The organism is Acinetobacter sp. ACNIH3, from assembly GCF_002918965.1.
Classification (GTDB): Bacteria; Pseudomonadota; Gammaproteobacteria; order Pseudomonadales; family Moraxellaceae; genus Acinetobacter; species Acinetobacter schindleri.
Genome location: NZ_PQLP01000004.1, coordinates 57,672 through 115,342, shown reverse-complemented (window position 1 = coordinate 115,342; position 57,671 = coordinate 57,672). Strand labels below are relative to the sequence as shown.

Sequence of the window (57,671 nt, the reverse complement as noted above, 5' to 3'; positions counted from 1 at the left end):
TACTTTGGTCCAGCATCGCCAGCTGCTGATCTTGGCATTTCTGGATATTCTGTTTTTGTAGCTGCTTTTTTTCTTCAGACTGGGTCTTGGTTAGAACGCTGCTTTTGCATTCTGAACCTTTACCCAATTGCAGCGATTTGGCCAGATACAACTCACTGGCAGTAGACAGAAGCTGTTCATCCAGAATCTGTGGGATCTCCTTGAGCGCCTCTACGCATTCCTGCGGTTGTTCGGTACAGATGCGTGCTTCACGCCCAGTCATGGACAGAACATTCAGGCTGGCTTCACTCAGTTTATCTCTGGTTAAAATGCTGTCACGTTCATTACTGATGGTGACATTGAAGGCTTGTTCTTTCACACTGACCACCTGACAGCCAGTCAGGACTGTGGTGAATAAGAGTGAACAGAGGACGAATGCTTTATTCATTTTATAGTGCATATGAAATCTGAATGCTCAGTTAAATATTGAAATAATGTTTTGTATTTTACTTATTTTTATCAGAAAAAAGACTGCCGAAGCAGTCTATTTTGTAACTCAGATCACGAGCATTTTCACTTTAATTTTTGGGTGTCAGCACTTGCCATACATTCCAGCGACCTTGCTTCTCAATTTCCTGAATCAGCTGGTCTGCTACTTGTGCTTCTTGTGGGTATTTCACCTTATAATTTTTCAGCACCTGAACTGCATTCTTTTTATTTTCCATGGCAATGTAGTTGTTGGCCGCAGATAAGTAGGCTTCCTGAACACCAGCTTTCATGGCTTTTTCCAGATAAGGAATCGCTTCACGCTGACCGCCACCCTCAGACAGACCAAAACCGAACCAGAAGTTGGCTTCAGCATCATCCTGGTTCAATTTCAGAATACGCTGTGCATAAGCCAATGATTTAGTAGTATAGACTGAACCTAGGTCGAGATTACGCGCCATAACGCTGGCTTTAAATGCACGCATTAAAATATCGAAAGAGGCATTATTGTTGGCAGCTAAAGTATCGAGTTCCTGAGTGACACGTTTCAATTTCAGTTCAAAACCTCTACGTTCCTGACGGTCACTGAAACGTGGTGGATAGTGTCGTGCTTTACCTTCAACTAATTGCAAGAAATCATCAATTTCAGTGATATCAATTTCATTCGGCCCAGCTAAAGTCGCATAACGCATAGAACGCGTATTGCTGTTTACGGTTGGAATGATCAGACGATTCACATCAAGGGTAATTTTTTCTGATGGGTTATCAGCACGGTTCACCACCATTTTGGTGACAGGCGCAGCAGCAGCTTTCTGCAAGTGCACTTCAAATGGAGGTGGTTCGTTATAATTGAATGGATTTAATGCATAAAAGGGTGGGGTCAGTTCCGGCTCAGCGAACACCATTGCATTTTTAGGTGTGTCTTGCTTTGAGGATGGAGTTGAACATGCGGTCAATGCCAGCGCTGCGAAGCAGGCAAGTGCCAAAGGCTTAAATGTCATGGTATACATCCATTTATGTTATTTTGAAAAATTGTGAGATTGCATGTTCGTCAGTCTAAGAAAACTGTAGCGAACATGCAAGTTACGGCGTGTTACCGTTTTTGATCAGGCCTTAGACTGAGAAGTCTGTGCTTCGCACTCACGGCGAGCTTCTTCCAGAATCTTTAGATCTTCCTTGCTGAGCGGATGTTCATTCAGCTGGTTTTTCTTGAAAGTAGGGTCAAGCATAGATAAACGGTTACAAAGCATATTCATGCGTTTTTCATTTTGCTGAATACGGTCAAGTAGGACACGCATACCTTCAATAATCGGATCAGACTGATCTTGTGTCGTCGCATATGGCTGGAAACCAATACTTTCTGCATAATCACGACGACGAGCTTCAGCTTCATCTTTCGGCTGGTCTTTAGTAATAAACCGGGCAGGGTTACCGACCGCTGTGGTATTGGCCGGTACGGCTTTGGTTACAACAGCATTAGAACCGACCTTGGCATTTTTACCAACTGTAAACGGACCGAGAATTTTTGCGCCAGCGCCCACAACCACACCATCTTCCAGGGTTGGATGACGTTTGCCTTTATTCCAGGTCGTACCCCCCAAGGTTACACCGTGATAAAGAGTAACATCATCACCAATTTCAGCTGTCTCACCAATCACCACACCCATACCATGGTCAATAAAGAAACGGCGGCCAATCTTGGCACCCGGATGGATTTCAATTCCTGTAGCAAAACGGCTGAATGAGGATAAAGCACGTGCTGTGCCTTTACAGTCTTTGTTCCACAGTTCATGCGCCACACGATGCATCATCAGCGCGTGAATGCCAGGATATGTGGTCAAGACTTCCAGGGTGTTGCGTGCAGCAGGATCGCGCGCGAAGACAGCCTGTATATCCTCTTTGAGCTGTTTAAACATTAGATTTGATCCTTGTCCTGTTGGGTAGTGTGTGAAGATTTCTTCCAGGTGCCATTATTTAAGGCCTGAACCCGGCTGAAAATACCACGGAGTAAATGATATTCCATACGATCTAATTGTATACGTCCAAATAGGCGACGCAAGCGTAAAGGTAGCAATCGTGGATTTTTAGGATCCATAAACTCAATTTCTGCCAGCATTTTTTCTAAATGTGGATAGAACTGTTCCATCTGTTCATGATTCACCAGCGGTTCATCCCATTCCATTTCAATGCCATCAATGACCTGCATGGTGGCTTTAGCATCACGTGGATGTTCTACCTGATCCAATGCAGCCATACGCAGTTCATAGCAGATGACCTGAATTGCTTGTGCGACATTGAGTACACCGTAGTCAGTATTCACTGGAATAGTGAGGTGATAATTCGCCATTGCCAGTTCTTCATTGGTCAGGCCACGGTCTTCACGACCAAACAGAATCGCAATTTCCTGTTGCTCTTGCACGACCGCAGACAGCGCTTTTTCAGCCGCAGGACGCACATCCAGAAGAGGCCAGGGAATCGTGCGGCTACGTGCACTGGTTCCAAAAACGATCTGGCAATCTTTGATCGCGTCTTCCAGTGTCTCGACGATTTCAATCTGCTCGATCAGATCGGTCGCACCTGCAGCCAAGGCATCAATATCCGGATGTGGATAGGTTTTTGGTGCAACCAAAACCAGCTTGGACAGGCCCATAGTTTTCATGGCACGTAAAGCACTACCGATATTGGCAGGCAGGGTGGTATTAACCATGACAATACGCACATGGGAGAGATGTGCTGAAACAGCAGCATTGTCAATTTGACTCATGATGATTCCAATATAAATATTTTAAAGGTCAGAATTTATGAATATTGCGGCTGAGACTCGGCTTCATATTGCGCCAGGGCATCATCCATACTCATATCTGCAGGAGGAGGCTGCACTTCAACCGGCTTGGCTTCTTCATAAGACACCGCACGGGCAGCTTTAGATTTAACCTGATATTCAATATGCAAGGCAGCTTTACCAAAGTAGTCCCGTAATTTGACCAGCAGCTCATCCAACGGAGCAACTTTCCAGTTCAGGCCCAGATGCAGCTCAGTCGTTGCATAGTCATAATCCAGATAAAGAATGACTGGAATATGCGTACTCATATCCACATTGGTATATGGCATGAGAATCTGTTGCAGATCACGGCTGAGGGTTTTACTGTAATGTTCCGCTTGCAGGGTAATCTTGATGCTATTGGCTCGTTTCTGGCGGATTTCGTTCAGGCTAAAGGCTTTAGTCAGACGACCCATTGGACGGTCAAAACCTTCGCGCTCATAAATTTCGCCTTCAATTACCACCACTTGATCCACCTGAACGATGTCTTTAAAGCGGTTAAAACGTTCATGATTGGTCGAGACTTCAATCCGTGCCGTACCATCATCCAGCGTCACCATCATCCGGTTCGGAAAGTTGGCTACATCTACCACCAGGCCTGCAAATACCGTCGTCACACCACGGCGGGTTGGGGTCAGTTCATTGATCTGACACGGTACAAAAGCTTTCAGTTCATTACGGTAAACATCAATCGGGTGACCAGTCAGATATAGACCAAGCGTATCTTTTTCGCCTTTAAGGCGGACTTCATCGGACCACGGTTTGACTGGCTTAGAAGGTTTGCGTTGAACTTCTTCAACTTCACCAAACAGATCCATAATACCAGTTTCACGGTTTTGGCGAGCCTGATCCGCAGCCTGTACCGCTTCAGGGAGTTGTGCCATCAGGTCAGCACGCTCGATGCCCAAGCAATCCAAAGCACCGGCACGAATCAAGGCTTCCAAAGTCCGTTTATTGATTTTTTTCAGGTCAATACGATGGCAGAAGTCAAACAGGTCTTTATAGGGACCTTCTTTCTGACGGGATTCAATCACCGACTGCATAGCCGCTTCACCAACGCCTTTAATCGCTCCTAAGCCATAGACAATGGTTTTTTCATCAGTAGCATGGAACTGATAGATGGACATATTAACTGACGGTGGTAACACTTCCAGATTATTCTTGCGGCAGTCATCAATCAGGAATACCACGTTATCGGTATTCTGCATTTCCGAAGACATCACCGCTGCCAGGAACTCAGCCGGATAATGGGCTTTCAGCCATGCCGTCTGGTAAGCAACAAGAGCATAAGCTGCCGCATGCGATTTGTTAAAACCATAGCCGGCAAATTTTTCCATATAGTCGAAGATATGGTTAGCTGTGGCTTCATCAATATCTTTTTTCGCAGCACCTTCAATGAAGATTTTACGCTGCTTGACCATTTCCTCAGGCTTTTTCTTACCCATGGCACGACGCAGCAAGTCCGCGCCACCGAGGGTATAGCCGGCACAGAACTGTGCAGCCTGCATTACCTGTTCCTGATAGACCATAATCCCGTAAGTTGGCTCTAATACGCCTTCAAGCAGGGGATGCAGATATTCAAACTCACCGCCGTGCATACGATGGATAAAGTCAGGAATCAGGTCCATTGGACCCGGACGGTACAATGATACGAACGCGATAATCTCTTCAAATTTGCTTGGGCGAGCTTCTTTCAGCATCTTTTTCATGCCCACGGATTCAAACTGGAACACTGCCGTGGTATTGGCTTCGGCAAAGACCAGATAAGCATCTTTATCATCTAGCGGAATATAAGCAATATCCAGCGGTTTATCGCTTTGGATACGCTTATTGATATTCTTAACCGCATCTTCAATAACCGTCAGGTTACGCAGCCCCAGGAAGTCGAACTTCACCAGGCCGGCTGCTTCGACATCGTCCTTATCGAACTGGGCAACACGCGCAGTACCATCAGCATCACACATCACAGCTGAGTAGTCAGTCAGCTTGGTTGGTGCAATTACTACACCACCGGCATGTTTACCGGTATTCCGGGTAATACCTTCAAGCTTCAGCGCCATTTCCCAGATTTCAGAAGCATCGTCATAATCCGGATTGGAGGGATTGGTAACGACGTCTTTCAGTTGTGGCTCGGCTTCCAGAGACTCTTCCAGGCTTAAACCCAAAGGTTTGGTGGGAATCAGTTTGGAAATGCGATCAGCCAGACCATAGGATTTACCGAGGACACGTGCCACGTCACGAATTGCCCCTTTGGCCGCCATGGTACCGAAGGTCGCAATCTGGGAAACTGCTTCTCGGCCATAAGTACGCGCTACATAATCAATTACGCGGTCACGACCAGCGATACAGAAATCGACGTCAAAGTCAGGCATCGAAACACGTTCCGGGTTTAAGAAACGTTCGAATAGCAGGTCATAACGCAGTGGATCAAGGTCAGTAATTTTTAAACTGTAGGCTACAAGAGAACCGGCACCTGAACCACGGCCCGGACCTACCGGCACACCATTCCCTTTGGACCACTGAATGAAGTCCATTACGATCAGGAAGTAACCCGGGAAGCCCATGTCCAGAATAATCTTGATTTCAAAGGCCAGACGTTCATCATAAGGCTGACGGATTTCCGGCCAGTCCTCACCACGTTGTTCAGGGGGATACAGAAAGTCTAGGCGTTCTTCCAGACCGACTTCACATAAATGGGTAAAATAACTGCCTATGGTATGACCTTCCGGAATCGGATAGTCTGGCAGGTCATTAAAGCCTAAACGCAAGGTGACATTGCAGCGTCTTGCGATATGAAAGGTATTTTCAATCGCGGTTGGAATATCCGAGAAAAGCTCTGCCATTTCTGCTGAACTTTTAAAATACTGTTCAGGACTATAGGTTTTAGGACGGCGATTATCACCAAGTACATAACCATCGGCGATACAGACACGTGCTTCGTGCGCTTCAAAATCTTCGCGTGCAATAAAATGCACATCATTATGTGCGACTACACCGATATTATATTTTTTGGCGAGTTTGACCGCTTCTTCAATGAAAAGGTCTTCATTAGGACGACTGGTACGAGTAAGCGCTAAATATACGCGATTACCAAATTTCTCTACCCATTCTTGTAGTAAAGGTTCAGCCTTATCGGGATTTGAGGTAATCAGCATTTTGCCGACATCAGATTGCATACCCAGCAATACGATCATGTCATCGTGCTGCTTTAAGATCCAATCTTTTTGTACACAAGGAATATCCAGTTGCTGGCCGCTAATATAACCTTCAGAGACCAGTTCGGTCAGGTTGCGCCAGCCTTTATTGGTCATGGAAAGCAGGGTGACACGATGCTCGGCATCATTCAGGCGAATTTCAGAACCGAGAATTGGTTTGATGCCTTTATCCAGACATTTTTTATAGAATTTGACTGCGGCATGCAGATTAGACAAATCGGTTAGCGCGAGTGCTGGCATCTCGTCATTAGCAGCAGCTTTGACCAGGTCCGGTATCCGTACGATGGATTCAGTAATCGAAAATTCTGTATGAATACCAAGATGAACAAAGTGCATAAATGAGTCCCTGCTAAAACCACTCGATAGTTTAGCACGGGATTTATTGTTTCAGTTTGAAATTGAGGGGAAATGCTGAACTTTTAGATTGTGAATTAGAATTGACTTAAAGTCATGTTTATCATTTTATCGGAATAGAACTACGCACCCAAATTAAATTTGTATGAGGCGACATGGATGTCGCCGTTGGCTTGTGATACAGGTACGTATCATCAAGCCAACAGAAGATTTTTGTTACTTTTGATCTTTCAAAAGTAACAAAAGAATTTTAAGTATCAGTAAGTTTATTCATGAAGTTATTTGAAAATTAGAATTTCATTATTTTTACTTTAATTTAAATTTTGAGTAGTTATGCCTTACTTTTGACGGGCCAAAAGTAACAAAACTCCTTTGTTGATCTGATGGCACTTCCATGTGCCACAGATCAACGGCAGCATCCATGCTGCTAAGTCATGTATCAAATGTTCGCTTCGATGTTTAAGATGCAGATATTTTATGGGTAGAAAATAAAACCCTCAAAAAGAGGGCTTTATTTACTTAGGAATTTAGCTTAACGCAGTCGAGATAACCAGTCACCCACACTCTGTACAATCTGTACCAGAATCAATAATACAATGACAGTCATGATCACCACTGAGGTATCAAAACGCTGATAACCATAAGAAATCGCCAGATCACCAATACCGCCAGCACCGACAGCACCTGCCATTGCGGTAGCTCCAATCAGACTGATGGTGGCAGTCGTAAGATTCAGAATCAGCGAACTACGCGCTTCCGGCAGAATAAACTTGAAAATAATTTGCATTGGTGTTGCACCCATGGCTTGGGCAGATTCAATAATGCCTTCATTTACTTCCAGAAGAGAAGTTTCCACCAGACGGCCGATATAAGGACCGACATAAATAGTTAGAGGTACAATCGCTGCCCAAGTCCCGATTGAAGTGCCGACCAAAAACTTGGTTAGTGGAATCACTGCGATCAGCAAAATAATAAATGGCAGAGAACGCAGTGCATTTACAATCGGATTTAGACCATGATAAATCACACGGTTTGGTAAAATTCCATTTGGACGAGTAACTAATAGAGTAATCGCCTGAATAAAACCCCAGATACAACCAAACAGCATCGCGAAGAACACCATATGGAAAGTTTCTTGCAGTGCGGTCATGAACTGGTCCATCGACAGCGAGCTTTTCCAGAAAGGCGCAGTGATCGTAGTAAGCCACTGTACAATTAAGTCTCTCATTCCTGTACTCCTGCCTGATCTACCTGTACGCCGTTATCTCGGAGATATTGTATTGCAGCTGTAATTTGCGCGGGATCACCGAGAAGCTGGATAAACATCTGTCCAATCACCGAACCATTAATTTCAGTCATATTGGCAAACAGGATATTCAAACTGATATCAAACTGTTTGATAACGCCCTGAATCACAGTTTCCTGCGCTGAGCTACCCAGGAACTTTAAACAATAAATACTTTGATGATTCTGATTTTCCAGATTCGTCAGAATATTTACGGGCAAGTTTTGCTGTAGGACGGTTTGAATAAAGTTTTTCGTGGTCGGATGCTGAGGCTGACTGAAAATCTGTAGGGTAGAGCCAGTTTCAATCACATCACCTTTTTCCATGACTGCCACATAATCACATACAGTTTCAATCACATCCATTTCATGAGTGACCATCACAATCGTAATGCCTTGTTCCTGATTAATGCGTTTCAGCAGTTGCAGTACAGACTTGGTGGTTTGCGGATCGAGAGCTGAGGTTGCTTCATCACATAACAAGATCTTTGGATGATTCGCTAAGGCACGGGCAATACCGACACGCTGCTTCTGACCGCCAGAAAGTTCATCTGGAAAAGCATTGCGTTTATGTTTTAAATCAATAAAGTCCAGCAATTCTTCAAGACGCTTTTCCCGTTCAGCTTTACTCCAGCCAAGCAGTTTCATTGGCATTTCAATATTGGCAGCCAGAGTTTTGGTCTGCATCAGGTTAAAGTGCTGGAAAATCATGCCAATCTGGGTACGTTCCTGACGCAATGATTTGGCATCCAAAGCAGTAAAATCTGTACCATTAATTATTACCCGGCCCGAAGTTGGTCGTTCCAGCAGGTTAATCAGGCGAATCAGGGTACTTTTACCAGCACCACTATAGCCAATAATACCAAAGATACTGCCAGTCGGAATCTGCAGGTTGATCCGGTTCAGAGCATGTAAGGTCTGACCCTTCAGCTCGTACTGTTTGGAGATGTCTTTAAATTTAATCATAGTGTCAAATACTGCATCACGAATAAAAAAACAGGCAAGTTATCCTTGCCTGTTTTGAGTATTGATTATTGTATTACTTTGCTTCGGTCAAATAAGTTACCGGTTTGTTTACCGCAACCTTTGTACCGCCAAAGTGTTCATCAACATAGGCTTTCACAGCAGGAGTATGATACAACTGGCCAACTTTTTGAAGTACAGGATCATTTTGACGATCGGCTGCAACTGCTAAAACGTTCACGTTCATTTTAGTGCTTTGATCAATGGCTTCATAGTAGATTGCATCTTTCAATACGTTCAGACCACCTTCCATTGCCAGGGTATTACCTAAAACAATCGCATCGACTTCGTCTTTTACACGTACTGCTGTTGCCATTTGAATCGGCTTGATCACGATCTGTTTCGCATTTTCAGTGATGTCAGCAGGCGTACCTTTAACCAGATCAAAGTTCGGTTTAAGTTTTACCAAACCCGCAGATTGCAATAATAACAGTGCACGTGATTCATTTGCGCCGTCATTTGGAATGGCAATCGTAGCGCCAGTTTTAAAGTCTTCTACTTTTTTTACTTTGCTTGAGTAAATCCCCATTGGCTCAAGATAAGTCGTAGAAAGTGGAGCAATCTTTTGTGTATTAGCGTCGTTATAAGCCACCATATAGGCATAAGACTGGAATGCGTTAACATCAATTTCTTTATTGGCAACAGCAGTGTTCATCGACACATAGTCAGTGAAGTTTTTTACATCCAGCTTGATGCCAGCTTGCTTGGTTTCAGGCAAAGTTGAAATGTAACGCCATACGTCAGCATCTGAACCAGTCGATGCCATAGTAACCGTTTGCAATTCACCTGAATCTTTGTTTTGTGCTGCGTCCGTTGCAGGCGCTTCTTGTTTTCCGCATGCAGTTAAAGTCAGTACAGATGCGCTGAGTAAAACGCCAAGTAGCTTTTTCATAAAGATGTCCTAATTCTCGTGTTGCCTAAAGTATATGCATTTTAAGATCATGTTAAAGTGGAGTTTTATTACACTTTCAGCTGACCTTAGATCGAGTCGCATGTGGCTCCGGCAGGGAAAATGCAAATGTACTGCAATAGTTCACGTTAGTTTGATCGGTTTAGAGTTCACCAAACGCTATATACTTTTTCTATTTGGAGAGAGTAAATAGAGGTTATTTAAAGATATAGTCGTAAATGATGCTCTGGATGGGCGCAATCATAGCAATTATTGTTTATTCAATATAGTGAATAAAAAGTATTTATTTATCTTTTTAATAGAATATAAATTAGATGAAAATGATCAAAATATTAATGAATACAATATATTATTTTTATTGAAGATAAGCCAAAATTCCAAACCGTTTAAATATTGATCTTTATAAGATTTTATCCAATAGAAATCATAAAAATGAATAAATATGATAAATCCATCAGCTCATTAAGCTACTGAAAGATCTTTTTTAATGAATGATTAAGGAGGACTTAAATCAACTCTTATTTACTTGAATAATTGCTTTGATCGATCTCATACAACACATGCCAACATAAAGGGTGATCTTCCGGCAACTTTGGATGCTGAAATTCTTGAATCTTTACCATGCCTATCTTTTTCATCACAGCCTCAGATGGGGTATTTGATTTGGCAGTAAATGACACAACTTTATCTAGGTTTAAATTATTAAAGGCATAATCTAGGATTGCATGTGCACCTTCAGTGGCATAACCCTGATGCCAATACTCTTTTGCAAGTCGCCAGCCAATTTCAATACAGGGCGAAAACTCAAACAAATCAGGCTGTGGTTGCAGGCCAATAAAACCAATAAATTCTTTAGTCTCTTTTAGCTCAACTGCCCATAAACCCCAACCATGCAGATCAATCTGCCGAGTCACTTTTTCGATAAATCGTAAACTTTGTTCAGGTGTCAATGGGGAGGGAAAATAACGCATCACATCCTCATCTGCACACATTTGGATAAATGGGGCAGTATCGGAATCTTGCCATTGGCGCAGGATAAGGCGAGGGGTCTCAATTTTAATATCCATATGGAATCTAAATCTGCAAAAGCAAAAGGTTTATATGTATTATAAATTTATCTACATAAAAAATAATTTTTCATTGGGTTTTACATGTCTAAACAGCAGATTGGTGTTGCAGAAATTTTAAAAAAATTAAATGAATATGAATTGATTTCGAATGATCATGCAATCTTTTTTAGGGGACATTCAAATAAAGACTATAAGCTTGAGCCTTATATTTATCGTGATGGAATCATAAAAAATGAGCATATTATTTTTAAAGAGTTACTGCTTAGGTGTCCACAGGATTTTGAACATTGTAAAACTACATTCGAATTTTTGGTAAAAATGCAGCATTACTCACTGCCAACACGTTTACTGGATATAACAACAAACCCATTAATTGCTTTATATTTTGCATGTCAATCTAAGTCAAAGAATGATGCAGAATTGATTGTTTTTAAAGTACCTAAATCGTCTATCAAATATTATGACAGTGATACTGTTAGTATCTTATCTAATTTAAGCCGTATTTCTTACGATTTTTGGATAACTCCGAATATAGATACAGACCTAATGTTTCTCGATGATGGGTATGATGAAATGTGGGTGGAGTTTAACTCCCAATACCATGTTAAGAAGTTGGTTTACGAAATCCAGAGTGAAAAACCTCATTTCGAACCACGTATAGAGCCAAATGTTCTCTCCAAGGTTTTATGTGTAAAACCTAAAATGGATAATCAACGTGTGATTCGACAAGATAGCGCATTTTTCTTATTTGGGATTGATAATTTTAAGAAAGACAAACCTGCAAAATTAAATGATAGTTTAATTTTGACTAAGAATAAAAAAATTATTATTCCGCATAGTGATAAAGCAAGAATAATTGGGCAACTTGAAATTTTGGGGATTACCGAAGCAACTATTTTTCCAGAAATTGAAAAAGTAGCTAGTTACATTAAGCAGATATATAGTAAATAAAGAAAACCCCGCACTCAGCGGGGTTTTTACTAATTTAAATATAGATTAAGCATTTTCACGTGCAATTGCGCGGTAACCAATATCTTTACGGTATTGAACGCCGTCAAACGTTACTTTTTGGCACAGCTCTAATGCTTTGGCTTGAGCTTCACCAATGGTATTACCTAATGCAGTCACACAAAGAACACGACCACCAGCAGTGACGATGTCACCATTCTCAAGCGCTTTTGTACCTGCATGGAAGACTTTCGCATCTGCCATTTCAGTGTCTAAACCTGAAATCACATCGCCATTACTAGACGTTTCAGGGTAGCCACGAGATGCAAGCACGATACCGACAGTTTTACGTTCATCCCATTCAGCTTCCGTAGGAAGATTACCTTCGATACCTGCTTGAACCAAATCAACTAATGATGATTTTAAACGCATCATGATTGGCTGAGTTTCAGGGTCACCAAAACGACAGTTAAACTCGATCACTTTAGGTTGACCTTGTTCATCAATCATCAAACCAGCGTATAAGAAACCTGTATATACATGACCGTCTTTCTTCATGCCTTCAACAGTTGGACGCATCACTTCATTCATTGCTTTTTCAAAAACGTCTGAAGTTACAACAGGAGCAGGAGAGTAAGCACCCATACCGCCAGTGTTTGGACCTTGGTCGCCTTCAAAAATACGCTTGTGGTCTTGTGAAGTGGCCATCGGCAAGATGTTGTCACCATCAATCATACAAATGAAAGATGCTTCTTCACCTGCAAGGAATTCCTCAATCACAACACGAGAACCTGCATCACCAAATTTGTTGCCAGCCAACATGTCATCAATGGCATCGAATGCTTCTTGATTGGTCATTGCAACGATCACGCCTTTACCCGCAGCAAGCCCATCCGCCTTGATCACGATTGGCGCACCATTTTTCTCAACAAATGCTTTCGCTGCATCAACTTCCGTGAACACGTCATAGAAAGCCGTTGGAATGTTATGGCGTTTTAAGAAGTGCTTCGCAAATGCTTTAGAGCCTTCCAGTTGTGCAGCAAATTGCGTTGGACCCCAAATTTTTACACCCGCTTCACGACAAGCATCCACAACACCATTTACAAGCGGTGCTTCTGGGCCGACAATAATCAGTTCAACTGCATTGTTTTTGGCAAAATCAATAATCGCAGGGTTGTCGAGAATGTCTAAAGCGACATTTTCACATTTATTTTCAGTTGCAGTACCTGCATTACCTGGCGCTACAAAAACTTTTGTAACTTGATCGTCTTGTGCGATTTTCCACGCCAATGCATGCTCACGACCGCCACTACCCAAAACTAAAATGTTCATCTTTAGAATAATCCTCGAAAATGAAATTCCCAAAGCCTAATTCGGCTTAAAAATCATTAACATCTTAACGCAAGATGCAAATCAATACAGACATAATAAACCCCCCTTATAGAAAGGAGGGCTTATTTTTAAATTTTACAACTTAGTGGCGGAAATGGCGCATGCCAGTGAACACCATGGCAATACCAGCTTCGTCAGCTGCTGCAATCGTTTCTTCGTCACGCATAGAACCACCCGGTTGAATGATGCATTTGATACCTGCTTTAGCAGCGTTATCAATACCATCACGGAATGGGAAGAATGCATCAGATGCCATTACTGCACCTTCAACCACTAAGCCTGCATGCTCAGCTTTGATCGCAGCAATACGAGCAGAGTTAACACGGCTCATTTGGCCAGCGCCCACACCGATCGTTTGGCGGTTTTTCGCATAAACAATTGCATTAGACTTCACGTATTTCGCTACTTTCCAGGCAAAGATCATGTCGTCAATTTCTTGTTCAGTTGGTGCGCGTTTAGTCACAACTTTAAGATCATCTTTCGTAATCATGCCTAAGTCTTGATCTTGAACTAACAAACCGCCGTTTACGCGTTTGTAGTCAAGTTGTGCAGCACGTTCGTCAATCTTCGGAAGTTCGCCACATACTAGTACGCGTACATTCTTCTTCGCACCAGTGACTTCAAGCACGCCTTCAGCAACGCTAGGAGCGATGATTACTTCAACAAATTGACGGTCAACAATTGCTTGAGCAGTTTCAACATCTAATTCACGGTTGAATGCAATAATGCCACCGAATGCAGATTCAGGGTCAGTTGCATAAGCCAAGTCATAAGCAGTTTTGATACCGTCTAAAGATACTGCAACGCCACATGGGTTGGCATGTTTAACGATGACACAAGCAGGCTTCGCAAATGATTTAACACATTCAAGTGCAGCGTCTGTGTCCGCAATGTTGTTATAAGAGAGTTCTTTACCTTGTAACTGTTTTGCAGTTGAAACAGAAGCTTCAGTTGCAGCTGGATCTACATAGAATGCAGCAGACTGATGCGGATTTTCACCGTAACGTAAGTCTTGAGCTTTGTTCAATTGTGTATTGAAAGTACGCGCGAATTTGTCAGCCTGACCTTCCTCGACACCTACGCGAGCGCCTAAGTAAGATGCGATCATACCATCGTATTGCGCAGTATGTTCAAATGCTTTCACTGCCAGGTCAAAACGGGTTGCATAAGATAAAGCACCCTCAGCTTTAAGCTCAGCAATTACCGTTGCGTAGTCAGATGCATTCACTACGATACCGACAGAAGCATGGTTTTTTGCAGCAGCACGAACCATAGTTGGACCACCGATGTCGATATTTTCGATCGCATCAGCAAGTGAACAGTTTGGTTTTGCTACAGTCGCAGCAAATGGATACAGGTTAACAACAACAAGATCGATCGCATCGATGTTGTGTTCAGCCATCACTGCTTCGTCTAGACCACGACGGGCCAGAATGCCGCCATGAATTTTTGGATGTAGTGTTTTAACACGGCCGTCCATCATCTCTGGGAAACCAGTGTGCTCTGAAACTTCAACTACAGCGATATTATTGTCTTTCAACAATTTATATGTACCGCCAGTAGATAAAATTTCTACCCCTAGAGCAGCAAGGTTTTGTGCAAATTCGACAATACCGGTTTTGTCGGAAACAGAGATTAAAGCGCGTTTAATAGTCATGATCTTCGTCACAGTTACCAAGGAACAGATTAAATCTAAATAGCTAATTTACAGTCAAAAAAAATGCCTGCGATTAACGCAAGCATTTTATCATTTATTCACTCATTAAACCGTGTGCTTTTAACTTTTTACGCAAAGTACCGCGGTTTAAGCCGAGAATTTCAGCAGCGCGGGTCTGGTTACCACGCGTATATTCTAGAACTACAGATAGAAGAGGCTTCTCCATTTCTGCCAGCACCATGTCATACACCTGAGAAGGTTGTTCGCCTTGCAGTTGTGCAAAATAGTGGCGAACTGCGCGATCTACGTGAATACGAAGAGCGACATCAGATTGTGCAGTAAAAATAGGAGATTTGCTATTCATGCGAATTAATCCGAAAAATCAAATACCACTTGGGTAAAGTGATATATAAAAGTGGTCTATAAATTAAATGAGCTTCTGTTTTAGATCCTAAAACAGAAGCTCTAAAACATGGTCATTACATTGAGCATGTAGCTTGACACATCTCAGCCAGTTGGTCGAAATATAAGCGTAACAATTGTTAAATTTTTGTTACCGACCAAAAATCAAACAAAAAAATCTGCATGATACGCAATAAGTGTTAGAGCGCATTAGCAAGACTGAATTTGTTGTGAAAAATTAGCGAAGAGTTGGCAGCACATAGCTTTCGTGGCGCGTATAATACCATTGTCTACAAAAAAGTGAGCAAGAAAACTGCATTTTTTTTTAGTTTTTTTATCTTTTTTGATAGTTTTTTTCAATATCAAGGACGAATTATTTCTAAACTATAGCTATCGAAACTTTTTCGCTTGACTGGAACCTGAAAGTCGAATTTAAAAGGACTATTTTTTGGAATACGCTGGATGCTCACTAAACTTTCAATCAGGTATTCTGACGGTGAAAGCGTATAGGAAGCAGTAATCACCCCATTGTCTTTTAAGTCGAGACGCAAAACTGGCATGGCCAGGCTGCGGTCATGATAATTGATCAGTTCACCTGTAAACCGGGTTTGCTTCGAATCTGATGCCGTGACTTTAACATTCCTGGTATTAATCAGGTCGTAATGCTCTTCCATATTAGAACAGTTGAATACATCACAAACAGCATTAAACGCTGTACCCATCATATGACTATTCTTTAAGTACTGTGGATTAAACCAGAAGAACTGAAAAACCAATATGCCGAGTAACAATACATTTATTGCTGTCCAGCCAATATATTGCAAGATAGAGCGCTGACTTCTGTCATCTGTATCTTCTTCCCAGTTCATGGCTGGAAGGGCACTGATGGGCTCGGTACTAAAATAGTTCAGATTATTCAAATAGGTTTTGAGATCAATATTCGAGTTTTCAACTTTTTCATCAAAAATATGTAGAAGATTGTTGAGGCGAGAAGAAATCTTGCTGTTATATAAGTCTGCATCAAATTGTGATGTAGGTTGAGCTGGACTAAGAGACTCAACATTAGCTTCAGGGGGGATACCAGTGGCTGAAGGCTGAGGTTCGGTCACCAGATGAGAAAGTGCATTAAATGAGGTGGTGCATTTGGGACAGCAAACCATACCCTGAGCAATGGTTAACTGAGCAACCGTTACTTTGTAGATTGTGGAACAAGTCGGGCAGAGGGTTCGTTTATCACTCATACATTCACGCTTATTTAATTCTTATGGCGTTTACCAGAAATTCGACACCAGTATTCATCACGCTTCGCTACTTCTAATATATCAAAATGATTAGAGTAAATGCTAGTAACATCAGTAACTTGTTCTTCAATAACACCCGCAAGTGCAAATTCACCCTCAGCTTTTACCAATTCTGCAAAGTTGAGCAACCGTTACTTTGTAGATTGTGGAACAAGTCGGGCAGAGGGTTCGTTTATCACTCATACATTCACGCTTATTTAATTCTTATGGCGTTTACCAGAAATTCGACACCAGTATTCATCACGCTTCGCTACTTCTAATATATCAAAATGATTAGAGTAAATGCTAGTAACATCAGTAACTTGTTCTTCAATAACACCCGCAAGTGCAAATTCACCCTCAGCTTTTACCAATTCTGCAAAGTGCGGTTCAAGCATCATCAGTGGACCTGCCAGGATATTGGCAACGAAAACATCTGCCTTTATTGCACCAAGCTCTTCGTTAAACTCTTCCGGTAAGCCTACATAAAGCCGATCAAGTACACCATTGAGTTCAGCATTTTGTTGGGTGGCCAAGACTGCTTGTGGATCAATATCGGTTGCATATGCTTTTTTCGCGCCAAGTAGCAGGGCAGCAACAGCCAAAATGCCTGAACCACAGCCATAGTCAATGACGATTTTGTCTTTGAGATCTGTTTTTCCCAGCCATTGCAGGCAAAGGAAAGTAGAGGCATGGTTGCCTGTACCAAAAGCCAGACCTGGATCGAGCTTGATATTTACTGCATTTGCTTCCGGTGGTTCCATCCATTCTGGCACAATCCAGAACTTATCAGAAATCTGAATTGGCTCATAAGCATCCATCCAGGTGCGTTCCCAAGCTTGATCTTCCAGAAATTCATGACGGATAGGCGCTTCAGGCATTTGTGCACGAATAAAGGTTTCGAGTGCGTCGACATCGATTTCTTCGCCTTCTTCTTGTGCATAAATACCGGTAACAATCACTTTATTCCACAACGGTGTTTCACCTGGAAGTGGTTCAAGTAAATCCTGATTTTCAGCATCATCCAGCGTCACGCTCACCGCACCCAGCGAGCTGAGTAATGTTTCAGTGAAATCAACCTGAGCCTGATCAACCGTAATATGAATTTGTAACCACTTCACAGAAATAACCTTATGTATATCTTTTCAAAAAGCTATTGTAACGGAAGTTCCGGTTTTTGTGCGGCTAGATTGCTGTGCAGGTGTAAATAAAAAAGGATGGCTGAGACATCCTTCTGAAGGTTTTAGACTTTATCTAATCTAGATTTGTCAGGGGTTTTTGTACCTGAAGCGGTGCAAGTCGATTCAGTAAAGTGCCAAAAACTGCAGCAAATATATACATAAAAATAGAATAAACTGCCGCTGGCATTGCTACTGCTGAGCTGCCAATCACGGTCAGGGCAATGGTCATCGCAAGGGTACTGTTATGAATGCCGATTTCAAAAGCACTGGCGCGGGCTTGAGCGCTATTAATGTTAAGGAGTCGTGGAACCAGATAGCCGATGCCAAGGCTGAGGATACAGAATAAGGCAGTTGCCAGTCCGACTTGAGTCAGATATTCACTGATATTGGCACGTTCCTTCACAATGGTTGCGACAATAATAAGAACCAGAAAAGTAATAGCAAAAATCCGCAGTGGTCGATTCAATTTTGCTGTCACACCTGGTGCATAATGACGAATCAGCATGCCAATCCCAACTGGAATCAGAATAATCGCAAAGACCTGCAGAATTTTGCCAAATTGCAGGCCAACTTGCTGACCATCCTGCATGAAGTGCAAGATCGAGAAGTTAATAATTAAAGGCAGGGTAATTGCAGCAATGACTGAGTTGATTGCTGTCAAAGTAATATTCAGTGCTAGATCACCTTTGAATAGGTAGCTAAACAGGTTGGCTGTGGCACCGCCTGGAGAAGCAGCCAAGAGCATCAAACCGACTGATAACAGTGGTGGTAAAGCTAGTAGTTTACATAGTGCAAAGGCGATTCCCACTAGGATAATCAGCTGACAGAAAAGTGCGATGAGTACAGCTTTAGGATGGCGGGTCACTCGGCTAAAGTCACGTGGGGTAAGTTCAAGACCAAGCCCCATCATAATGATCGCTAAAGCCAGTGGTAACAATATGGTAATAAAGCCAGAATCCATCTGTATACTCCTTATTTAAATGTCTTTTTTATCTATTTTTAAGTCCAGCATACAGAGGAAATTATGGTTTACATAGCGTGTTTACAAATCTGATAAACGATGCTTAGATTTCTGATAAATGATGCGTTGACGGCTCAGGATAATGCCAAAAAAGGTGGCAAGAGTGTACATGACAATAGTATAGATACCCGCAGGGATGGCAATAGTATTATTGCCTAATACGGTAATAGCGATAGTTATGGCAACAGCGGTATTATGAATGCCCACCTCAAAGGTACAAGCACGTGCCTGACGGTCTGGAATACCAAGCAGTAAAGGTAGGCAATAACCAATAAACAGGCTGGAAAAGCCAAAAATTACGGTCGCGATTCCGATGCTATTGAAATATTCCATCAGATTATGGCGTTCGCGTACGACTGCAAATACAAATAATGCAATGAGGAAGCCAATTGCGAAAATACGCATTGAGCGATTGACAGTGATTGTGAGCCTTGGGAATTTAGCCCGTAATGCCATACCGAAGATAACAGGAAGTAATATGATAAAAAATACCTGAACCATCTTCATGGCTGGCATAGTAATGGTATCGTCACTGCCCAGGAAAAAATGTAAGGATAAATTAATAATAAAAGGCAGGGTGAAGATCGATATAAAAGTATTAATTGTAGTCAGGGTGAAGTTAAGTGCCAAATCACCTTTATATAGGTAGCTGAACAGATTGGCAGTTGGTCCACCCGGAGAGGCTGCCAGCAGCATTAAACCCACAGCCAGTAGCGGCGGCAAATCCAATATGATACAGATCAGAAAAGCCAGACTGGTCAACAGGATCAGCTGGATAAATAAGGCAATAAAAATGACCTTAGGATAGTTGAGTACACGAATAAAATCCTTGACGCGTAATTCAAGTCCTAACCCCATCATTAAAATTGCCAGCAGTACCGGCAATAAAAAAACAAAAAATACCGAATCCATAGAATGTCCTTTTTATTATTGGATCTTCATTTTTAAATTAAGTTTAACGTAAATTATTAAATAATCAATAGAAAATGGGCAAAACCTCAATTTTGCCCATTTATTCTTTTATCACTTCAAAGAGGTTTATTTAGGTCGAGGAGGAGTGAAGCCCAAGGCACATTTACCACTAATTTCCTGACCATTAACGGTGGTTGTGGTGTTTCCAGAAGCGTCCTGGCAAGCACTGTAAATTTCAGCTTCATCACCCATTAAGGCTGTTTTGGAGTTGGAAAAAAACTGTGGTTCACAGGTTCCGTTCCAGATAATGCCACGATGAGCAAAAGTTACGGCATCACCAGCTGATTTGCCTTTACAGACTTTCTGATACAAATCTGGATTGTAAACCTTAGCAACCTTATCATTTGCAGTTGCCATGCCTGTTACTGATAGTGCACCGAGCATTATTGAAAATAATATTTTCTTATCCATTTATTTCACCTTTTTTCTTCGTGTGGCGTCAAATTTACATCTTAGAAAATACTCAGCTGCATACAATTGCGATCAGGTAACCAATACAAGCTCTATGTATTGATTTATCGGTGTTTTGCTAAAAAATGAAAGATTAAGTGACAATTAAGAAGGTTTATAAAAATACGATAGGGTGACCTTGAATTAATTCCACTGAATTTGTCAACTATTCTGCAATTTTTGCTATAATCTTCGGCTATCCTTTTTTAATCTCTCAAATACCACTATGCACTATCCTAAAGTATACGATGTCATTGTGATCGGTGGCGGTCACGCAGGTACGGAAGCAGCATTGGCTGCGGCGCGTATGGGTCGACAGACTTTACTCTTAACTCACAATATTGAGACTTTAGGGCAGATGAGTTGTAACCCAGCCATCGGTGGTATTGGTAAATCGCATTTGGTGCGTGAAATTGATGCCTTGGGCGGTGCAATGGCACTTGCTGCTGACAAAGGCGGTATTCAATTCCGTATTCTGAATTCACGTAAAGGTGCAGCAGTTCGTGCAACTCGTGCGCAGGCTGACCGTGTACGTTATAAAGCGGCCATTCGTGAAACTCTGGAAAACCAGGCGAATCTGGACATCTTCCAGCAAGCAGCAGACGACCTGATTGTTGAAGGTGATACCGTTAAGGGTGTCGTGACCCAAATGGGTATTCGCTTTGATGCTAAAACTGTGGTGTTAACTGCGGGTACATTCTTAGGTGGTGTGATTCACGTCGGTCTTGAAAAATCAAGCGGTGGTCGTGCAGGTGATCCACCATCAATTTCTTTAGCACATCGTTTACGTGAATTAAACTTACCTGTGGGTCGTTTAAAAACAGGTACACCACCACGTATTGATGCACGTTCAGTTGATTTCTCTGTAATGACACCACAGCCGGGTGATTTCCCATCTCCGACCATGTCATTCATGGGTGATGCTTCAATGCACCCTGAACAAGTGAACTGCTGGATTACACATACCAATGAAAAAACTCATGACATTATCCGTGGCGGTTTAGATCGTTCACCAATGTACACAGGTGTGATTGAGGGTGTAGGCCCACGTTATTGCCCATCAATTGAAGATAAAATTCACCGTTTTGCGGATAAAGACTCTCACCAAGTGTTCTTGGAGCCTGAAGGTTTGGATACGCATGAGTTGTATCCAAACGGTATTTCAACTTCACTTCCGTTTGATGTGCAGTTTGAATTGGTTCGCTCAATCCGTGGTATGGAAAATGCGCACATTCTTCGTCCAGGTTATGCAATCGAATACGATTATTTCAACCCGCAAGCGTTGAAATTCACGTTAGAAACCAAAGCGATTAACAACTTGTACTTTGCCGGTCAAATCAATGGTACAACAGGTTATGAAGAAGCAGGCGCACAAGGTTTACTTGCAGGCTTGAACGCTGCACGCCGTGCGTGGGATCAAGAGCAATGGACACCAAAACGTGATGAAGCGTACATGGGTGTACTTGTAGATGACTTGATTACACTAGGCACCAAAGAACCGTACCGTATGTTTACTTCACGTGCCGAATATCGTTTGATGCTTCGTGAAGACAATGCAGACCAACGTTTAACACCAGTCGGTCGTGAAATGGGTCTAGTGGATGATGAGCGTTGGGCGGCTTACTGCGAGAAAATGGAAGCGGTTGAACGTGAAACAGGTCGTTTACAACATCTTTGGGCAGCACCAAACAATCCAATGGGTAAAAAATTCGTTGAGATGACAGGTGCAGACCTTTCTAAAGAATGTTCAGCGATTGATTTGTTAAAACGTCCAAATATTACCTTTGCTCAAATTGCAGAATTAACAGGTTCTGACGTGTCAGCTCAGGTGGGCGACCAGATTGAGATTGCGGTGAAATATGAAGGTTATATTAACCGTCAGCACCAAGATGTTGCGCAAATGAAGCGTTTGGAAGAAACTAAGATTCCTGCTGATTTTAATTATGACATCGTTTCAGGTCTTTCTCGTGAAATTACCTTGAAGTTAAAAGATGTTCGTCCTGAAACGCTTGCACAAGCAAGCCGTATTCCGGGTGTAACCCCTGCGGCAGTTCAATTGGTGATGATTACGATTCGTAAGAATGCTCAAGCAAAGAAATCTGCTTAAGATTTTGTAGTAAAGAACCCGCTTAATGCGGGTTTTTTTATAAATAAAAGTTAATAATCACCGAGATGAATGATTCCATAGTTAAAAGCTACCAATAAAATAAATCATTGAAAAATAATAATATTGATAATTTTTCATCTAAAAATAGAATCACTGTCATTGTTTTTAAGTCTTATTTGGAGGTGAAAAAGCAAATCCTTACATTTCAAATCCTACCATTGTAGTGCTATTTATTCGAAAGGATTAGATTAACAATTAGGCAGTGGGCTAAGCCAAAAAAAGCCTGGAATTGAGGAAGATGAATCATGATGTTGACACAAAAGGAAAAAATACAAAAATTTCTGGTGATATTTTTGTGTTTCTGGGTCGCATTTTTTGAATGCTTTGATTTACAAGCCCCTGGAATTGCAGCCAAAGGTATTGCAGAAACGTTTGCACTTGATCAGGTGCAAATGGGCTATTTAGTCTCGGCGTTTTTGGTATGTTATTCGGCGCTTTCTTTGGTGGGCGTATCGCGGACTATTTAGGTCAGAAACGAGTCTTAATGCTGTCAGTAGCTATTTTCGGGGTTTTCTTTGCACTTACAGCGATCGCACCAAGTATTGAAATTTTATATGCGGCACGTTTCCTGACGGGGTTGGGCTTAGGGGCTGCGATGCTAACAATGATTTCAGTAGTGGGGGATGAGGCGACTGAACGTAATCGAGGTAAGCTGAACAGCTTAATGTATTGTGGCTTGCCTGTAGGTGCGATTTTTGTTGCCGGGCTGGCAATTTATTTTAAGGATATTAGCTGGCAAACATTATTCCTGATCGGTGGTTTGACCCCCTTGGTTCTGCTGCCTTTCATGGCTATGATTTTAAAAGACAAACCGCGTGCTGTTAAAGTTCAAACGACTGAGCAACAGATCGCAGTACCCAATATGGCTGAAGTACTGTTTAAACAGGAACAATATAAACGTACTGTGCCATTGTGGTTCGGCTTTTTCTTTACCTTAATGATTAACTATATCCTGATCAGCTGGTTACCAAATTTACTGATGGAACAGGGGCTTTCCAAGCAGGAAGCTTTTAGTATCATGCTGATCTTCCAGGTTGGTGCTGTAATTGGTACTTTAGGGCTAGGTTATTTATTAGATCGCCTGAAACTCTGGCAAGAGTGGGTGCTATAATTTATGTAGGCCTGGCAATTGTATTGATTCTACTCTTTACCAGTAAAGTAATTCCATTGCTGATCCTGGCCGGTTTAATGGGTGGAATTTTCTCTACCGGTGGTCAATCTATCCTATATGGTATTTCTCCAATCTTCTACTCAGGGGCAGGTAAAGTTACGGGAGTGGGAAGTGCGATTTCACTCGGGCGTTTGGGTGCCATGACTGGTCCACTTTTATCTGGCAAGATTCTGGCATTGGGCTTGGGAACAACAGGTATTCTGTGGGCCAGCTTGCCGGCTGTGGTGATTTCTGCTGTGGCAGTCACTGCTCTGTCCCGTTATAAGACACAAAACAAGCATTAATTTAAGTGATCTATCTATGAAAAAAGTTGGTCTGATGGCTGGCTTTTTTTATTTGAAGATATTTAGACAGATTATTTAACAGGTAGTTTTTGTTAATATAAGTTGAACTAAAAAACGAAATTGAGATATGAGCTATCAGTTAATTGAGCTGGATATAGACGCGACCGACAATATTACCTGCCTACATTGCCAGCAACAGATTATTAACTGGCAAGAAGAGCAATATGTCCAGCCTTGTGAACATACCCTGTTTATTGCTATGGATATTGGTTTTGAATACATTACCGATGAGTTTGAACAGACCATGCAACATACTGTGGATGATTTACATGCCAATGATGATCAGGTCAACATGCTCGCAGAGTTGACTGCAAGTACTTATCCGGAATTTATAATTTTAAAATCGGATCTGGGTGTGGAAGGTTATTCACGTTATATTGGCCTTACCGCTTAAATCTCAGAATGAAAAAAGCGCCAAATCAATTGGCGCTTTTTTGTGGCTGACTTTAAAAATTAACCTTCAACTTCTTCTTCAACATCATCATCTGCACTGTCCATACCCAGCTCTTTAAGTTTGCGCGTCAATGTATTTCGACCCCAACCTAAGAGCTCAGCAGCATGGCGTTTACGGCCGCGCGTTTGCTGAAGGGCCGCATTAATCAGAGTGCGTTCAAACATTGGTGTTGCGATGTCGAGAATCTTCATCTCACCATTTTTTAACTTTTGAATTGCCCATTGGTTCAGTAATTCATCCCAATGGTGCGGAGCAACCTGATTCAGATTTGGAATTGGTGCACCGTTGTCCTGCTGGATAGGAATCTGTTTCAGTTCAGGTGGCAAGTCTTCTGGATAAACTTCACGACCTGTGATCATAACCGTTAACCAGCGACAGGTATTTTCCAGCTGACGCACGTTCCCTTGCCAAGGCAGCTTTTGCATATATTCCTGAGTTTCGGGACGCAGAATCTTCGGATTGACACCAAGCTCTTTGCCTGCACGTGCCAGGAAATGCTGTGCCAGCATTGGAATATCTTCAGAACGGTGTGCCAGTTTAGGAATATGAATACGAATTACATTCAAACGGTGATACAAGTCTTCACGGAAGCGGCCATCGTGTACCAGTTTTTCCAGATCCTGGTGAGTTGCTGCCACGATACGCACATCAACCTTGACTGGAATATGACCACCTACACGGTAAAATTCACCATCAGCTAGGACACGTAACAAACGAGTTTGTGTTTCAAATGGCATGTCACCAATTTCATCCAGGAACAGCGTACCGCCGTTGGCCTGTTCAAAACGGCCTTGACGTTGAGTATTGGCACCCGTAAACGCACCTTTTTCATGACCGAATAATTCAGTCTCAATCAGGTCTTTTGGAATCGCCGCCATGTTCAAGGCGATAAATGGCTTATTGCTACGTGGTGAATGGCGGTGCAAAGCATGTGCCACCAATTCTTTACCTGTGCCGGATTCACCATTAATCAAAACAGTAATATGCGACTGAGATAGACGGCCGATAGCGCGGAATACTTCCTGCATTGCAGGAGATTCACCGATAATTTCAGTCGATTGAATTGTTGGAGCCGCTTTTGCAGATTCCTGTTGCTGTAACTTGGTGATGTGCAGGATGGCACGATTCACCAATGCTAGCGCTTCATCAATATCAAATGGCTTTGGCAGATACTCGAAGGCACCGGTCTGATAACTTGATACTGCAGATTCCAGATCCGAGTGCGCCGTCATAATTATGACAGGCAGATCAGGATTAGTATTCTTGACCTTACCTAAAAAGGTTAAGCCATCAATACCCGGCATTCGGATATCGGTCAGGATCACATCTGGTGCATCCACACTCAACTGATCAAGTGCTGACTGGGCTTCTTCAAAACTGGTAACGTCGAAACCTTCTTCTTTGAATGTTTTTTCGAGTACCCAACGCATGGCACGATCGTCATCAATCACCCATATTTTATTTCGCGACATGATCTGACTCCCAAGGTAAAAATAAGCTAAATACGGTTTTTCCTGGAACTGACTGGCATTCAATCATTCCGTTATGTTGGTGCATTATATTTTGAGCAATACTGAGGCCCAGGCCGGTTCCTTTGGCACGGCTGGTCACAAGCGGGTAGAAAACGGCTTCAATAATATCGTCTGGTACACCCGGACCATTATCTTCAATGTCGATGCGTACCACTGAACGATGAATCACACCATTAATAGTATATAGACGCTGAATACGGGTTCTTAAAATCAGTTCAGGCTGATGCTCGACAAAGAAGTCTTTGTTTTCAGTCATCGCCTGAACCGCATTCACACAGATATTCAGCATGACCTGAATCAGCTGATCGCGGTCTGCTAAAACTTCTGGCAGGGACAGGTCGTAGTCCCTAGTGATTTTAATTTTCTTTTTGGTCTGATTTACAATTAGTGAGCGGACACGTTCTAAAGGCTCATGCACGTTGACCATTTCATAGCTTGGCAATTGACGTGAACCCAGCATACTATCCGCCAGATTTCTCAGGCGATCCACTTCACTGATAATAATATCTGTAAATTCTTTGTATTTCGGATCATCCAGGCTACGTGCGAGAAGCTGTGTTGCACCACGAATACCACCAAGCGGGTTCTTGATTTCATGTGCTACACCACGGATCAACTGGCGCGCCACCTGATGTTGCTGAATATAGTTTTCTTCACGTGAGATTTTCAACATACGGTCACGCTGATTCAGCTCAATCAGCAATAAGGGGTGATGTGGTTTGCCTGCATTCAGTAGCGAAACCGTGTAATCCACATGAATGTCTTTAAAATTGACAATAATAGTCGCTTCACGGCGGGTATAAGGTTGTCCAGTATGCAGGGTGTTATACAGCGACTCTTCAGTATTGAACTCATCTGTAGGGGCTTGCAGGATATTTAATACCGGTGTGCCAAATGCGCGTAACAAGCTGATATCGAACATGGCCTCGCAGGCAGTGTTCAGGTAATAGATATTCAGGTTGCTATCAATCAGCATGACAGCAGTGGTCAGGTTGTCCACCAAAAGGCGATAGTCGATGGAAAGGGGCTGATCCATTAGCGATGGTTTTCCTGTATTAAAATAGCGCAATGGCATCTTCATAAAGCAAAATTTAAAGTCTTAAGTTCTCATTTGATGCACATTAAGCAAAATGCACGCCAACTTTTTAAATAATCCCTAAATTATTGCAATGAAATGGAAGTGGGGTCATGAAGATGCATGATTTGTTAATGGTATAGCTGATAAAAATCAGCATGTAAATCATAAATGTTCAATTTTGGTGCATGTATAATTATAATGAATATTTTATGGCTTTATTTTGGTGCTTGATGTAATCAGTCTCCATTTCAACTGTTTTTATGTTTCGAAAAGACATACAATACGCGCATTCTAGTGGAGCGCAGATTCATGAAGTCCCCCAAAGTCGGTTTTGTTTCTTTAGGTTGTCCTAAGGCATTGGTAGATTCTGAACGAATTTTAACTCAGTTGAAGACTGAAGGTTATGATGTCGCATCGGATTATGACGGTGCTGATTTAGTAGTGGTAAACACCTGTGGTTTTATTGAATCTGCAGTACAAGAGTCTCTAGACGCCATCGGTGAAGCGATGAGCGCGAATGGTCGCGTGATTGTGACGGGCTGTCTAGGTAAAGACGAAGACAAGATTCGCCAAATGCATCCGAATGTCCTGAAAGTGACTGGTGCTGCGGCTTATGAAGAAGTAATGGATGCGGTTCATCAATATGTCCCTGAACCGCCAAAACATAATCCATTTATTGATCTGGTTCCTGAGCAAGGCATTCGCCTTACTCCAAAACACTATGCGTACTTGAAAATTTCAGAAGGCTGTAACCACCGTTGTACTTTCTGCATTATCCCAAGCATGCGTGGTGATCTGGTATCGCGTCCAGTCGGTTCTGTGCTTGAAGAAGCTGCAGCGCTAAAACGTGCTGGCGTAAAAGAAGTACTCGTCATCTCCCAGGATACTTCTGCTTACGGCGTGGATACCAAGTACAAACTTGACTTCTGGAATGGTCAGCCAGTTAAGACCAAATTCTATGATATGTGTGAAGCGCTGGGGCAGTTAGGCATCTGGGTGCGTCTGCACTATGTCTACCCATATCCACATGTGGATGCGGTGATTGATCTGATGGCACAAGGCAAAATCCTGCCATACCTGGATATTCCATTCCAGCATGCCAGTCCTAAAGTATTAAAGCTGATGAAGCGTCCTGCGCACAGTGAAAATACATTAGAACGTTTGAAAGTATGGCGTGAAAAATGTCCTGAATTGGTGCTGCGTTCGACATTTGTAGTGGGCTTCCCGGGTGAAACCGAAGAAGACTTCCAGATGTTGTTGGACTGGTTGCAGGAAGCTCAGCTGGATCGTGTGGGTTGTTTCACTTATTCAGCAGTTGAAGGTGCAGCAGCGAATGATCTGCCAGATCACGTGCCGGAAGAAATTAAGCAAGAACGTTATGAACGTTTCATGCAGGTCCAGCAAGCGATCTCAGCAGCCAAGCTGCAAAAGCGTATCGGTCAGAAAATGACAGTGCTAGTTGATGATCTGGAAGAGGAATTCCCGGTTGCTGTAGCACGTTCTTATGCCGATGCACCAGAGATTGATGGGAATGTATTTGTTGAAGATATCGACAAGAGCCTGATTAAGACAGGTGCTTTGCTTGAAGTCGAAATTACCGATGCGGACGAATATGACCTGTTTGCAAAACTGATTTCGATTAAATCAGCCTAATACTTAGATAAAATTAAATGAAATAATTTGGAGTTTGATGATGTTGGATTCTAAAAAGCCGCGTTTTGGCCGTATTTTGCTGAAACTTTCAGGTGAAGCACTTGCCGGTAACAAGGATATGGGTATTGATGCACCAATCCTTGACCAGATGTCTTTAGCGATTGCACACCTAGTTGGATTGGGTGTACAGGTCGGTATTGTTGTCGGTGGTGGTAACTTGTACCGTGGTAGCCAGTTGCAGAAAGATGGTCTGGTTGGTCGTGTAACCGGTGACCAGATGGGTATGCTGGCAACCGTGATGAACGGTCTGGCATTACGTGATGCGCTGGTACGCCGTAACATCAAGACACGTTTACTTTCAGCATTGCCAATCGGCACCGTTGTAGAATCTTACTCAAGCCGTGATGCGATTCGTCACCTGACGCGTGGTGAAGTCTGCGTATTTGTTGCGGGGACAGGTAACCCGTTCTTTACCACTGATACAGCAGCTTGCTTGCGTGGCATTGAAATTGAAGCGGACCTGATTCTGAAAGCAACCAAGGTTGATGGTGTCTATAATAAAGATCCAAGCAAATTTGAAGATGCTGTTAAATACGAAACCTTAACCTTTGACCAAGTGCTTGATGAAAAACTGGGTGTGATGGATTTAACGGCGATTTGCCTATGCCGTGATCATAACGTACCGCTACAAGTTTTCGACATGAACAAGTCTGGTGCTTTATTGTCCGTTGTGATGGGTGAAAAAGAGGGTACTCACGTTACCAATTGATGACGTGAACCTTGAAGCACTTTATACTAGTCAAAATTTAGCTTTTACATTTTTTAGAATTAAGTAAGGAAGATCATATGATTAACGATCTTAAAAAAGACGCAGAAGACCGTATGAACAAGTCACTTGACTCGTTGGAGCATGGTTTTGCCAAAGTTCGTACTGGACGTGCACATCCATCGATTCTGAACGGTGTTATGGTTCCTTACTATGGCTCTGACGTGCCATTGAACCAGGTTGCAAACGTAGGTGTTGAAGATTCACGTACCTTGCTGGTTCAACCATTTGAACGTTCAATGGTTGCTGCAATTGATAAAGCCATTCGTGAATCAGATTTAGGGCTTAACCCGATTACTGCTGACGCAATTCGTGTACCAATGGCTGCGTTAACTGAAGAAACTCGCCGTGACATGCAGAAAGTTGCGCGTAACGAAGCTGAAAACGCTAAAGTTGCGATTCGTAACATTCGTCGTGATGTTTTGGGCGATATCAAAGCTTTATTGAAAGAAAAAGAAATTTCTGAAGATGAAGAGCGTCGTGCTTCTGACGAAATCCAGAAAATTACTGATAAATATGTTGCTGAAGTTGACAAACGTTTGGCTGCAAAAGAAGCTGAATTGATGAAGGTCTAATTCATCAATGACCGTTTCTGAAGAGAGTTCCCGTCTTCCAAAACATGTTGCCATCATCATGGATGGCAACAATCGTTTTGCCAAAAAAAATCAGATGCAAAAAGGTGAAGGACACCGTGAAGGTAAAAGCGTTCTTGACCCGATTGTAGAACACTGTAGAAAAAGAAAAATCCAGGCTTTAACTGTATTTGCGTTTTCGAGTGAAAACTGGAATCGTCCGCAGTATGAAGTGGATCTGCTCATGCGATTGCTCGAAGACACCATCCATGAACAGTTACCGCGCATGGAAAAATTCAATATTGCCTTACGCTTTATCGGTGATTGCAACCGTTTATCTTCAGAGCTGCAAGCTTTAATGTTGCATGCTGAGGAAAGGACTGCTAAGTTCGATAGCATGACGCTCACTATTGCCATTAGTTATGGTGGTATGTGGGATATGGCGCAGGCTGCGAAGCGAATTGCTGCGGATGTTTTAACAAATAAATTAGAACTTGATGCAATTAATGCTGATGTTTTTGGTCAATATGTAAGTCTTAGTGATTTACCACCTGTGGATCTGTTAATCCGTACCGGTGGGGATTTTCGCTTGTCAAACTTCCTGCTCTGGCAGGCAGCTTATGCGGAATTGTATTTTACTGAAACCTTATGGCCAGAATTTACCACGGAAGAATTAGATGACGCGTTTGCCGTATTTGGTGGACGTGAACGTCGGTTTGGTAAGACATCAGAACAGATTCAGCAAGAGAAACTTGAGAATTAATACATGTTAGAGCGGATTATAACCGCATTGGTTTTGGTGGCTGTTGTACTCAGTTGTATGTTTGCCACTACTGCATATTACCCAATGTTTGTGTTGATGGTCGTTGCTGCAGGCGTGGCAGGTTATGAGTGGTTTAAACTCATGCCACGTCAGGGGAAAAAAGTAATTAAGCCGTTTGCTTGGGGTTATGGCTTACTCACAGCAGTTCTTTCAGCACTTGCACTCTATTTTTCAGACATCTCCATGCTGCTTTGGGCGGCATCGATTTTGACCTGGATCCTCAGCATCTATTGGGTTAAATCCTATCCTGAATATGATGGCTGGTACAATGTTACTTTAAATGGCATTGGCGTGATCCTGATCTCGGCGGCGGTCACTGCAATCTATTCAGTCTGGCAGCATTCACCTTGGTGGTTAATGTATCTGTTTTTGCTGGTTTGGGGGGCAGACAGTGGTGCCTATTTTATTGGACGCAAGTTCGGCAATAAAAAGCTCGCACCGAAAGTTAGTCCAAACAAATCGGTTGAAGGGTTGTATGGTGGAATCGTCACATCCATGTTGATTGTCATTACAGTCACATTACTTTATCTCGATATCAGTATTCCCGAACTGCTTTTATTCCTGATTTTATCAGTATTAACAGTCTTTAGTTCTGTGCTTGGCGACCTGTTTGAATCGATGATCAAACGTCGTGCTGGTATTAAAGATTCGGGACGTATTCTGCCAGGACATGGTGGTGTATTGGACCGTATTGATTCTCTCCTTGCTGCAGCACCGATTTTTGCTGCAGGCATGTATGTCTTAAAACTAATTGGCGTAGATTTATAAATGTCACAAGCTGTTTGTATACTGGGTGCTACAGGTTCTATTGGGCAAAGTACTTTAAAAATCCTGCAGCGACATCCTGAAGCTTACAGCGTATATGCTGTGACTGCACAAAGCCGTATTGCTGAACTGGTCGAGATCTGTAAGCAGTTTCGACCAAAAATCGCTGTGGTGCCAGCCTTTAAAGTAGATGAACTGGCACAATTGCTGAAACAGCAACAGTTATTCGAAATAGAAATTTTACCAGATGAAGCAGGCTTGATTGCAGTTGCTGAACATCCAGAAGTAGATGTAGTCATGGCGGCGATTGTTGGTGCAGCTGGCCTTTTGCCGACATTGGCTGCGGTCAAAGCGGGGAAACGGGTCCTGCTGGCTAATAAAGAAGCTTTGGTGATGTCTGGTGATATTATGATGCAGGCTGCTCGTGATCATGGGGCTTTATTGCTACCTGTGGACTCAGAGCACAATGCAATTTTCCAGTGTTTGCCGGCGAATTACTTCGATGCTGAGCGTAACGGTCAGCCAAAACTGGGTGTACAGCAGATTCTGTTAACTGCCTCTGGTGGTCCATTCTTAAATCATACTTTCGATCAGCTGCAGACGGTCACACCAGCACAAGCCTGCAAGCATCCGAACTGGTCGATGGGTCAAAAAATTTCAGTAGATTCAGCAACCTTGATGAATAAAGGTTTGGAACTGATTGAAGCCTGTCATTTATTTGCAGTAAAAGAACAATTTGTTACAGTTGTCGTGCATCCACAGAGTATTATTCACTCCATGGTTCAATATGTAGATGGTTCAACTTTGGCGCAAATGGGTAATCCGGATATGTGTACCCCGATTGCACATGCCTTGGCATGGCCAGAGCGGATCAGTACGCATGTCGCCCCATTAGATTTATTTGTACATTCACAACTGAATTTCCAGCAACCGGATACCCAGCGTTTTCCTGCATTAAAACTGGCACGCCAGGCAATGCAGCAAGGCGGGATTGCGCCTGCTATTCTGAATGCAGCCAATGAAATTGCCGTGGCAGCATTTTTGCATGAAAAAATTAATTTCATTCAAATACCTCAGATAGTTGAATATACGCTGAATTCGATGGACAATCGGACAGCAGATCAGCTGGAAGTGATTCTTCAGGCTGATCGGCAGGCGCGTGATATCGCCCGTCAATTCGTTGTGAATAAAGGAAGTTAAGCCATGAACGCCTTGTTTATTATCGCAGCTGCAATTCTGTTATTAGGTCCTCTGATTGCGATCCATGAATTTGGACATTACTTTGTAGCTCGAAAACTTGGCGTAAAGGTTTTAGTTTATTCGATTGGATTTGGTCCAACGCTAATTAAATGGACTTCAAAAAAGTCTGGTATCCAGTATCAGCTTTCTGCTTTGCCATTTGGCGGCTATGTCAAAATGCTCGATGAACGTGAAGGTAATGTACCTGAAGAGGACCTCCCTAAAGCATTTAATCGTCAACATCCATGGAAACGTATCGCGATTGTTGCGGCTGGTCCTTTAATTAATCTTTTCTTTGCAGTGATTCTATTCTGGATTTTATTTTTACCTGCACAAGAGCAGTTAAATACCCGTGTGGGTCAGGTTTTGCCTAATACACCTGCAGCTGCTGTACAGATGCAGCAAGGTGACAAAATTACCGCAGTGGATGGCACTGAAGTCGCAACCTGGGAAAAGCTGAATTATGCCTTGGTTGATCGTGTTGGTGAAACCGGGCTGATTACGATTCAGGCCGAACGTGATGGACAGATAAAAAGTTTCCAATTGCCGATTCAGAGTTTTCTGAAAGATCAGTCACAGTCTCCACTGGATACTTTAGGTTTTATACCGTATCGTCCAGAAATTCCTGCCGTGGTATCTAAGCTCAGTGACGATGGCGCTGCAATCCGCCAAGGCATGAAGGAAGGTGACAAGATCATTGCTATTGATGGGGTGGCGATGAAAAACTGGTTTGATGTGGTACAGGTTGTCCAGGCATCACCAGAAAAATTATTAAAAATAGTTGTGTTACGTAATAACCAGGTGGTGCATTTACAGGTGATGCCACAGGCGAAACGTGACAATATGGGTAAAGTGACGGGTATGCTGGGTGTACAAAGTGACCCAGGCAAAATCACCATCCCGGCAGAATATAAACAGACAATTCAATATAGTCCGACTGAAGCACTGGTCATGGCTTTTGACAAAACGACACAACTGTCTTCAATGATTCTTAACTCGATTGTGAAGATGGTTCGTGGTCTGATTGGTCTGGATAATTTATCTGGTCCGATCACGATTGCCAAAGTGGCAGGTCAAAGTGCGGAAATGGGATGGCAAACTTTTATTTCCTTTATGGCGCTAATGAGTGTAAGTTTAGGGATATTAAATTTACTGCCAATTCCAATGCTTGATGGCGGACATCTGGTTTACTATTTTATTGAATTATTACGTGGTAAACCTGTTTCTGAACAAATACAATTGGTTGGCTTAAAAATTGGTATGGTATTGCTGGGTAGTATGATGCTACTTGCACTATTTAATGATTTTATGCGTTTATAACAACGTAGATGGAATAAATTAACAAGCGGAAAAGACTGGCATGCAGCACACACATTTATTTATGCCTTTGGCACTCGTTAGTGCTATGGCAGTTGCACAACAAGTATATGCAGCAGATGAATTCGTAGTACAAGATATAAAATTTGACGGACTGGTTCGTCTCACTCCCGAAAATGTGTATGGCCTGGTGCCAATCAATAGTGGTGATCGTGTCAATGATCCAATTATTGCCAATGCGATCCGGAGTCTGTATGCCTCAGGCTTGTTTGATGATATCAAGGCAACTCAAGCTGGAAATACGCTAGTATTCCAGGTGGTTGAACGCCCGGTTATTTCCAAGATCGAACTAAAAGGTAACAAGCTGATTCCGAAGGAAGCTTTGGAAGAAGGTTTGAAAAAAATGGGTCTTGCTGAAGGTGAGGTTCTAAAAAAATCTGCTTTGCAAACTGTAGAAACCGAGCTTGAACAGCAGTATATGCAGCAAGGTCGTTATGATGCAGACATTACAGTAAAGACCACGCCGAAGCCAAATAACCGTGTCGATCTGCTGATTGAATTTGTGGAAGGTAAGGCTGCAAAAGTTTTTGACATTAATATTATTGGGAATACGGTCTTTAAAGAAGATGAGATCAAGCAGGCTTTTGCAATCAAGGAAAGCTCTTGGAATTCGATTATTTCCCGTAATGACCGTTATGCACGTGAGAAAATGGCAGCAAGCCTTGAAGCTTTGCGTGCTATGTACTTAAACCGTGGTTATATCAACTTCAATATCAATAACTCAAGTCTGAACCTGAGTGAAGATAAGAAAAATGTCTTTATTGAAGTATCGGTAGATGAAGGTGAGCAATTCAAATTTGGTGAGACCAAATTCCTGGGTGATGCGCTTTATTCAGCAGATGAACTCAAAGTTTTACAACTATACAAAGACGGTGAAATTTATTCACAGGAAAAAGTGAATGCGGTTAAACAGTTATTACTGCGTAAATATGGTAATGCTGGCTATTATTTCGCTGAAGTAAATGTTGTTCCAGAAATTAATAAAGATACTAAACTGGTTGACTTAAATTATTACATCAACCCAGGTCAGCAGGTGACTGTACGTCGCATTAATTTTACTGGTAATAACAAAACTGCGGATGAAGTATTACGTCGTGAAATGCGTCAGATGGAAAGCGCACTGGCTAGTAACGAAAAAATTGATCTGTCTAAGGTCCGTCTGGAACGTACTGGTTTCTTTAAATCGGTTGATATTAAACCGGCGCGTATTCCTGGTTCGCCGGATCAGATCGATTTAAATGTTGCAGTTGAAGAGCAGCATTCCGGGACAAGTACCCTGGCAGTTGGTTTCTCGCAAAGTGGTGGTGTGACCTTCCAGGCTGGTTTAAGTCAAACCAACTTCCTGGGTACAGGGAATAGTGTATCGGTAGATCTATCACGCTCTGAAACTCAAGATTACTATAACCTGAGTGTAACCGATCCATACTTTACTATTGATGGTGTACGTCGTGGTTATAATCTGTACTACCGTAAAACCAAGCTGGATGATGACTATAACGTCAACAACTATGTAACGGATAGTTTTGGTGGTGGGATTAACTTTGGTTATCCAATCGATGAGAACCAGAGTATTAGTTTTGGTCTGAATATTGATCAGACCGATGTTACGACTGGTCCATACGTTTCTACCTATGTTCGTGACTATTTGCTAGCAAATGATGGTAAGGAAACCGGTAACCCAGGAAGATATTGTCCAGAGGGACTATGGAATGCAACTGATAGAACTTGTGGTACGAATGATCAAGGTTGGGAGTCTTTCCCTGATGAGTTTAAAGGGGATTTCCTGACCTATAATCTTAATTTAGGCTGGTCATATAATACCTTAAACCGCCCAATCTTCCCTACAACTGGTTTCTCACATCGTGTTAATGGTGAAATTGCCTTGCCAGGTAGTGATGTGGAATATCAAAAGCTGACCTATGATGCGCAAGCTTACTTCCCGTTAGGCAAGAATTTTGTAGTTCGTGGCTATGGTAAGCTCGGTTATGGTAATGATCTTCCATTCTATAAAAACTTCTATGCGGGTGGTTTTGGTTCAGTCCGTGGTTATGAAAACAGTACTTTGGGTCCTAAATACCCAGGTGTTACATATAACGAATCACGTACTCGCGATTATGATCCTGAAGAAGTAGGCGGTAATGCTTTAGTTCAGTTTGGTACAGAATTGGTGCTTCCAGTTCCATTTAAAGGAGATTGGGCACGTCAGGTGCGTCCAGTGCTATTTGCTGAAGGTGCACAGGTCTTTGATACTCAATGTGATGTGCCAAGAGGTAATTTGTACTTAACTGGTGGTTCAAGTGATCCAGGTGTAGATGCTAAACAGTACTGTAAAGACAACTTCGGTTTTGAACTAGATAACATGCGTTATAGCGTAGGTGCCGGCTTTACCTGGATTACTATGATCGGACCATTATCATTAAGTTATGCATATCCGTTGAATGATAAAAAAGGTGATGATACAAAGAGTATTCAATTCGAAATTGGTCGTACCTTCTAATTTAATTAACCAAAGTTAATATTATTTGGCCTTGTGAATAGTAAGAAATTACTATTTGTAAGGCCATTTTTATAGATAGAGAAATACAGATGAAAAAAATGATGATGGCGATAGGTATCGCTACGGCAACTTCAACGGTACAGGCAGCTGGTGTTGGAGTAATTGATCTGGAACGTTTGGTGGAAAATAGCACATATCTAAAACAGCAAAATACGTCATTCCAGCAGACTATCAAACCACAAACCGCCAAAATTGAGCAGCTAAATAAGGAATTGGAAGCCATTCAGCAACGTGCCCAGGCAAACCCTAAAATCAGTGCGGCAGATAAGAAAAAGCTCGAAGAACAATATCAGGCAAAATTTAAAGAGTTAGGTCAGTTACAGCAAGCTATACAGACTAGCGCGCAAAGCTCTATTCAGCAGGTTCGTACTGTATTTGATGCACGTGTGAAGCAAGTCGCTGAACAATTACGCCAAGAAAACAAGCTGGATGTGGTTTTGAATAAAAATAGCGCGCTTGCCTATGACCCTAAGTATGATTTAACTGATAAAATGATTCAAAAGGTTAATGCAATTAAATAATCAATGAATCATCAACAGCTTCAATTAGCTGACCTCGCTCGTCTGGTGCAAGGTGAGTGTATAGGTCAGTCCAATTTGCAGTTAAGAGGCTTGGCAAGTCTTGAGCATGCAACAGTACAGGATCTGGCGTTTGTTACTGCTGATAAATATCTGGAACAGGCAGCTCAAAGCCAGGCAGGTGCTCTGATTGTGACAGCTGAGCTTAAAACACAGCTAAGTTCACATCAGAACTTTATTGTCGTGGCAAATCCTTATCTTGCTTTTGCAATGCTGACTCATGTATTTGAGCAAAAGCAGACTCAACGTGGTATAGAAAGTACGGCACAGGTTCATCCTTCGGCTGTAATTGCAGATGACGCCTATATTGGTCACTATGTGGTGATCGGTGAAAATTGTGTAGTTGGATCAAATACGGTCATTCAGTCCCATGTGCAGATTGATAACCAGGTGGAAATTGGTAAAGATTGTTTTATTGATGCTCACGTCACCTTGACCGGTACGACAAAAATTGGTGACCGGGTACGTATCCATGCCAATAGCGTCATTGGCAGTGAAGGTTTTGGCTTTGCGCCTTATCAAGGTAAATGGCACCGCATTGCACAATTAGGGTCGGTACGTATTGGTCATGATGTCCGTATTGGTTCTAATTGCAGTATTGATCGTGGTGCTCTGGATCACACAATTCTGGAAAATGGCGTCATTATTGATAACCTTGTGCAAGTCGCTCATAACGTTAAAATTGGTGCCAACACTGCCATTGCAGCAAAAACAGCGATTGCAGGCAGTACCAGTATTGGCAAAAACTGTATCATTGGTGGGGCTACAGCGATTTCAGGACACCTGAATATTGCGGATAATGTGACTTTGACCGGAATGTCAATGGTGACAAATAATATTTCTGAAGCTGGAAAATATTCTTCAGGTATCGGATTGTTTGAAAATCAGAAGTGGAAGCGCACAGTGGTTCGCATTAGACAATTAGCAGATGTGCCATTGACCCAGGTAATGAAACGCATTGATCATATGCAGTCTCAAATTGAGTCCATTGAATCAACATTTAAGTTGCGTAAATAATTATGATGACAGAATCGAATTTGCCTACATTCACGAAGCCTGAATTGCCAATGACCATTCAAAAGATTCGTGAGTATTTGCCTCATCGCTATCCATTCCTGCTTGTGGATCGCGTGGTAGATATTACTGATAATGGCATCGTGGGTTATAAAAACGTTTCAATTAATGAAGAGTTTTTACAGGGCCATTTTCCTAATTACCCAATCATGCCAGGTGTGCTAATTGTAGAAGCATTGGCACAGGTAGCAGGTATTCTTGGTTTCGTCATGAACAATGAGACTCCAACAGAGGGCTCTTTGTTCCTTTTTGCTGGTGCTGAGAAGGTTAGATTTAAAAAACAAGTGGTTGCAGGCGACCAATTGGTATTAAAAGCTGAATTAGTGATGCAAAAACGTGGCATTTACAAATATAATTGTATAGCCACAGTAGATGGCGTAGTCGCAACAACCGCGGAAATTATGGTTTCGCATCAGAAAGTCGAGCAGGCATGAGCAATAACTCCCTTATTCATCCAACTGCCATTATTGACTCATCTGCAGTAATTGCTTCAGATGTTCAAATTGGTCCTTACTGTATTATTGGGCCAAATGTCACTATTGGTGCAGGTACCAAACTTCATTCACACGTCGTTGTGGGTGGATACACACGCATTGGCGAACACAATGAGATTTTCCAGTTTGCGAGTGTGGGAGAAGTTTGTCAGGACCTGAAATATGCAGGTGAAGAAACCTGGCTTGAGATTGGTGATCATAACAAGATTCGCGAACATTGCAGTCTGCACCGTGGTACTGTTCAGGACAATAGCATTACCAAAATCGGCAGTCATAACCTGCTGATGGTAAATACGCATATTGCACATGACTGTATGGTGGGCGATCACAATATCTTTGCAAATAATGTGGGTGTAGCTGGTCACGTCCATGTGGGTGATTATGTGGTGATTGGGGGGAACTCAGGTATCCATCAGTTCTGTAAGATTGATTCTTATAGCATGATCGGTGGTGCATCACTGATTCTTAAAGATGTGCCTGCTTATGTAATGGTTTCCGGCAATCCTGCGCATGCATTTGCAATGAATGTGGAAGGGATGCGTCGTAAGGGTTGGTCGAAAAATGTAATCAATGGCCTACGTGAGGCATTTAAACTGATCTATAAATCAGGTTTAACCACACAAGAAGCAATTGAAAAAATTCGTGCAGAGATTCTGCCAGAAGTGGCTGAAGCACAGCGCTTGCTTGATTCTTTGGAGCAGTCTAAACGTGGTATTGTGCGTTAATAGGCTATTCATAAAAAAGACACCTTTTCAGGTGTCTTTTTTATTCCTGAATCTTTTTATTTAAAGAATTTAGCTTCTTCAGACTGCGGATAATTTTTCAACAAGCGAGATTTATATTGTGTAGCCAAGGTCTTGTTTTTCTCTACTTCACTGCTGACATTATATAATTGATACAAAGCACGGGCAGCTTTTGCCGAATTTGGATAGCGGTCTGCCACAATGGCATAATTTCGCTTCGCTTCAGTAAAATTCGGCGGATCAATCGACAGATTAAACTCTGCTAACCAGAAGTAGGCATTGCTGATATACACGCTGTTTGGATTATTCTTAATGAAATTCTGCATCGGTGCAATCGCTTTTGCGGCACCGCCATTCTTGTAGGCATCCAAGGCTACTGTATATGCAGCTTTTTCTAACTCGGAGGGTTGGGCAGAAGAGCTCGAAGCTGTTGATGTTTGAGCTTGGCTTAACTTGTTGTTGCCTGCTCCTGAACTGGGTGCAGTATCCTGTTGATTATCCTCCTCAGTGCCTTGTTCAGGATCAATCTTTTGCTGTAATAACTCAAGACGTTGATCGAGATCGGCATAGCGGTTAGCCAGTTCACTTTTTAGCGACTGAATCTCATTGTCCTGTTCTTCAATCTTGCCGCGCAAGCCACGAATATCACTTTCCAGTTGCTGATTTTTTTGCAGCAATTGCCAGCTCATATTGGTCTGTACCGGGGTATCTACTCCTGAGGAAATCGCAGGCAGGGTGCTGGTAGGTGCTGTACTGTTACCACCCTGGCTTAAGCCTCGAGATTCAATTGGAACTGCAGCAAAAAGTGAAGTGGTACAGAGCATGCTGAACGCGCATAAGACATGTTTTTTAAACATCATCTATTTTATCCATGTTGTTTTGAATGAACCAGAATTCAAGGCGGTCAATCAAATAAATTATTCAATATATAGGCACACATTTAAAACGGCATTGCCGGGAATTGCAACATGCTTTTACAAAGTTGAAGGGGTTTTTCGGGCAGGAATTTGTATCTCGGATTTACAGAAAATTCTGAATTAATCCTACATTGTTTTTAAAATAATCAAACGGATAGCTTGTGCTAGATTTTTTAGTATTCTCACTTGCAAGTTCATTAAAAATCTCTATACTCTGTTCTTGCAATGGTAGCCCTGCCGGTTACTTCGCAATTGCACTCTGCGAACCCCGCCAGGACCGGAAGGTAGCAACGGTAGTAGAAATGCGATGTGCCGAAGCTTTGCTGGTAGGGTTGCCACCATATTTTTATATAATCAAAACAATACCAATTTGAATTTTCTATTCTCAAAGCTAATCTTTTATTCATAAGCTAAAGCTGTATATCTTATTATTTGAATACTCAGTTCATGGTTGTTTTATTTTCGATTTAAGCTTGTTTCCTAAACTATATGAAATTCAATATTCAAGACTTTTAGTTATTCAGGCCTTGAGAATAAGTAATCAATCTTCTGCTTTACGGTTAATCGCTTTCATAATGGCATCCATTTCAAAACCCCGGTACATGAGAAAACGAATCTGCTTGGCTTTGACTTTGGGATCTTTTGTAACTTCAGGGCCGTATTTCTTGAGCTTCAGTTCATAAGCTTGCTGAACCCAGTCGGTTTCTTTAAGTTCATCTATAATTAAAGCTGTATCAATCTTTTTGCTTTTCAGCTTCATTTTAATCTGATTCGGGCCTTTACCTTTGCGCTTTTGGCTGGAAAGTAAAGTTTCTGCAACACGCTGATCACTTTGGTAATTCTCACGGGAAAGCTCATCAACAAGCTCTAGTACTTCATCACGATTTTCTGCATATAAGCACAGTTTTTCGATCAGTTCCGCTTTGGCGTATTCCTTACGAGTCAGTACTGCAAAGGCATAGGAGCGCAAACGGGAGCCGGTTAAGCCCGGTTTCTTTTTATCTTCCTGCTTGTTATCAAATAAGCTTTCTTCAGGATCAAACTCGGGCAGGGTATCAGCTTGGGATAGAGTTGCTGGCTTGGACGAATCATGAGCATCGCCAAACTGTTGCTTGATGGTTTCATAATCCAGGAGCTTAGTGAACTTTGCATCAGACATAGTGAATCCCATTCATTTTATTACCTTTCCATAATAACAAAAACGCCCCGTAGGGCGCTTTGTAAGACGTTTAAGGATTATGCATCCAGAAAGTCTGCTGGTTCTTCTTCGTCTTTATCTTCAACCACATTGCCTGTCGTCAAAAGCTGCTCACGAATCAGTTTTTCAATGGTATCTGCAAGTGCTTTGTTCTCTTCCAGATAACGAATAGTGTTGTTCTTGCCTTGGCCAATCTTGTCACCTTGATAAGAGTACCAGGCACCGGCTTTCTGTACGATTTCCTGCTGTACTGCAAGGTCAATCAATTCACCGAGATGGTTTACACCTTTACCATACAGAATTTGGAATAGAGCTTCCTTAAATGGAGGCGCCATTTTGTTCTTCACAACTTTAACTTTAGTTTCAGAACCAACGATTTCGTCGCCTTCTTTTACCTGACCAATACGTCGGATATCCAGACGTACAGAAGCATAGAATTTCAGTGCATTACCACCAGTAGTAGTTTCCGGACTACCAAACATCACACCAATTTTCATACGGATCTGGTTAATGAAGATCACCATACAGTTTGAACGCTTGGCATTACCAGTGATTTTACGCAGTGCCTGGCTCATCAAACGTGCTTGCAGACCCATGTGTGAGTCACCCATTTCGCCTTCAATTTCAGCACGAGGGGTTAAGGCAGCTACGGAGTCGACAACGATCAGGTCAATCGCGCCTGAACGTACAAGCATGTCGGCAATTTCAAGTGCCTGTTCACCGTGGTCGGGTTGAGATACCAGCAGGTTGTCGATATCTACACCCAATTTACGTGCATATTGAGGATCAAGCGCATGTTCAGCATCGATGAATGCACAAGTACCACCAGCTTTTTGACATTCAGCAATTGCTTGTAATGTCATTGTGGTTTTACCTGAAGATTCAGGACCATAAATCTCGATAATACGGCCTTTCGGTAAACCACCAATACCGAGTGCGATATCAAGCGTTAAAGAACCTGTAGATACAGCTTCAACTGCTTGAACGGTATTGTCACCAAGACGCATTACTGTGTTTTTGCCAAACTGTTTTTCAATCTGGCTTAAGGCAGCATTCAGCGCCTTGTTTTTATTCTCATCCATCTTACAACCTCAATACGATGTCACTAAATTAGTACTCAAGTGGATGTCTTAAATTAGAGCTTTGTTCCACAGGTATAATAGTGACAGAAAGTTCCCTGATATTCTATAAAATTCAGCGTATGTACGACATACGCTGACGCTCGAATTTACTCATCATTATATGACCAATGCTGGTCAAATAGCTGACTATTTTCGTCTCTAAATTTACTGATGTCACGGCGATCTTTTTTACTTGGTCGGTGATCCGGACGAGCAAGATTATGCAACTTTCTTTGTGATGCAATCAATTCCCGTCGGGCAATACTGACTTCAGTTTCTTCATAAAGTGTTTGCGCAACTGGAGCAGGGCCACGGACATCAGATAGTTCTTTGACAACAACAGTTTTCTTGTCAATCCCTTGTTGGACCGTGATTTCCATGCCGATCCGGACTTCACGGGAGACTTTGACACGTTCGCCGCCAATATGCACCTTGCCGCCTTCAATGGCATTCTTGGCAATGGAGCGCGTTTTGAAAAAACGTGCCGCCCACAGCCATTTATCTATACGCATGCCTACCGCATCTTCGGGTAAAGACGATTTACGCATATTGCTTGTTAACCTCAGCCTGATTTAAATATGTGATTAAATCTGTTAATTGGTGCAGCATCGGGTAATTGCAAGTCTCGCGAGAAACTTTGCTGGAGGAGGGCTGTTTAATACTGAACAGATTCTGAATGCCATAGGCTTTGGCACCATTCAATACTTTTTCTGTGTCATCAATAAAATAGACCTGCTCAGGATCAAAAGGATGCAGGGCGTTTAGACCTTGCCAGAATTCAACAAACTCCTTGGCATGCCCGATGGTTTCAGAGCTGACAATCACGTCAAAATAATCTTTGAGTTGCAGATGTTCCAATTTGAAGCTGAGTCCGGCACAGTCGGCATTGGTGGCCAGCCAGATCGGGTAGCCGTTTGCCTTTAGATAATCCAGTAACTCCAGTGCCTGTGGTCTTAATGCGACTTTGGATTTATGCTCGATTTGCATCGCCAGAACATCCACTTCGACTTTAGCTGTCCAGAAGCGCGATGAGTACCAGTTTAGGGTATGATTATGTTCTTGATAGAATGCATAAAGCGTTGTTCGACTTTGCTCCAGGCTGCAATGGTGCGTTTCAGCATAGCGGACAGGAAGCAGGTCATTCCAGATGAAATCGTCATAGGCAAGATCAAGTAGGGTTCCGTCCATATCAAAAATAATGGGCGGTTTTTCTGAGCAATTCGGCATATAAGGTTTTCTATGTTTAAAGCAACAACAGCACCACAAGATCCGATGATTTTGCAGTTTGTGCCCATTTTGACACAGGCTTGTGAAATTTTGCGAGAAGAATATCAGCAATATTGTTCCGGTGCTGCTTTTGACATTGAAAGGAAAAAGGATGATTCGCCTGTGACGCAAGCCGATTACCGCGTCAATACTTTTCTGACTCAGGTCCTCGCTGAAATTTCTGATTTACCGTTACTTTCTGAAGAAGGTAAACAGGAGGACCGTCAGGCATGGTCTGCATTCTGGCTGCTCGATCCTCTGGATGGCACCAAGGAATTTCTGCATCAACGACCCGAATTCACTATTAATCTGAGCCTGGTCAAAGACAATCTGACGACTTTTGCCATTCTTGCAATTCCGGCACAACAGCTTATCTATTTCTGTCCAGAACAAGGTATGCCGCTAAAATATGACATTCAGCAAGATTGCTGGCATGAATATTTTCCAGCATCTCAACAAGACACGGTGCATATTGGTCTAAGTCAGAGTAGCCAAAAAAAGCCTAAATATGCGGCTTATCTGGAAAGTCTGGCTAAATTTACTGAGTTTGAGGAGTTTAAAGCTGGCAGTGCTTATAAATTTTGTATGATTCTGGAAGATCAGGTGGATATTTATCCGCGCTTCCATCCGACCTGTGAATGGGATACCAGTGCCGGTCAATGTCTGCTGGAACGTATTGGCGGCGGTTTGGTAGATTTTAAGGGGCGGCCATTTAGCTATAACCAGCGCGAGACCTTATTAAATAGTGGTTTTATTGCTTATAAGACCAAAGAGATGAAGATATTGGCCTTTAAAGCGCTGGCTGATATGCAAGGTAGTGATTGAGCTGTGTAACGTTCATGTTATAGTGAAGCTGATTCCGTTGATAGACCAGTTGGCAAGATTGTGGCATTAAAACTGCTTCCACCGAGCATGCTCAGTGCAATAGATTTATTGCCTGATACGAAGACACCTGTGACTCTGTTTACGCGTCATTCCTTGCGTGAAGAGGTGGCCGGTCAGGGCCTGGCAGGCTATGACTTGCAATTAACATCACAGGGGCGTGATCTGGCGCAGGAGTGGGGGGCTTATCTGGTCAATCAAACTGATCGTCATATTCAGCATTGTATTTCTAGTCCTATTCAGCGTTGTGTCGATACTGCAGCTCTTATGATTGAAGGTGCAGATGCAACCAATAAGGCATCGCATACCCATAACATTGAAATTATCGAACAAGGTTTACTGGTTGAGCCTGGCAGTTTTGTACTGGATATTCAGAAGGCTGGGCCATATTTCAAGAAACAGGGTGCATTAGGTTTTATTAATAGTTTTGTGAATAACGCCTTGCCGGGCATGAAGCATCCGATTCATGGTGTGGTCGATGTCCTGGAGTTAATCTATAACACGCATCCAAAAACGCCGTATGGACTCAGTCTGGCAGTAAGTCATGACACGATTTTGGCAGCCATGATTGCAGTCATGTCAGGTCATCAGGAAGTTAGCCGGGAAGACTGGCCGAAAATGATGGAAGGTTTGTTTGTCTGGTTTGAAGGCGATGTGTTTGAGGAGTCTAAACTGAAATGGATCTGGCGCGGTAAGGTACATGAACTGGATATTTCCCAGTTTCAGAATGCGGAATTACACACTAGGAAATAAGTTAAAAGCTCAATCATGATGGTTGAACTTTTTACATTTGTCTTATGAAAGTGAAATAGAATAATCATCAAAAATCACTATGCTGATATCTAAGCAGATATTCAAGTATGGGAAAAACAATGAAAACCATCACAATTTTAAGTTTGGTTATTATAGTGGGTCTAACCGCCTGTCAGAAACGTGATACGGATTCGCCAGAGCAGGACAAGACCACAACGCCACATTCTATGGATAAGGATCAATAATTCAAATATTAAACTGGCTGATATTTCCGTTCTTATTTTTATCAATCCTATTTTGGGCAGGAAATAGGATTCCATAAGTTTTAAAGAATATTTTAAAAATATTGGGAAATAAGGAAGAAGAATTGAGTGGAAATAATCTTGTAAAGTTTATTTATTCAAAAAATGTCTTTTTATTGAATAGATCATTTTGTTGATTTACTAAATTTTGGGCACAAAAAAAGCCCTAAAAGGGCTTTTTTCATTTGCGATTAGTTAGAAGCTAATGCTTTAACTTGCGCGTTCAAACGGCTCTTATGACGAGCTGCTTTGTTTTTATGGATGATACCTTTGTCAGCCATACGGTCGATTACTGGAACAGCTTTTTTGTAAGCTTCAGTAGCAACAGCATAGTCGCCAGCAGCAATAGCAGCTACTGTACGTTTAAGATAGGTACGAACCATAGAACGCAAGCTTGCGTTGTGTTTGCGTGCTTTAACGTTTTGACGAGCACGTTTTTTAGCTTGAGCAGAGTTTGCCACTCGTGCACTCCTTGAAATAGATTGGTCTGGGCGGGCTGAAACTCAACTGAAAACCAACATCAGAAGAACTATCACCAGCCCGTAAACAAGTGCCATATTTTGAGGAAACTGAGGGCTTAAGTCAAGTCTTGACATGCTTTGACAACATTTTAGTTGCAGAAAAATTCTAAAGAAAACGTTAGATTAGTATTCAGGCAGGGAGATCGTACAAAAAATGACTAAAACCATAACATATCCAATCATCATTGGTGCCACAGGTCTTGTGGGTAAGAGCTTGGTACAACAGCTGGTTAATGAGCCAAGCTGCAAGCGTATCAGTGTCGTGGTACGCAAGCACCAGCCAGAGTTTGAGCAATGGCCCAAAGTCAAACAACTGGTCTTTGAGGATTTTCTGATGTTGAATGATCAGGATGTCAGCGGACATACCCATGCTTTCAGCTGTCTAGGTACAACTTTAAAGCAGGCGGGTTCCAAAGATGCTTTTTATAATGTGGACTATACCATCAATGCCCATTTTGCTGAGCTGGTTCAACAGACGGATGCGCATTATCTGCTGATTAGTGCCATGGGGGCGAATGCTGAATCCTGGTTTTTCTATAATCGGGTCAAAGGCGAGCTGGAAGATTATATCCAGACCTTAACGCTGGAACGAATCAGTCTGATCCGGCCATCTTTATTAATGGGTGAACGTGGTCATCAACGTTTACTGGAAGATGCTGCACAGAAACTCTATGGCAAGTTTTCGCATTTGGTACCGGATTCTTTTAAATACAAGCCAGTGACAGCCGAGCAGGTGGCTCATACTATGGTATATGCAGCCCTGAATCAGACTGTGAAATTTGAAATTTATGATAATTTAGCCATACAAAAAATGAAATGAGGGTAAAAATCGTGTCCAGCGTACCATTTGTAACTTGTGACCTGCTTGATGATAATCCAGATAAAGACCTGCAGGTTGTAACACCATGCCTGGATGGCAAGTTTTTTAAAAGCTATGGTGCACGTAAAAGCTTTGGTGGCCAGATTGTCACAGTAAAGTGCTTTGAAGATAATTCTCGTGTCAAAGAATTACTGGCAACTGATGGTGCAGGCAAAGTCCTGGTGGTGGATGGTGGTGCTTCGATGCGCTGTGCACTGATGGGTGACCTGATTGCTGAATCAGCAGTAAAGAATCACTGGAATGGTGTAATTATTTACGGTTGTGTACGTGATGTGGATGCGATTGCCGAACTGGATCTTGGTGTGCATGCCTTAGCTTCGATTCCTCAAAAGAGCAACCGCAAAGGTATTGGGGAAGTCGATGTTCCACTGTACTTTGGCGGCGTGACTTTTCAATCAGGTGAATACGTTTATGCGGACAATAACGGGATCGTGCTGTCTAAAGAAAAACTGGTGGACTAATCCTGTTTATTGAAAACATACAAAAATCAGCTATACCGTGAAAGTCAGGCAGTTTAGATTGCTGCTTTCACGGCTTTAAAACAATAAAGAGGACAGACGATATGTTAGGCCATCAGATTAAAGTAGCACAGGCATTGGCATCCGCATTTCTGGAAGGTGGACGAGGAGTTTCCGGAACGCCATTTCCAAACCAGCCTGAAAAACCCTTAAAGCTTTATGAGTACGAAGGCTCGCCATTCTGTCGCCGTGTCCGTGAAGTGATGACTTTACTCAACCTTGATTATGAAGTGTATCCATGCCCACGAGGCGGTAAACGCTTCCGTCCTGAAGTAAAACAGCAGGGAGGCAAACTCCAGTTCCCATTTTTAGTAGATGAAAATACGGGAGATAAGCTTTACGAATCTCAGGATATTATTCACCACCTGTTTAAGCATTATGGCAAAACTGGTAAGACTCCGGCGAAATATTCAAATTATCCAAAGGTGCCGGTGGCTGCAATTGCCGGTACGATGCTCAACGGTTTACGCGGTGGTATGGCAAAACCATTAAAGAAAAATAAACCTGCACCTGAACAGCTTCTGGAGCTGTGGGGGTTTGAAGCCAGCCCGTATACCCGTATAGTCCGTGGTGTATTGTCTGAGCTGGAAATTCCTTATATCTACCACAATGTGGCGAAAGAACGCTGGCAAGATTATGGCCCAGCCAAGCTACGCCTAAAGCCAGGAAAATATGAGCCCTTGCCAGGCGGTAAACGCGAACATCTGTTCACCATGATGGGGAACAATATCCAGGTGCCTTATCTGGTCGATCCGAATACCAATGTAAAAATGTTCGAATCTAAAGATATTGTGAAATATCTAAAAGGTCAGTATGGCGCTTAATTTTCGTAAATTTTTTAATTAAAGAATTTCCTGGGTCACTAACAAAAAAAGAGGATCAAATGACCCTCTTTTTTTGTTTCTTATTCTTCTTCAGCAGGCGGAACCAGCATCAGGATGGATTCATTGAGTAGATCTGCCAGGTCTTCCAGCATATCTTCATCAGCAAAGTCCAGATTGAGCATCACAGACTCACCATTGGCGATCAGCTTGAGTTTTTCTGCAAAAGCCTCCGAGATACATAAACCTTCACCATTGCCCCAGAATAGTATTTCACCATCTTCTTCAGTATAAAGCAGGCGTGATGCTGGCTCGAGCATAATGCTATAGCCTTGGTCCAATGCTTCTTCCAGGTCGCCAGTACCAATTTCTTCTGCTTCTGGAATATTTTCTGGGTATTTAGGTTCAGACATCAGGCTCATGATGGCATCTTCAAGTACATTGGAGTTATGTAACTGCTCCATGATTTTACTTTTCAGATATTCAAGCTCATTAGCTGTGACTTCACCGGCAGCACTGATTTGATCACGAATGATATCAGTCAGGGAATTACGTAAAACTTCATTTTCAGCAAACTTGTCTCCAACACGGTCCATCATGTCACTGACATTTGGCATACGGAAACCAAAAGAGAAAGTTAAACAGTCATCTTCAGCTACGCCGTAGTGTGAAAGCCCAGGTGGCACATATAGTAAGTCACCTGGAGCAAGAACTTCATCAAAGTTTACATCCATTTCTGGAAGTAATTTTAATGGCTGACCCGGAACAAACTCAGTTTCTGCATTACACATCTGACCTAATTGCCAGCGACGCTGACCATAACCTTGTACAAGGAAAACATCATAGAAGTCGAAATGCTTGCCTACAGAACCACCCTGAGGCGCATACGACACCATGATGTCATCACGGCGCCATTGTGGAATGAATGGAAATTTTTTCCAGAGTTCTGATAGATCAAAGGAATAGTGATCTACTGCCTGAACAAGGAGTGTCCATAATTTAGGCATCTTCTGGAAATCAGCTTTTAGTAAAGGTGAAGATTTCACTGACCATTGGTTCGGGTCGCGGTCTTTTTGCTTGATCAGGCGTGCAGTGACGTTTTCATCCAGAGCCAGCTCCATGACATCATCAGGTTCAAGCAGGCCAGCAATTTCAGGCATGGCATTACGTACAAGGAGAGGTTTTTTCTGCCAGTATTCAGCAAGGAATTGTTCAGCGGTAATTCCGCCTAATACATCTAAAGGTTGGGACATGGGATTAACTACAAGATAAATTTTGCTTATTGTCCCTTGAGTTATTGAATGGTGCAAGCGAGATGGTGAGAAATAGGTTTGATAAATACCAAGAGAGCAAGTTAGTTAATACCTATTTTCATAAAATAAATGATGAGAATTTTATTTAAAAATTAATCTATTAAAAAATTTTAGCGCTCTTAAAAATTGAATAAGAAGAATAGCATCTTGAATGAAGGATAAGAATTACAAAGATATGAACCAAATTAGAGTAGCTCAATTAAAAGTGATAATTACGTAAATAAAATAGTGAAAAACATACTTTGATTGACATAAGTGATGAAATGACACAATTTTTTGTCAGGATAATAAAAATAATTTGGAAAATAAAATGAAATAAATTCAATTAATTAATAAAAAACAAAAGAAAAAATACAGCTGAATGCTGATACGGTTCGAATTGATCAAAGCTCCATTGTAAAAATCAAAATTTCTAAATCAGATATTGTCCAGATGTCTCAAGACGGTACAAATCTGATTTTAGTATTGAGAAGTGGCGAAAGATTGGTGGTTGAAAATTTTTATGCAAACAATCATGAAGATTTAACGTCTAGTCTTGTGATTGAAGAGCAAAGCGGTACTTTATATTGGTTTGATGAGGTGACCAAGCAATATAAGCAAATTTCAAGGACAGATACCTTATTACCATCTTCCTCGTTTCTTGCAGAAAATTGGGAGTGGATAGCGATTGGTACATTGCTCATTGGTGGAGTTGCAGCGACAGACAGTGGTGAGGTTGAAGATGATGAACAGTTGGACCTAGTAGCACCTGAACCGGAACCTGAACCAGAAGTACCGGTAGAACCTGAACCAGAACCAGAAGTGCCGGTAGATCCAGAACCAGAGCCGGGGCAACCAGAACCAACAAATCCAACACTTCGACTAGCTCGACTTAACCTAGTTGAACAAAATGAATATACCGTTCCTAATCAAGAAACTGTGAGCAGGTTTAAAACATCACAAGAATTTATGAGGAATAGCTTTGAAGAGCAACAAGGGGCAGTTGATACTAATCATGATGTTATTCCATCAGATGGGAACGAGGACATTATTGATGCTAAACAGCTCATAGATTTTATTTCTTCGGGCTTAGATAGCAATACGCAAGTTTATAAAATACTAAATACAGCGGATGCAATTTCAAATTTAAATAATCAGATGAATCTGTTGTTAGAGGGTACAGAAAAAGAAAGTAGTTTGATGGATATCGACTTTATGCGAACAGATACTGTTTCATTAGCTGAACTGCTTTCTGATTCTAGTCATGTAGACAATATTATTGTAGTAGGGAATGAAGGGGATCAAATTATGATTCAAACTGATGCTGAAGAGGTTGCGCAAGCCAGCGATCCGTTGATATTGGAAAATCAATCAGATCTCATGTTGCAACAGCTTTTATCTGAGCAGCAACAGATTATTGGTTAAATATTTACCTGATCGATAGTTGCTAAAAAGCAGTCCTAAAACTGCTTCCTTACTAATTTTTAAGGCACCAGAATATCCAGCTCACGCAAGATATTACATAGCTTGATCATCGGCATGCCCATTAACGTCGTCTGGTCCTGACCAATCATTTCTTCAAACAGACTAATGCCTAAGCTTTCACATTTAAAGCTACCAGCGCAGTGCAGAGGCTGTTCAATGTCAATATAACGTTCGATTTCAGCTTGAGATAGCTTGCGGAATTTTACCTTATAATGCTCAACCAGAGTTTGCTCAAAACCGCTAGATTTCTGTTGTACGCTCAGTGCTGTACTAAAATATACAATCTTGTCTGAATTGGCCTGTAACTGGCGAACTGCCTTTTCAGCAGTTAAGGGCTTGCCGATAAAAATATCTGGTGCGCCTTCACGCCAAGCCACCTGGTCAGAGCCAATGACGATTGCATCTGGGTGTTGCTCAGCCACATGTCGGGCTTTTTCAAAAGCCAGTCGCTTGGCTAAGTCATCCGCATGATTTTCACCTTGCGGTGATTCATCGATATCCGGGACGATCGATACGTAGTCAAGACGTAAGCGATTCATTAATTCTTTACGGGTCTGGCTGGAAGAGGCCAGAATAATCTTTGCGGTATCCATTAGACAGCGTATTCTTCTAAAACATGCAGAGGGACATAGGCTAGAACTGCTTTATGGCAGGCTTGCAGCTTGATTGGTGGCGCCTGGCCTGCTTCATAAGCTTCTACCCAGCGGGTCACGCAAATACACCAGAAATCACCTGGCTGAAGCCCCGGAAAACCGACTTCTGGTAACGGTGTAATCAGATCATTACCTACTTTTTGGGAGAAATTTAAAAACTCCGAAGTCATCTGTGCACAAACTGTATGCTGGCCCAGGTCACTAGGGGAAGTGTGGCAGAAACCATTACGGAAGTAGCCGGTAATCGGGTCAAAGCAGCAGCTCGCCAATGGCTCGCCCAAAACATTTAAACGGTTCAAATCTGGATCTGGATGTATCGACATGGGTACTGAATCTGATGGATGCTTTTTCCTATCATAACAAAACTTTGGCAATCGTTAGCTTTTCTGCAAAAGATGCTAACCTTTTTCTGCATAATCATTTAAAATCGCCTCGTTTTTAATATCTATAAAGAGAGCTCTAGATGAACTTTCAACGTATGACTGACCTTGACCTTGCGGGTAAGCGTGTTCTTATTCGTGAAGATTTAAACGTCCCTGTTAAAAATGGCGTAATTACTAGCGATGCGCGTTTACGTGCAGCATTGCCAACTATTAAAGCTGCCGTAGAAAAAGGTGCAGCGGTTATGGTGTATTCACACCTTGGTCGTCCAGTTGAAGGTGAGCCTAAAGCTGAACAGTCACTTGCACCTGTAGCAGCATATTTGACTGAAGCATTAGGTCAGGAAGTAAAGTTATTCACTGACTACTTGAATGGCGTTGAAGTTCAACCTGGTCAAGTGGTTTTACTTGAGAACTGTCGTTTTAACGTCGGTGAAAAGAAAAATAACCCTGAACTTGCCGCGAAATATGCAGCACTTTGTGACGTATTTGTAATGGATGCATTTGGTACAGCACACCGTGCAGAAGCATCTACTGAAGGTGTGGCTCGTCTGGCGAAAGTGGCGGCAGCGGGTCCTTTACTTGCAGCAGAATTGGATGCTTTGGGTCGTGCGTTGAAAACTCCTGAAAAACCAATGGTGGCAATCGTTGCTGGTTCCAAGGTTTCAACTAAACTAGACGTATTGACTTCACTTTCTGATATCTGTGATCAATTGATCGTAGGTGGTGGTATTGCAAATACTTTCCTTGCAGCTGCTGGTTACAATGTAGGTAAATCACTGTGTGAAAATGATTTGATCGACACAGCTAAAGCAATTGCAGCAAAAGTTTCTGTTCCACTTCCAACGGACGTTGTGGTTGCTGATGCATCTGAAATCAATTTTGATGACTTCCTGGGCTCATTAGCTGCTGCTAAAGCGGTTGTGAAAAAAGTTGAAGATGTTGCTGACAACGACATGATCCTTGATGTAGGTCCAGAAACTGCAAAAGCATTTGCTGAAATTTTGAAAACGTCTAAAACGATTCTTTGGAACGGTCCAGTGGGCGTATTTGAAGTCGATCAATTCGGTGAAGGCACGAAAACTTTATCATTAGTGATTGCTGAATCGGAAGGTTTCTCGATTGCAGGTGGTGGTGACACGCTTGCTGCGATTGATAAATACAACGTTGCTGACAAAATTGGTTATATCTCGACTGGCGGCGGTGCATTCCTTGAATTTGTCGAAGGTAAAACCCTTCCTGCAGTTGTGGTACTCCTAGAACGCGCTTAATTGTATGTTTTAGCCTAAAAAAGCTGGCCAAGTGCCAGCTTTTTATGTCATTTTTTGACCGCGGAAACTTATCATTCATGGCTTCGTCATTAAAATGCAATAAATCTGTCATAAGATGCAGACATTAAATCACCAAATGATGAGATTACGTGATGAAAAAACAGTTAACTTTAGCGGCATTATTGGCAGCATCATTGGCACTGACTGCATGTGCAAAACAGGAAAATGCCCCAGCAGCTGAAGCTGAAGCTTCGGCAGCCGTTACAGATGAGACTGTAACGCCAGAACAGCAAGCAGCGATTGATGCAATTGATCAGCCGGTTCTAGATGAAAAAAATACCGACATTCCTGCTGAAATTGCGAATGCTCCGGCAGATGCAGCGACTGCAGACGAGTCAGTTGCAGCAACTTCGGAAGCTGTGGCACCTTAATTGGGTCAATGTGAGACAAAATCCCTGCAAATGCAGGGATTTTTTTTAAATAGTGTTATTTGTTGCTGAATTGAAACCTTTGTGCATGTAGAATATGTGGCATTCACTGGGAGGATATTATGGCTCTTATTTCATTGCGCCAGCTCTTGGATCACGCCGGCGAACATGCTTACGGCGTACCAGCATTTAACGTAAACAACTTAGAACAAATGCGTGCCATTATGTTGGCAGCAGACCAAACAAATTCACCTGTAATCGTACAGGCATCTGCGGGTGCACGTAAGTACGCAGGTGCACCGTTCTTGCGTCATCTGATTTTGGCAGCAATCGAAGAATGGCCACACATTCCAGTGGTAATGCATCAAGACCACGGTACCAGCCCTGACGTATGTCAACGTTCTATCCAGTTAGGCTTCTCATCAGTGATGATGGATGGTTCTTTGGGTGAAGACGGTAAAACTCCAACTTCATATGAATACAACGTCGATGTCACTCGTCGTACGGTACAAATGGCGCATGCGTGTGGCGTTTCTGTTGAAGGTGAAATTGGTTGTCTGGGTAGCCTTGAAACAGGTATGGCGGGTGAAGAAGATGGTGTGGGCGCTGAAGGTGTACTCGATCATTCTCAGCTTTTAACTTCAGTTGAAGAAGCGCGTCAATTCGTAGCTGATACTAACGTCGATGCTTTAGCAATTGCTGTAGGTACTTCTCACGGTGCGTATAAATTCACGCGTCCACCTACAGGTGATATTCTTGCGATCGACCGCATTAAAGAAATTCACGAAGCACTACCAAATACGCACCTTGTAATGCACGGTTCAAGCTCTGTGCCACAAGAATGGTTAGCTGTAATTAACCAGTATGGCGGCGACATCAAAGAAACATATGGTGTTCCTGTTGAGCAACTGGTTGAAGCGATCAAACACGGTGTCCGTAAAATCAACATCGACACAGACTTACGTTTAGCTTCTACTGGTGCAATGCGTCGTATGATGGCTGAAAAACCAAGTGAGTTCGATCCACGTAAATTCTTTGCTGCAACAGTTGAAGCAATGAAGCAAATCTGTGTAGATCGTTACGAAGCATTTGGTACAGCAGGTAATGCTGACAAGATTCGTCCAATTTCATTGGAAAAAATGGTTTCTCGTTACTAAGTGCTAGCCTGAAATCATGTTTGAAAGCCCACAAAAAACTTGTGGGCTTTTTTTTGTATTAAAATAGCGTACTTAAAAATAATGATGAGCATGCAATGGAACTGATCTTTGCAGCTGCACTATGCAGCGTCATGGTCTCGATTTTACTCAAGACAGGAAGGAACAGGGGACTCAATCCCATTCATCTGATTGCCTGGAACTATGCTACAGCAAGTGTTCTTTGCTATTTCTGGTTTAAACCCGATCTGGCACATGTATCAGTCACTCATACACCGTGGTTACTGATTTTTGCCCTAGGTATCTTGTTGCCAAGTGTATTTCTGCTACTGGCTCGGGCTTTGCAAACAGCGGGGATCCTAAAGACAGAAATCGCCCAGCGTCTATCAGTCGTACTTTCTCTTGCAGCAGCTTATTTCATCTTTCAGGAACAGTTTAGCCAGCTGAAAATCATTGGAATAGGTCTTGGAATCACTGCGGTGATTTGTATCTTGCTGTCCAATCGAAATGATACTGGCACAGGAACTCGAGGTATGCTGTATCTGGGATTAGTGTGGGTCGGATATGCACTGATTGATGTGTTATTAAAATACACCACCAGTTTAGGATTACAGTTCGCTGTGACGCTGAACCTGATGTTCATTTGTGCCTTTATTTTATCAATGGCTTATCTAGTAATTAAATATCATCATTTTGGTGATTTGAAGCATATTGGTGCCGGGCTGGTTCTAGGGGGACTGAACTTCGCCAATATAGGGTTTTATGTTAAAGCGCATATGCTGCTAAAAGATACACCAGCGATTGTGTTTGCGGGAATGAATATTCTGGTAGTGGTATTTGGGGTACTTGCAGGCCTGGTCTTCTTTAAAGAGCGCCTAAAGCCTGCAAGCAGTCTCGGGTTGGTGCTGGGGCTTGCCAGCGTTATCTGCTTAGCCTATGCCATGTCTGCTTGACATAGGCACTGGCATAATCTAATGGTAGACGAATCAGGTCTTCTTTTTCAGCCAGGCCCAGAAGCATGCCAGCCTGTCGGCAGTGTGGGCAATGCGGATAACGATGCTGTTCATGCTTATATTGATGTAGATAGATTTTTTCGCAGTGTTTGCATTCAAATTTCATTGGTCTGGATGGAAGAACTGACATGGATACCTCTATTGTTATTCTGAATTATAAGTGTTCTTTAGTTAAGCAAAAATTAGGCCCATAATGACAAGTAAAGGGGCTTTGCGCCCCTTTTATAGCATAAAATTCTTACAGTTTGGTGAAAACATCTTCAGCTTTCAGACGGGATTTTGGCAGCTTGGCATTGAAATCATTTTCACTGCGGTAACCCAAAGTCATAATTACAGATGGAATCAAGCCTTGTTCATTGAGCTTCAATTCTTCAGTAAGAATGCCTTCATCAAAGCCACCAATGGGTGTTGCATCTACACCTTCGATTGCTGCAGCAATTAACATTTGACCCAGTGCAATAAAGGTCTGGTTTTCCGCCCAACGCTGAATATCTCCTTTTTCATTACGGTAATATTCAACATAACCTGTACGGGTATTGCGCTGTGCTTCTTTGGCGGTTTCATCTTTAAAACGGCCGAGTACATCATCACGTTCCAGAAGATTATTTAAATGCTGCTCAGTAATGTCAGCTTTGGTGCAGAAAAGAATTGTATGCGAAGAATCCAATACTTTTGGTGCATTATATGCATATGTACCCACTAAAGCCTTGGCAATACGTGCTTTGGCATCCGCATGGTCAGCGATAAAAAAATGCCAGGGCTGGATATTAATTGAAGAAGGAGCTAGGCGAAGAATCTCGGTCAAACGATCAAACTGTTCCTGCGGGATTTTCTTGGATGGATCATAAGCCTTTGTCGTATAACGAGATTCAGAAACCCTAAGTAAATCCATAACTGGACTCCATTCGTCTTTGTTGATCTTGG

The 57,671-nt window shown here is 42.3% G+C and carries 56 protein-coding genes, 1 other RNA gene and 2 pseudogenes (1 of these 59 only partly in view); 28 read left to right on the top strand and 31 right to left on the bottom strand.

Annotated features, from left to right (window positions below; genetic code table 11):
- From C3420_RS03865 to C3420_RS03825, 9 genes are all read right to left on the bottom strand, one after another.
- Positions 1–439: the start of an alpha/beta fold hydrolase gene (locus C3420_RS03865; protein ID WP_103800766.1), read on the bottom strand. 1,583 nt of this gene lie to the left of the window's left edge; the window shows 439 of its 2,022 coding nt (coding positions 1–439); its start codon is at positions 437–439; its stop codon lies beyond the left edge, outside the window.
- A 118-nt stretch (positions 440–557) separates the two neighbouring features.
- On the bottom strand, positions 558–1,466 hold the full coding sequence (locus C3420_RS03860; protein WP_004812606.1) for an ABUW_2363 family tetratricopeptide repeat lipoprotein: 909 nt from the start codon (positions 1,464–1,466) through the stop codon (positions 558–560).
- A gap of 105 nt (positions 1,467–1,571) precedes the next feature.
- Complete coding sequence (gene cysE / locus C3420_RS03855) at positions 1,572–2,381, bottom strand: serine O-acetyltransferase (RefSeq protein ID WP_004894357.1); 810 nt, start codon at positions 2,379–2,381, stop codon at positions 1,572–1,574.
- The gene (locus C3420_RS03850; protein WP_004812609.1) at positions 2,381–3,229 is read right to left on the bottom strand and encodes an RNA methyltransferase; all 849 of its coding nucleotides are present in this window, start codon (positions 3,227–3,229) and stop codon (positions 2,381–2,383) included. Before C3420_RS03850 ends, cysE begins: the two co-directional genes overlap by 1 nt.
- Before the next feature lie 35 nt (positions 3,230–3,264).
- A complete protein-coding gene (gene dnaE, locus C3420_RS03845) occupies positions 3,265–6,837 on the bottom strand; it encodes a DNA polymerase III subunit alpha (protein WP_103800765.1) in 3,573 nt (1,190 codons plus the stop codon).
- Positions 6,838–7,387: 550 nt separating this feature from the next.
- Positions 7,388–8,083 carry a methionine ABC transporter permease gene (locus C3420_RS03840; RefSeq protein ID WP_103800764.1) on the bottom strand — a complete coding sequence of 232 codons (696 nt, stop codon included), beginning with the start codon at positions 8,081–8,083 and terminating at the stop codon, positions 7,388–7,390.
- Complete coding sequence (locus C3420_RS03835) at positions 8,080–9,105, bottom strand: methionine ABC transporter ATP-binding protein (protein WP_103800763.1); 1,026 nt, start codon at positions 9,103–9,105, stop codon at positions 8,080–8,082. Before C3420_RS03835 ends, C3420_RS03840 begins: the two co-directional genes overlap by 4 nt.
- 73 nt (positions 9,106–9,178) lie before the next feature.
- A complete protein-coding gene (locus C3420_RS03830) occupies positions 9,179–10,054 on the bottom strand; it encodes a MetQ/NlpA family ABC transporter substrate-binding protein (RefSeq protein ID WP_103800762.1) in 876 nt (291 codons plus the stop codon).
- 536 nt (positions 10,055–10,590) lie between these two features.
- Positions 10,591–11,139, bottom strand: coding sequence for a GNAT family N-acetyltransferase (locus C3420_RS03825; protein ID WP_103800761.1), 549 nt, complete (start codon positions 11,137–11,139; stop codon positions 10,591–10,593).
- A gap of 84 nt (positions 11,140–11,223) precedes the next feature.
- Here C3420_RS03825 and C3420_RS03820 point away from each other — a divergent pair, with 84 nt between their 5' ends.
- Positions 11,224–12,093, top strand: coding sequence for an FRG domain-containing protein (locus C3420_RS03820; protein ID WP_004894368.1), 870 nt, complete (start codon positions 11,224–11,226; stop codon positions 12,091–12,093).
- A gap of 45 nt (positions 12,094–12,138) precedes the next feature.
- Here C3420_RS03820 and purD read toward each other — a convergent pair whose 3' ends face one another.
- From purD to C3420_RS03775, 9 genes and pseudogenes are all read right to left on the bottom strand, one after another.
- A complete protein-coding gene (gene purD / locus C3420_RS03815) occupies positions 12,139–13,422 on the bottom strand; it encodes a phosphoribosylamine--glycine ligase (protein WP_004812622.1) in 1,284 nt (427 codons plus the stop codon).
- 142 nt (positions 13,423–13,564) lie between these two features.
- A complete protein-coding gene (gene purH, locus C3420_RS03810; protein ID WP_004812624.1) occupies positions 13,565–15,139 on the bottom strand; it encodes a bifunctional phosphoribosylaminoimidazolecarboxamide formyltransferase/IMP cyclohydrolase in 1,575 nt (524 codons plus the stop codon).
- A 94-nt stretch (positions 15,140–15,233) separates the two neighbouring features.
- Complete coding sequence (gene fis / locus C3420_RS03805) at positions 15,234–15,503, bottom strand: DNA-binding transcriptional regulator Fis (protein ID WP_001086304.1); 270 nt, start codon at positions 15,501–15,503, stop codon at positions 15,234–15,236.
- A 400-nt stretch (positions 15,504–15,903) separates the two neighbouring features.
- Positions 15,904–16,782 carry a DUF3426 domain-containing protein gene (locus C3420_RS03800; protein WP_103800570.1) on the bottom strand — a complete coding sequence of 293 codons (879 nt, stop codon included), beginning with the start codon at positions 16,780–16,782 and terminating at the stop codon, positions 15,904–15,906.
- Between the two features lie 14 nt (positions 16,783–16,796).
- Positions 16,797–16,961: pseudogene (locus C3420_RS03795) on the bottom strand (50S ribosomal protein L11 methyltransferase); the annotation flags it as partial.
- Positions 16,962–17,039: 78 nt separating this feature from the next.
- A complete protein-coding gene (prmA, locus tag C3420_RS03790) occupies positions 17,040–17,942 on the bottom strand; it encodes a 50S ribosomal protein L11 methyltransferase (RefSeq protein WP_008305296.1) in 903 nt (300 codons plus the stop codon).
- Positions 17,943–18,075: 133 nt separating this feature from the next.
- Positions 18,076–18,963, bottom strand: coding sequence for a bile acid:sodium symporter family protein (locus tag C3420_RS03785; RefSeq protein WP_103800569.1), 888 nt, complete (start codon positions 18,961–18,963; stop codon positions 18,076–18,078).
- A gap of 81 nt (positions 18,964–19,044) precedes the next feature.
- On the bottom strand, positions 19,045–19,935 hold the full coding sequence (locus tag C3420_RS03780; protein ID WP_004812632.1) for a bile acid:sodium symporter family protein: 891 nt from the start codon (positions 19,933–19,935) through the stop codon (positions 19,045–19,047).
- 126 nt (positions 19,936–20,061) lie between these two features.
- Positions 20,062–20,406, bottom strand: a complete 345-nt coding sequence (locus tag C3420_RS03775; RefSeq protein WP_004894381.1) for a hypothetical protein — start codon at positions 20,404–20,406, stop codon at positions 20,062–20,064.
- A 265-nt stretch (positions 20,407–20,671) separates the two neighbouring features.
- Between C3420_RS03775 and mnmG the strand changes: the two genes are divergently transcribed.
- The 3 genes and pseudogenes from mnmG (at position 20,672) to C3420_RS03760 (ending at position 24,521) form a co-directional block, all read left to right on the top strand.
- A complete protein-coding gene (mnmG, locus tag C3420_RS03770) occupies positions 20,672–22,552 on the top strand; it encodes a tRNA uridine-5-carboxymethylaminomethyl(34) synthesis enzyme MnmG (protein ID WP_103800568.1) in 1,881 nt (626 codons plus the stop codon).
- 305 nt (positions 22,553–22,857) lie between these two features.
- Positions 22,858–24,067: pseudogene (locus C3420_RS17825) on the top strand (MFS transporter).
- A 127-nt stretch (positions 24,068–24,194) separates the two neighbouring features.
- Complete coding sequence (locus C3420_RS03760; protein WP_103800567.1) at positions 24,195–24,521, top strand: hypothetical protein; 327 nt, start codon at positions 24,195–24,197, stop codon at positions 24,519–24,521.
- Between the two features lie 59 nt (positions 24,522–24,580).
- On the opposite strand, the gene glnG is transcribed toward C3420_RS03760, so the two are convergent.
- On the bottom strand, positions 24,581–26,053 hold the full coding sequence (glnG, locus tag C3420_RS03755; protein ID WP_004894395.1) for a nitrogen regulation protein NR(I): 1,473 nt from the start codon (positions 26,051–26,053) through the stop codon (positions 24,581–24,583).
- Positions 26,040–27,149, bottom strand: coding sequence for a nitrogen regulation protein NR(II) (gene glnL / locus C3420_RS03750; RefSeq protein WP_004812645.1), 1,110 nt, complete (start codon positions 27,147–27,149; stop codon positions 26,040–26,042). The genes glnG and glnL overlap by 14 nt, the downstream gene beginning before the upstream one ends.
- Before the next feature lie 351 nt (positions 27,150–27,500).
- Between glnL and rimO the strand changes: the two genes are divergently transcribed.
- The 12 genes from rimO to lpxA all read left to right on the top strand — a co-directional run bounded on the left by rimO (position 27,501) and on the right by lpxA (position 39,874).
- Positions 27,501–28,844, top strand: coding sequence for a 30S ribosomal protein S12 methylthiotransferase RimO (gene rimO / locus C3420_RS03745; RefSeq protein WP_004894397.1), 1,344 nt, complete (start codon positions 27,501–27,503; stop codon positions 28,842–28,844).
- 40 nt (positions 28,845–28,884) lie between these two features.
- The gene (pyrH, locus tag C3420_RS03740) at positions 28,885–29,613 is read left to right on the top strand and encodes a UMP kinase (RefSeq protein ID WP_004812647.1); all 729 of its coding nucleotides are present in this window, start codon (positions 28,885–28,887) and stop codon (positions 29,611–29,613) included.
- 77 nt (positions 29,614–29,690) lie between these two features.
- Positions 29,691–30,245: a ribosome recycling factor gene (gene frr, locus C3420_RS03735; RefSeq protein WP_004812648.1), complete on the top strand. Its 555-nt coding sequence runs from the start codon at positions 29,691–29,693 to the stop codon at positions 30,243–30,245.
- Positions 30,246–30,252: 7 nt separating this feature from the next.
- Positions 30,253–31,005, top strand: coding sequence for a polyprenyl diphosphate synthase (gene uppS / locus C3420_RS03730; RefSeq protein WP_008305282.1), 753 nt, complete (start codon positions 30,253–30,255; stop codon positions 31,003–31,005).
- Between the two features lie 3 nt (positions 31,006–31,008).
- Positions 31,009–31,833: a phosphatidate cytidylyltransferase gene (locus tag C3420_RS03725; RefSeq protein WP_004894403.1), complete on the top strand. Its 825-nt coding sequence runs from the start codon at positions 31,009–31,011 to the stop codon at positions 31,831–31,833.
- Positions 31,834–33,030 (top strand): 1-deoxy-D-xylulose-5-phosphate reductoisomerase, encoded by a 1,197-nt coding sequence (gene ispC / locus C3420_RS03720; RefSeq protein WP_103800566.1) that lies wholly within the window; start codon positions 31,834–31,836, stop codon positions 33,028–33,030. It abuts the gene before it with no gap.
- Between the two features lie 3 nt (positions 33,031–33,033).
- Positions 33,034–34,389, top strand: coding sequence for an RIP metalloprotease RseP (gene rseP, locus C3420_RS03715; RefSeq protein WP_008305280.1), 1,356 nt, complete (start codon positions 33,034–33,036; stop codon positions 34,387–34,389).
- Positions 34,390–34,429: 40 nt separating this feature from the next.
- On the top strand, positions 34,430–36,943 hold the full coding sequence (gene bamA, locus C3420_RS03710; RefSeq protein WP_103800565.1) for an outer membrane protein assembly factor BamA: 2,514 nt from the start codon (positions 34,430–34,432) through the stop codon (positions 36,941–36,943).
- An 89-nt stretch (positions 36,944–37,032) separates the two neighbouring features.
- Positions 37,033–37,524 carry an OmpH family outer membrane protein gene (locus C3420_RS03705; RefSeq protein ID WP_103800564.1) on the top strand — a complete coding sequence of 164 codons (492 nt, stop codon included), beginning with the start codon at positions 37,033–37,035 and terminating at the stop codon, positions 37,522–37,524.
- Between the two features lie 3 nt (positions 37,525–37,527).
- Entirely contained in the window at positions 37,528–38,598 is a 1,071-nt protein-coding gene (lpxD, locus tag C3420_RS03700; RefSeq protein WP_103800563.1) for a UDP-3-O-(3-hydroxymyristoyl)glucosamine N-acyltransferase, read from the top strand.
- 5 nt (positions 38,599–38,603) lie between these two features.
- A complete protein-coding gene (gene fabZ, locus C3420_RS03695) occupies positions 38,604–39,089 on the top strand; it encodes a 3-hydroxyacyl-ACP dehydratase FabZ (RefSeq protein ID WP_026056779.1) in 486 nt (161 codons plus the stop codon).
- Positions 39,086–39,874, top strand: a complete 789-nt coding sequence (gene lpxA / locus C3420_RS03690; RefSeq protein ID WP_004894416.1) for an acyl-ACP--UDP-N-acetylglucosamine O-acyltransferase — start codon at positions 39,086–39,088, stop codon at positions 39,872–39,874. Before fabZ ends, lpxA begins: the two co-directional genes overlap by 4 nt.
- Positions 39,875–39,930: 56 nt before the next feature.
- Here the strand turns inward: lpxA and C3420_RS03685 are convergent, their stop codons facing one another.
- Positions 39,931–40,752: a YbgF trimerization domain-containing protein gene (locus tag C3420_RS03685; protein WP_103800562.1), complete on the bottom strand. Its 822-nt coding sequence runs from the start codon at positions 40,750–40,752 to the stop codon at positions 39,931–39,933.
- A gap of 292 nt (positions 40,753–41,044) precedes the next feature.
- Here C3420_RS03685 and ffs point away from each other — a divergent pair.
- Positions 41,045–41,141, top strand: an RNA gene (gene ffs, locus C3420_RS03680) — signal recognition particle sRNA small type.
- Between the two features lie 209 nt (positions 41,142–41,350).
- Here ffs and C3420_RS03675 read toward each other — a convergent pair.
- The 4 genes from C3420_RS03675 to C3420_RS03660 form a co-directional block, all read right to left on the bottom strand.
- Positions 41,351–41,968, bottom strand: a complete 618-nt coding sequence (locus C3420_RS03675; protein ID WP_004812668.1) for a regulatory protein RecX — start codon at positions 41,966–41,968, stop codon at positions 41,351–41,353.
- Positions 41,969–42,045: 77 nt separating this feature from the next.
- Positions 42,046–43,089 carry a recombinase RecA gene (gene recA, locus C3420_RS03670; RefSeq protein WP_004812670.1) on the bottom strand — a complete coding sequence of 348 codons (1,044 nt, stop codon included), beginning with the start codon at positions 43,087–43,089 and terminating at the stop codon, positions 42,046–42,048.
- A gap of 146 nt (positions 43,090–43,235) precedes the next feature.
- Positions 43,236–43,676, bottom strand: a complete 441-nt coding sequence (locus tag C3420_RS03665; protein ID WP_076753438.1) for an RNA-binding S4 domain-containing protein — start codon at positions 43,674–43,676, stop codon at positions 43,236–43,238.
- Positions 43,669–44,355, bottom strand: a complete 687-nt coding sequence (locus C3420_RS03660) for an HAD-IA family hydrolase (RefSeq protein ID WP_004812672.1) — start codon at positions 44,353–44,355, stop codon at positions 43,669–43,671. Before C3420_RS03660 ends, C3420_RS03665 begins: the two co-directional genes overlap by 8 nt.
- Positions 44,356–44,367: 12 nt before the next feature.
- Here C3420_RS03660 and C3420_RS03655 point away from each other — a divergent pair, with 12 nt between their 5' ends.
- From C3420_RS03655 to C3420_RS17770, 3 genes are all read left to right on the top strand, one after another.
- Positions 44,368–45,219, top strand: coding sequence for a 3'(2'),5'-bisphosphate nucleotidase CysQ family protein (locus C3420_RS03655; protein WP_004894426.1), 852 nt, complete (start codon positions 44,368–44,370; stop codon positions 45,217–45,219).
- Positions 45,220–45,279: 60 nt separating this feature from the next.
- On the top strand, positions 45,280–46,029 hold the full coding sequence (locus C3420_RS03650) for a histidine phosphatase family protein (RefSeq protein ID WP_048881673.1): 750 nt from the start codon (positions 45,280–45,282) through the stop codon (positions 46,027–46,029).
- Positions 46,030–46,148: 119 nt separating this feature from the next.
- Positions 46,149–46,274: a hypothetical protein gene (locus tag C3420_RS17770; RefSeq protein WP_260396204.1), complete on the top strand. Its 126-nt coding sequence runs from the start codon at positions 46,149–46,151 to the stop codon at positions 46,272–46,274.
- Between the two features lie 248 nt (positions 46,275–46,522).
- Here the strand turns inward: C3420_RS17770 and rpsT are convergent, their stop codons facing one another.
- Positions 46,523–46,792, bottom strand: coding sequence for a 30S ribosomal protein S20 (gene rpsT / locus C3420_RS03645; RefSeq protein ID WP_004786139.1), 270 nt, complete (start codon positions 46,790–46,792; stop codon positions 46,523–46,525).
- A 214-nt stretch (positions 46,793–47,006) separates the two neighbouring features.
- On the opposite strand from rpsT, the gene C3420_RS03640 reads away from it, so the two are divergent.
- The 3 genes from C3420_RS03640 (at position 47,007) to C3420_RS03630 (ending at position 49,074) form a co-directional block, all read left to right on the top strand.
- On the top strand, positions 47,007–47,672 hold the full coding sequence (locus C3420_RS03640) for an NAD-dependent epimerase/dehydratase family protein (protein WP_004812676.1): 666 nt from the start codon (positions 47,007–47,009) through the stop codon (positions 47,670–47,672).
- Between the two features lie 11 nt (positions 47,673–47,683).
- The gene (gene rraA / locus C3420_RS03635; RefSeq protein WP_004812677.1) at positions 47,684–48,193 is read left to right on the top strand and encodes a ribonuclease E activity regulator RraA; all 510 of its coding nucleotides are present in this window, start codon (positions 47,684–47,686) and stop codon (positions 48,191–48,193) included.
- Positions 48,194–48,294: 101 nt separating this feature from the next.
- Positions 48,295–49,074, top strand: coding sequence for a glutathione S-transferase N-terminal domain-containing protein (locus C3420_RS03630; RefSeq protein ID WP_103800561.1), 780 nt, complete (start codon positions 48,295–48,297; stop codon positions 49,072–49,074).
- An 80-nt stretch (positions 49,075–49,154) separates the two neighbouring features.
- Here the strand turns inward: C3420_RS03630 and C3420_RS03625 are convergent, their stop codons facing one another.
- The gene (locus tag C3420_RS03625; protein ID WP_103800560.1) at positions 49,155–50,324 is read right to left on the bottom strand and encodes a cupin domain-containing protein; all 1,170 of its coding nucleotides are present in this window, start codon (positions 50,322–50,324) and stop codon (positions 49,155–49,157) included.
- Between the two features lie 411 nt (positions 50,325–50,735).
- Here C3420_RS03625 and C3420_RS03620 point away from each other — a divergent pair, with 411 nt between their 5' ends.
- A complete protein-coding gene (locus C3420_RS03620; RefSeq protein WP_228152931.1) occupies positions 50,736–51,788 on the top strand; it encodes a BapA/Bap/LapF family prefix-like domain-containing protein in 1,053 nt (350 codons plus the stop codon).
- 59 nt (positions 51,789–51,847) lie between these two features.
- Here C3420_RS03620 and C3420_RS03615 read toward each other — a convergent pair whose 3' ends face one another.
- A complete protein-coding gene (locus C3420_RS03615) occupies positions 51,848–52,441 on the bottom strand; it encodes a Maf family protein (RefSeq protein ID WP_076753445.1) in 594 nt (197 codons plus the stop codon).
- Positions 52,441–52,824, bottom strand: coding sequence for a DUF2237 family protein (locus tag C3420_RS03610; RefSeq protein WP_005221773.1), 384 nt, complete (start codon positions 52,822–52,824; stop codon positions 52,441–52,443). The genes C3420_RS03615 and C3420_RS03610 overlap by 1 nt, the downstream gene beginning before the upstream one ends.
- A gap of 140 nt (positions 52,825–52,964) precedes the next feature.
- Between C3420_RS03610 and C3420_RS03605 the strand changes: the two genes are divergently transcribed.
- From C3420_RS03605 to C3420_RS03590, 4 genes are all read left to right on the top strand, one after another.
- Positions 52,965–54,152, top strand: a complete 1,188-nt coding sequence (locus C3420_RS03605) for a phosphoglycerate kinase (RefSeq protein ID WP_103800223.1) — start codon at positions 52,965–52,967, stop codon at positions 54,150–54,152.
- Positions 54,153–54,304: 152 nt separating this feature from the next.
- On the top strand, positions 54,305–54,583 hold the full coding sequence (locus tag C3420_RS03600; RefSeq protein WP_103800222.1) for a hypothetical protein: 279 nt from the start codon (positions 54,305–54,307) through the stop codon (positions 54,581–54,583).
- A gap of 119 nt (positions 54,584–54,702) precedes the next feature.
- Positions 54,703–55,737 (top strand): class II fructose-bisphosphate aldolase, encoded by a 1,035-nt coding sequence (gene fba / locus C3420_RS03595; RefSeq protein ID WP_004812686.1) that lies wholly within the window; start codon positions 54,703–54,705, stop codon positions 55,735–55,737.
- A 95-nt stretch (positions 55,738–55,832) separates the two neighbouring features.
- A complete protein-coding gene (locus C3420_RS03590; protein WP_103800221.1) occupies positions 55,833–56,687 on the top strand; it encodes a DMT family transporter in 855 nt (284 codons plus the stop codon).
- Here C3420_RS03590 and C3420_RS03585 read toward each other — a convergent pair.
- Complete coding sequence (locus C3420_RS03585; RefSeq protein ID WP_004812688.1) at positions 56,656–56,877, bottom strand: hypothetical protein; 222 nt, start codon at positions 56,875–56,877, stop codon at positions 56,656–56,658. The two genes, C3420_RS03590 and C3420_RS03585, sit on opposite strands and share 32 nt — an antisense overlap.
- Positions 56,878–56,985: 108 nt before the next feature.
- Entirely contained in the window at positions 56,986–57,639 is a 654-nt protein-coding gene (gene nfsB / locus C3420_RS03580) for an oxygen-insensitive NAD(P)H nitroreductase (RefSeq protein WP_004812690.1), read from the bottom strand.
- Positions 57,640–57,671 lie beyond the last annotated feature (32 nt).

Excerpts from the sequence above, each read along its gene's own strand:
- purD (WP_004812622.1), bottom strand. The coding sequence starts at position 13,422 with ATGAACATTTTAGTTTTGGGTAGTGGCGGTCGTGAGCATGCATTGGCG.
- C3420_RS03840 (WP_103800764.1), bottom strand. The coding sequence starts at position 8,083 with ATGAGAGACTTAATTGTACAGTGGCTTACTACGATCACTGCGCCTTTC.
- lpxA (WP_004894416.1), top strand. The coding sequence starts at position 39,086 with ATGAGCAATAACTCCCTTATTCATCCAACTGCCATTATTGACTCATCT.
- rseP (WP_008305280.1), top strand. The coding sequence starts at position 33,034 with ATGAACGCCTTGTTTATTATCGCAGCTGCAATTCTGTTATTAGGTCCT.
- C3420_RS03605 (WP_103800223.1), top strand. The coding sequence starts at position 52,965 with ATGAACTTTCAACGTATGACTGACCTTGACCTTGCGGGTAAGCGTGTT.
- ispC (WP_103800566.1), top strand. The coding sequence starts at position 31,834 with ATGTCACAAGCTGTTTGTATACTGGGTGCTACAGGTTCTATTGGGCAA.
- C3420_RS03585 (WP_004812688.1), bottom strand. The coding sequence starts at position 56,877 with ATGTCAGTTCTTCCATCCAGACCAATGAAATTTGAATGCAAACACTGC.
- C3420_RS03835 (WP_103800763.1), bottom strand. The coding sequence starts at position 9,105 with ATGATTAAATTTAAAGACATCTCCAAACAGTACGAGCTGAAGGGTCAG.
- C3420_RS03615 (WP_076753445.1), bottom strand. The coding sequence starts at position 52,441 with ATGGATACCGCAAAGATTATTCTGGCCTCTTCCAGCCAGACCCGTAAA.
- C3420_RS03660 (WP_004812672.1), bottom strand. The coding sequence starts at position 44,355 with ATGCCGAATTGCTCAGAAAAACCGCCCATTATTTTTGATATGGACGGA.
- fis (WP_001086304.1), bottom strand. The coding sequence starts at position 15,503 with ATGAATAGCAAATCTCCTATTTTTACTGCACAATCTGATGTCGCTCTT.
- C3420_RS03590 (WP_103800221.1), top strand. The coding sequence starts at position 55,833 with ATGGAACTGATCTTTGCAGCTGCACTATGCAGCGTCATGGTCTCGATT.
- C3420_RS03630 (WP_103800561.1), top strand. The coding sequence starts at position 48,295 with ATGTTAGGCCATCAGATTAAAGTAGCACAGGCATTGGCATCCGCATTT.
- recA (WP_004812670.1), bottom strand. The coding sequence starts at position 43,089 with ATGGATGAGAATAAAAACAAGGCGCTGAATGCTGCCTTAAGCCAGATT.
- C3420_RS03780 (WP_004812632.1), bottom strand. The coding sequence starts at position 19,935 with ATGGATTCGGTATTTTTTGTTTTTTTATTGCCGGTACTGCTGGCAATT.
- C3420_RS03860 (WP_004812606.1), bottom strand. The coding sequence starts at position 1,466 with ATGACATTTAAGCCTTTGGCACTTGCCTGCTTCGCAGCGCTGGCATTG.
- frr (WP_004812648.1), top strand. The coding sequence starts at position 29,691 with ATGATTAACGATCTTAAAAAAGACGCAGAAGACCGTATGAACAAGTCA.
- glnG (WP_004894395.1), bottom strand. The coding sequence starts at position 26,053 with ATGTCGCGAAATAAAATATGGGTGATTGATGACGATCGTGCCATGCGT.
- C3420_RS03775 (WP_004894381.1), bottom strand. The coding sequence starts at position 20,406 with ATGGATAAGAAAATATTATTTTCAATAATGCTCGGTGCACTATCAGTA.
- C3420_RS03685 (WP_103800562.1), bottom strand. The coding sequence starts at position 40,752 with ATGATGTTTAAAAAACATGTCTTATGCGCGTTCAGCATGCTCTGTACC.
- C3420_RS03640 (WP_004812676.1), top strand. The coding sequence starts at position 47,007 with ATGACTAAAACCATAACATATCCAATCATCATTGGTGCCACAGGTCTT.
- bamA (WP_103800565.1), top strand. The coding sequence starts at position 34,430 with ATGCAGCACACACATTTATTTATGCCTTTGGCACTCGTTAGTGCTATG.
- C3420_RS03850 (WP_004812609.1), bottom strand. The coding sequence starts at position 3,229 with ATGAGTCAAATTGACAATGCTGCTGTTTCAGCACATCTCTCCCATGTG.
- C3420_RS03610 (WP_005221773.1), bottom strand. The coding sequence starts at position 52,824 with ATGTCGATACATCCAGATCCAGATTTGAACCGTTTAAATGTTTTGGGC.
- C3420_RS03825 (WP_103800761.1), bottom strand. The coding sequence starts at position 11,139 with ATGGATATTAAAATTGAGACCCCTCGCCTTATCCTGCGCCAATGGCAA.
- fabZ (WP_026056779.1), top strand. The coding sequence starts at position 38,604 with ATGACAGAATCGAATTTGCCTACATTCACGAAGCCTGAATTGCCAATG.
- C3420_RS03675 (WP_004812668.1), bottom strand. The coding sequence starts at position 41,968 with ATGTCTGATGCAAAGTTCACTAAGCTCCTGGATTATGAAACCATCAAG.
- C3420_RS03760 (WP_103800567.1), top strand. The coding sequence starts at position 24,195 with ATGAGCTATCAGTTAATTGAGCTGGATATAGACGCGACCGACAATATT.
- C3420_RS03785 (WP_103800569.1), bottom strand. The coding sequence starts at position 18,963 with ATGGATTCTGGCTTTATTACCATATTGTTACCACTGGCTTTAGCGATC.
- C3420_RS03600 (WP_103800222.1), top strand. The coding sequence starts at position 54,305 with ATGAAAAAACAGTTAACTTTAGCGGCATTATTGGCAGCATCATTGGCA.
- fba (WP_004812686.1), top strand. The coding sequence starts at position 54,703 with ATGGCTCTTATTTCATTGCGCCAGCTCTTGGATCACGCCGGCGAACAT.
- C3420_RS03800 (WP_103800570.1), bottom strand. The coding sequence starts at position 16,782 with ATGAGTGATAAACGAACCCTCTGCCCGACTTGTTCCACAATCTACAAA.
- C3420_RS03830 (WP_103800762.1), bottom strand. The coding sequence starts at position 10,054 with ATGAAAAAGCTACTTGGCGTTTTACTCAGCGCATCTGTACTGACTTTA.
- glnL (WP_004812645.1), bottom strand. The coding sequence starts at position 27,149 with ATGGATCAGCCCCTTTCCATCGACTATCGCCTTTTGGTGGACAACCTG.
- mnmG (WP_103800568.1), top strand. The coding sequence starts at position 20,672 with ATGCACTATCCTAAAGTATACGATGTCATTGTGATCGGTGGCGGTCAC.
- pyrH (WP_004812647.1), top strand. The coding sequence starts at position 28,885 with ATGTTGGATTCTAAAAAGCCGCGTTTTGGCCGTATTTTGCTGAAACTT.
- rimO (WP_004894397.1), top strand. The coding sequence starts at position 27,501 with ATGAAGTCCCCCAAAGTCGGTTTTGTTTCTTTAGGTTGTCCTAAGGCA.
- lpxD (WP_103800563.1), top strand. The coding sequence starts at position 37,528 with ATGAATCATCAACAGCTTCAATTAGCTGACCTCGCTCGTCTGGTGCAA.
- C3420_RS03705 (WP_103800564.1), top strand. The coding sequence starts at position 37,033 with ATGAAAAAAATGATGATGGCGATAGGTATCGCTACGGCAACTTCAACG.
- C3420_RS17770 (WP_260396204.1), top strand. The coding sequence starts at position 46,149 with ATGAAAACCATCACAATTTTAAGTTTGGTTATTATAGTGGGTCTAACC.
- C3420_RS03665 (WP_076753438.1), bottom strand. The coding sequence starts at position 43,676 with ATGCGTAAATCGTCTTTACCCGAAGATGCGGTAGGCATGCGTATAGAT.
- purH (WP_004812624.1), bottom strand. The coding sequence starts at position 15,139 with ATGACTATTAAACGCGCTTTAATCTCTGTTTCCGACAAAACCGGTATT.
- cysE (WP_004894357.1), bottom strand. The coding sequence starts at position 2,381 with ATGTTTAAACAGCTCAAAGAGGATATACAGGCTGTCTTCGCGCGCGAT.
- dnaE (WP_103800765.1), bottom strand. The coding sequence starts at position 6,837 with ATGCACTTTGTTCATCTTGGTATTCATACAGAATTTTCGATTACTGAA.
- C3420_RS03625 (WP_103800560.1), bottom strand. The coding sequence starts at position 50,324 with ATGTCCCAACCTTTAGATGTATTAGGCGGAATTACCGCTGAACAATTC.
- uppS (WP_008305282.1), top strand. The coding sequence starts at position 30,253 with ATGACCGTTTCTGAAGAGAGTTCCCGTCTTCCAAAACATGTTGCCATC.
- C3420_RS03655 (WP_004894426.1), top strand. The coding sequence starts at position 44,368 with ATGTTTAAAGCAACAACAGCACCACAAGATCCGATGATTTTGCAGTTT.
- C3420_RS03725 (WP_004894403.1), top strand. The coding sequence starts at position 31,009 with ATGTTAGAGCGGATTATAACCGCATTGGTTTTGGTGGCTGTTGTACTC.
- C3420_RS03820 (WP_004894368.1), top strand. The coding sequence starts at position 11,224 with ATGTCTAAACAGCAGATTGGTGTTGCAGAAATTTTAAAAAAATTAAAT.
- nfsB (WP_004812690.1), bottom strand. The coding sequence starts at position 57,639 with ATGGATTTACTTAGGGTTTCTGAATCTCGTTATACGACAAAGGCTTAT.